The sequence below is a fragment of the Algoriphagus zhangzhouensis genome, assembly GCF_900148515.1.
Lineage (GTDB): Bacteria > Bacteroidota > Bacteroidia > Cytophagales > Cyclobacteriaceae > Algoriphagus > Algoriphagus zhangzhouensis.
In genome coordinates this window covers 1,325,553-1,383,223 of sequence record NZ_FRXN01000001.1, presented here as the reverse complement: position 1 = coordinate 1,383,223, position 57,671 = coordinate 1,325,553, and the positions used below count along the sequence as shown (strand labels likewise).

At 39.2% G+C, this 57,671-nt stretch carries 44 protein-coding genes (2 of these 44 cut by a window edge); 31 read left to right on the top strand and 13 right to left on the bottom strand.

All coding sequences use genetic code 11. The features are described 5' to 3' along the window. A protein-coding gene (locus BUF13_RS05850; RefSeq protein ID WP_073570873.1) for a DinB family protein crosses the window boundary here: on the bottom strand, window positions 1-179 show its start. The gene continues 331 nt to the left of window position 1, outside the view; the window shows 179 of its 510 coding nt (coding positions 1-179); the start codon lies at window positions 177-179; its stop codon lies beyond the left edge, outside the window. 65 nt (window positions 180-244) lie between these two features. Here BUF13_RS05850 and BUF13_RS05845 point away from each other — a divergent pair, with 65 nt between their 5' ends. The 7 genes from BUF13_RS05845 (at window position 245) to BUF13_RS05815 (ending at window position 6,638) form a co-directional block, all read left to right on the top strand. Next, window positions 245-937: an SDR family NAD(P)-dependent oxidoreductase gene (locus tag BUF13_RS05845; RefSeq protein ID WP_073570768.1), complete on the top strand. Its 693-nt coding sequence runs from the start codon at window positions 245-247 to the stop codon at window positions 935-937. Between the two features lie 11 nt (window positions 938-948). Next, window positions 949-1,239, top strand: a complete 291-nt coding sequence (locus BUF13_RS05840) for a TIGR03643 family protein (protein ID WP_073570767.1) — start codon at window positions 949-951, stop codon at window positions 1,237-1,239. 1 nt (window position 1,240) lies between these two features. Next, the gene (locus BUF13_RS05835) at window positions 1,241-2,335 is read left to right on the top strand and encodes an FAD-binding domain-containing protein (protein ID WP_073570766.1); all 1,095 of its coding nucleotides are present in this window, start codon (window positions 1,241-1,243) and stop codon (window positions 2,333-2,335) included. Between the two features lie 72 nt (window positions 2,336-2,407). Beyond that, window positions 2,408-3,247, top strand: coding sequence for an ROK family protein (locus tag BUF13_RS05830; RefSeq protein WP_073570765.1), 840 nt, complete (start codon window positions 2,408-2,410; stop codon window positions 3,245-3,247). A 252-nt stretch (window positions 3,248-3,499) separates the two neighbouring features. Beyond that, entirely contained in the window at window positions 3,500-4,711 is a 1,212-nt protein-coding gene (locus BUF13_RS05825; RefSeq protein WP_243839705.1) for a purple acid phosphatase family protein, read from the top strand. Between the two features lie 104 nt (window positions 4,712-4,815). Next, on the top strand, window positions 4,816-6,138 hold the full coding sequence (locus BUF13_RS05820; RefSeq protein WP_073570764.1) for a sulfatase family protein: 1,323 nt from the start codon (window positions 4,816-4,818) through the stop codon (window positions 6,136-6,138). 200 nt (window positions 6,139-6,338) lie between these two features. After that, the gene (locus tag BUF13_RS05815) at window positions 6,339-6,638 is read left to right on the top strand and encodes a GNAT family N-acetyltransferase (RefSeq protein ID WP_073570763.1); all 300 of its coding nucleotides are present in this window, start codon (window positions 6,339-6,341) and stop codon (window positions 6,636-6,638) included. Window positions 6,639-6,715: 77 nt separating this feature from the next. Here BUF13_RS05815 and BUF13_RS05810 read toward each other — a convergent pair whose 3' ends face one another. After that, window positions 6,716-8,245 (bottom strand): M20/M25/M40 family metallo-hydrolase, encoded by a 1,530-nt coding sequence (locus tag BUF13_RS05810; protein ID WP_073570762.1) that lies wholly within the window; start codon window positions 8,243-8,245, stop codon window positions 6,716-6,718. A gap of 245 nt (window positions 8,246-8,490) precedes the next feature. On the opposite strand from BUF13_RS05810, the gene BUF13_RS05805 reads away from it, so the two are divergent. From BUF13_RS05805 to arsS, 3 genes are all read left to right on the top strand, one after another. Continuing rightward, window positions 8,491-9,087: an aspartyl/asparaginyl beta-hydroxylase domain-containing protein gene (locus BUF13_RS05805; RefSeq protein WP_073570761.1), complete on the top strand. Its 597-nt coding sequence runs from the start codon at window positions 8,491-8,493 to the stop codon at window positions 9,085-9,087. A 152-nt stretch (window positions 9,088-9,239) separates the two neighbouring features. Beyond that, the gene (locus tag BUF13_RS05800) at window positions 9,240-9,572 is read left to right on the top strand and encodes an arsenosugar biosynthesis-associated peroxidase-like protein (protein WP_073570760.1); all 333 of its coding nucleotides are present in this window, start codon (window positions 9,240-9,242) and stop codon (window positions 9,570-9,572) included. A 1-nt stretch (window position 9,573) separates the two neighbouring features. Beyond that, the gene (gene arsS / locus BUF13_RS05795) at window positions 9,574-10,605 is read left to right on the top strand and encodes an arsenosugar biosynthesis radical SAM (seleno)protein ArsS (RefSeq protein WP_073570759.1); all 1,032 of its coding nucleotides are present in this window, start codon (window positions 9,574-9,576) and stop codon (window positions 10,603-10,605) included. Here arsS and BUF13_RS05790 read toward each other — a convergent pair. Beyond that, the gene (locus BUF13_RS05790; protein WP_073570758.1) at window positions 10,602-11,093 is read right to left on the bottom strand and encodes a hypothetical protein; all 492 of its coding nucleotides are present in this window, start codon (window positions 11,091-11,093) and stop codon (window positions 10,602-10,604) included. The two genes, arsS and BUF13_RS05790, sit on opposite strands and share 4 nt — an antisense overlap. A 205-nt stretch (window positions 11,094-11,298) precedes the next feature. Between BUF13_RS05790 and BUF13_RS05785 the strand changes: the two genes are divergently transcribed. The 7 genes from BUF13_RS05785 (at window position 11,299) to BUF13_RS05750 (ending at window position 22,967) form a co-directional block, all read left to right on the top strand. After that, window positions 11,299-12,675, top strand: coding sequence for a sulfatase family protein (locus BUF13_RS05785; RefSeq protein ID WP_073570757.1), 1,377 nt, complete (start codon window positions 11,299-11,301; stop codon window positions 12,673-12,675). Window positions 12,676-13,636: 961 nt separating this feature from the next. Beyond that, a complete protein-coding gene (locus BUF13_RS05775) occupies window positions 13,637-14,431 on the top strand; it encodes a cation efflux transmembrane domain-containing protein (RefSeq protein ID WP_073570755.1) in 795 nt (264 codons plus the stop codon). Between the two features lie 65 nt (window positions 14,432-14,496). After that, the gene (locus BUF13_RS05770) at window positions 14,497-16,506 is read left to right on the top strand and encodes an FG-GAP repeat domain-containing protein (protein ID WP_073570754.1); all 2,010 of its coding nucleotides are present in this window, start codon (window positions 14,497-14,499) and stop codon (window positions 16,504-16,506) included. Window positions 16,507-16,609: 103 nt separating this feature from the next. Further along, window positions 16,610-17,953, top strand: coding sequence for a DUF3748 domain-containing protein (locus BUF13_RS05765; protein WP_083586380.1), 1,344 nt, complete (start codon window positions 16,610-16,612; stop codon window positions 17,951-17,953). Window positions 17,954-18,024: 71 nt separating this feature from the next. Further along, window positions 18,025-18,789 (top strand): DJ-1/PfpI family protein, encoded by a 765-nt coding sequence (locus BUF13_RS05760; protein WP_073570753.1) that lies wholly within the window; start codon window positions 18,025-18,027, stop codon window positions 18,787-18,789. A gap of 160 nt (window positions 18,790-18,949) precedes the next feature. Beyond that, window positions 18,950-21,112, top strand: coding sequence for a S9 family peptidase (locus BUF13_RS05755; RefSeq protein ID WP_073570752.1), 2,163 nt, complete (start codon window positions 18,950-18,952; stop codon window positions 21,110-21,112). A 907-nt stretch (window positions 21,113-22,019) separates the two neighbouring features. Beyond that, window positions 22,020-22,967 (top strand): aldo/keto reductase, encoded by a 948-nt coding sequence (locus tag BUF13_RS05750; protein WP_073570751.1) that lies wholly within the window; start codon window positions 22,020-22,022, stop codon window positions 22,965-22,967. Between the two features lie 61 nt (window positions 22,968-23,028). Here BUF13_RS05750 and BUF13_RS05745 read toward each other — a convergent pair whose 3' ends face one another. Beyond that, window positions 23,029-23,619: an RNA polymerase sigma-70 factor gene (locus BUF13_RS05745; protein ID WP_073570871.1), complete on the bottom strand. Its 591-nt coding sequence runs from the start codon at window positions 23,617-23,619 to the stop codon at window positions 23,029-23,031. Between the two features lie 201 nt (window positions 23,620-23,820). Here BUF13_RS05745 and BUF13_RS05740 point away from each other — a divergent pair, with 201 nt between their 5' ends. From BUF13_RS05740 to BUF13_RS05730, 3 genes are all read left to right on the top strand, one after another. Beyond that, window positions 23,821-24,876 (top strand): FecR family protein, encoded by a 1,056-nt coding sequence (locus tag BUF13_RS05740; protein ID WP_073570750.1) that lies wholly within the window; start codon window positions 23,821-23,823, stop codon window positions 24,874-24,876. Window positions 24,877-25,006: 130 nt separating this feature from the next. Then, on the top strand, window positions 25,007-28,519 hold the full coding sequence (locus BUF13_RS05735; protein WP_073570749.1) for a SusC/RagA family TonB-linked outer membrane protein: 3,513 nt from the start codon (window positions 25,007-25,009) through the stop codon (window positions 28,517-28,519). A gap of 4 nt (window positions 28,520-28,523) precedes the next feature. Further along, complete coding sequence (locus BUF13_RS05730; RefSeq protein WP_243839704.1) at window positions 28,524-30,293, top strand: RagB/SusD family nutrient uptake outer membrane protein; 1,770 nt, start codon at window positions 28,524-28,526, stop codon at window positions 30,291-30,293. Window positions 30,294-30,348: 55 nt separating this feature from the next. Here the strand turns inward: BUF13_RS05730 and BUF13_RS05725 are convergent, their stop codons facing one another. Then, window positions 30,349-31,179 (bottom strand): VOC family protein, encoded by an 831-nt coding sequence (locus BUF13_RS05725; protein ID WP_073570748.1) that lies wholly within the window; start codon window positions 31,177-31,179, stop codon window positions 30,349-30,351. A 219-nt stretch (window positions 31,180-31,398) separates the two neighbouring features. On the opposite strand from BUF13_RS05725, the gene BUF13_RS05720 reads away from it, so the two are divergent. Further along, window positions 31,399-32,799 (top strand): sulfatase family protein, encoded by a 1,401-nt coding sequence (locus BUF13_RS05720; protein WP_073570747.1) that lies wholly within the window; start codon window positions 31,399-31,401, stop codon window positions 32,797-32,799. 3 nt (window positions 32,800-32,802) lie between these two features. Here BUF13_RS05720 and BUF13_RS05715 read toward each other — a convergent pair whose 3' ends face one another. Further along, a complete protein-coding gene (locus BUF13_RS05715) occupies window positions 32,803-34,431 on the bottom strand; it encodes a calcineurin-like phosphoesterase C-terminal domain-containing protein (protein WP_243839703.1) in 1,629 nt (542 codons plus the stop codon). Next, window positions 34,409-35,719, bottom strand: a complete 1,311-nt coding sequence (locus BUF13_RS05710; RefSeq protein ID WP_073570746.1) for a purple acid phosphatase family protein — start codon at window positions 35,717-35,719, stop codon at window positions 34,409-34,411. Before BUF13_RS05710 ends, BUF13_RS05715 begins: the two co-directional genes overlap by 23 nt. 180 nt (window positions 35,720-35,899) lie before the next feature. On the opposite strand from BUF13_RS05710, the gene BUF13_RS05705 reads away from it, so the two are divergent. Continuing rightward, on the top strand, window positions 35,900-36,832 hold the full coding sequence (locus BUF13_RS05705) for a glycerophosphodiester phosphodiesterase family protein (RefSeq protein WP_073570745.1): 933 nt from the start codon (window positions 35,900-35,902) through the stop codon (window positions 36,830-36,832). Window positions 36,833-36,939: 107 nt separating this feature from the next. On the opposite strand, the gene BUF13_RS05700 is transcribed toward BUF13_RS05705, so the two are convergent. From BUF13_RS05700 to BUF13_RS05685, 4 genes are all read right to left on the bottom strand, one after another. Then, on the bottom strand, window positions 36,940-37,467 hold the full coding sequence (locus BUF13_RS05700) for an RNA polymerase sigma factor (protein ID WP_073570744.1): 528 nt from the start codon (window positions 37,465-37,467) through the stop codon (window positions 36,940-36,942). Between the two features lie 217 nt (window positions 37,468-37,684). Further along, complete coding sequence (locus BUF13_RS05695) at window positions 37,685-39,874, bottom strand: ligand-binding sensor domain-containing protein (RefSeq protein WP_243839702.1); 2,190 nt, start codon at window positions 39,872-39,874, stop codon at window positions 37,685-37,687. 23 nt (window positions 39,875-39,897) lie between these two features. Next, a complete protein-coding gene (locus tag BUF13_RS05690; RefSeq protein WP_073570742.1) occupies window positions 39,898-41,094 on the bottom strand; it encodes a sialidase family protein in 1,197 nt (398 codons plus the stop codon). Then, on the bottom strand, window positions 41,094-42,155 hold the full coding sequence (locus BUF13_RS05685) for a polysaccharide deacetylase family protein (protein ID WP_073570741.1): 1,062 nt from the start codon (window positions 42,153-42,155) through the stop codon (window positions 41,094-41,096). The genes BUF13_RS05690 and BUF13_RS05685 overlap by 1 nt, the downstream gene beginning before the upstream one ends. A gap of 168 nt (window positions 42,156-42,323) precedes the next feature. Here BUF13_RS05685 and BUF13_RS05680 point away from each other — a divergent pair, with 168 nt between their 5' ends. The 6 genes from BUF13_RS05680 (at window position 42,324) to BUF13_RS05655 (ending at window position 51,652) form a co-directional block, all read left to right on the top strand. Next, window positions 42,324-43,601, top strand: coding sequence for an MFS transporter (locus BUF13_RS05680; protein WP_073570740.1), 1,278 nt, complete (start codon window positions 42,324-42,326; stop codon window positions 43,599-43,601). 4 nt (window positions 43,602-43,605) lie between these two features. Next, window positions 43,606-44,775, top strand: coding sequence for an AraC family transcriptional regulator (locus tag BUF13_RS05675; RefSeq protein WP_073570739.1), 1,170 nt, complete (start codon window positions 43,606-43,608; stop codon window positions 44,773-44,775). Between the two features lie 63 nt (window positions 44,776-44,838). After that, on the top strand, window positions 44,839-46,125 hold the full coding sequence (locus tag BUF13_RS05670) for a hypothetical protein (RefSeq protein WP_073570738.1): 1,287 nt from the start codon (window positions 44,839-44,841) through the stop codon (window positions 46,123-46,125). Between the two features lie 197 nt (window positions 46,126-46,322). Beyond that, the gene (locus BUF13_RS05665) at window positions 46,323-46,520 is read left to right on the top strand and encodes a hypothetical protein (RefSeq protein ID WP_134204340.1); all 198 of its coding nucleotides are present in this window, start codon (window positions 46,323-46,325) and stop codon (window positions 46,518-46,520) included. Between the two features lie 31 nt (window positions 46,521-46,551). Beyond that, complete coding sequence (locus BUF13_RS05660) at window positions 46,552-49,947, top strand: SusC/RagA family TonB-linked outer membrane protein (RefSeq protein WP_083586379.1); 3,396 nt, start codon at window positions 46,552-46,554, stop codon at window positions 49,945-49,947. A 19-nt stretch (window positions 49,948-49,966) separates the two neighbouring features. Continuing rightward, window positions 49,967-51,652 carry a SusD/RagB family nutrient-binding outer membrane lipoprotein gene (locus BUF13_RS05655; RefSeq protein WP_073570736.1) on the top strand — a complete coding sequence of 562 codons (1,686 nt, stop codon included), beginning with the start codon at window positions 49,967-49,969 and terminating at the stop codon, window positions 51,650-51,652. 60 nt (window positions 51,653-51,712) lie between these two features. Here the strand turns inward: BUF13_RS05655 and BUF13_RS05650 are convergent, their stop codons facing one another. Then, window positions 51,713-52,645: a GNAT family N-acetyltransferase gene (locus BUF13_RS05650; protein WP_073570735.1), complete on the bottom strand. Its 933-nt coding sequence runs from the start codon at window positions 52,643-52,645 to the stop codon at window positions 51,713-51,715. Window positions 52,646-52,891: 246 nt separating this feature from the next. Here BUF13_RS05650 and BUF13_RS05645 point away from each other — a divergent pair, with 246 nt between their 5' ends. From BUF13_RS05645 to kdsB, 3 genes are read left to right on the top strand one after another with little or no spacing between them, the layout of a single operon-like run. Continuing rightward, window positions 52,892-53,713 (top strand): polysaccharide biosynthesis/export family protein, encoded by an 822-nt coding sequence (locus tag BUF13_RS05645; RefSeq protein WP_073570734.1) that lies wholly within the window; start codon window positions 52,892-52,894, stop codon window positions 53,711-53,713. 5 nt (window positions 53,714-53,718) lie between these two features. Next, window positions 53,719-56,178, top strand: coding sequence for a GumC family protein (locus BUF13_RS05640; protein ID WP_073570733.1), 2,460 nt, complete (start codon window positions 53,719-53,721; stop codon window positions 56,176-56,178). Between the two features lie 7 nt (window positions 56,179-56,185). Then, a complete protein-coding gene (gene kdsB, locus BUF13_RS05635; RefSeq protein ID WP_073570732.1) occupies window positions 56,186-56,908 on the top strand; it encodes a 3-deoxy-manno-octulosonate cytidylyltransferase in 723 nt (240 codons plus the stop codon). A 297-nt stretch (window positions 56,909-57,205) separates the two neighbouring features. Here the strand turns inward: kdsB and BUF13_RS05630 are convergent, their stop codons facing one another. Beyond that, a protein-coding gene (locus BUF13_RS05630; RefSeq protein WP_073570731.1) for a putative LPS assembly protein LptD crosses the window boundary here: on the bottom strand, window positions 57,206-57,671 show its end. It continues 2,213 nt past the right edge of the window; only the last 466 of its 2,679 coding nucleotides appear in the window; the start codon falls outside the window, past its right edge; it ends in the stop codon at window positions 57,206-57,208.

Sequence of the window (57,671 nt, the reverse complement as noted above, 5' to 3'; positions counted from 1 at the left end):
ATGTGAAAAGCTGGACTTGCCATGCCAGCAGGCTTTTCCCAAAGATTTTCCGAAGGAAAGTTTTCCATCAATAGATGGATTTCTTCCTGAGCTTGCAATACGGCATGTGCGATGGGTTGTAACTCAAGGGGATAAGCTGGGATAGGGCCTCTCAGCCAAACTTCAGGTTGTTTTGCCATGGAATAAAGGTAGTTTTTTTGAATCAGAGCTCTAAACAAAAAGACATCCTCTGGGTTTTTACCCTATGAAAAATTACTTGGTAATAGGCTGTAGTTCTGGAATAGGTCAAGCCATCTTTACAACCTTGGCACAAGAACATCAGGTGACAGGAACCTATTATAAAAATCAGCCACAAAAACTTCCATCAAAATCTAGCGTCCATTATTTGAATGTCTTGGATGAGGATTTTGATTTTTCATTTATCCCAGAAAAATTGGATGGTCTAGTGTATTGTCCGGGATCTATTCAACTGAAACCATTTCATCGGTTCAAGGAGGAAGACTTCATCAAAGACTTTCAATTGCAGGTGACTGGTGCCGTAAAAGTTATTCAAGCCAGTTTACCTTCTCTGAAAAAATCAGAACAGGCTAGTATAGTCCTTTTTAGTACCGTAGCGGTGCAAAATGGATTCAATTTTCACAGTTTGGTTAGCAGCAGCAAAGGTGCTATTGAGGGCTTGACTCGGGCGCTATCAGCTGAACTTGCTCCCAAAATCAGAGTGAATTGTATTGCTCCTTCGATAACGGATACTCCCTTGGCTCATAGTATTCTTTCAACTCCAGAAAAAAAAGAGGCCAATGCGCAAAGACATCCATTAAAAGACATAGGTAGCCCTGAGGATATTGCAAATGCTGCTATGTTTCTTCTGGGAGATAAAAGTAAATGGATAACTGGGCAAATTTTGCATCTTGACGGAGGAATAGGGACAATACGTTAATCTTTTGGGATATGAAAAAGGACAAGCGAGAGTTTAGCGATCGGGAGATAGATAGAATCATCGAAATGGCATGGGAAGATCGCACCACTTTTGATGCTATTGCTGCTCAGTTTGGGGTCGAGGAAAATGAGGTGATTCAATTGATGAGAAAGGAATTAAAACCATCCAGTTTTAGGCTCTGGAGGAAGCGGGTTAATCAAAAAGTGAGTTTGAAACACGAAATGAAAAGATCTGAAGATATCCAGCGATTTAAATGCAGTAGGCAAAGATCTATTAGTCACAATAAAATTTCGAAGCGCTAAAATGTTTGCGATTGACTACCAGGATATATTGGCTAAAGTCGAATCAATCGATCCAATTGCCTATGGGAAGACTCGTAATTATTTAGACGGGAAAGTGACTTATTTATCTCCTTATATTTCAAGAGGAGTTATTTCAACCAAGCAGATTGCCGAATCAGTTTTAAATAGAGGATATGATCCCAAACAGATAGATGTCTTTCTGAAGGAATTGGCTTGGAGGGATTACTTTCAGCAAGTTTGGATGGCTATTGGGGATCAGGTCAATTTGGATATCAAGCAAGAGCAAGATGGAGTTTCCAATGTTCAAATTCCGTACGCAATTGTGAATAGAAATACCTGGGTAAAAGCTGTAGATGATGGAATAGATCGACTTTATCAAACTGGATATATGCATAATCATACCCGGATGTTTGTAGCTAGTCTTGCCTGCAATTTGGGTAAAAGCCATTGGATGCTTCCTGCGAAATGGATGTATTATCATCTGTTGGATGCGGACTGGGCTAGCAATGCTTTGAGTTGGCAATGGGTAGCAGGTACCTTTAGCTCAAAAAAATACTATGTCAATCAAGAAACCATCAATAGATTTTCTGGTTTTGAACAAGAGAATACATTTCTGGATTGCTCCTATGAAGATTTGAAGGAGAGGGATATTCCTAAAGGATTGGTAGATTTGATTGATTTGAAATTAAGCACTGATTTGTCCAAAGGAGAGAAAGTTAGCATCAATCCTGACCTGCCAATATTCATCTATAATTTTTACAATCTTGACCCTAATTGGGGGACAGATCAACCTTCTAATCGAGTTTTGCTCTTGGAACCCAGTTTCTTTCAAAAGTACCCTGTAAGTCCAAAAACAATTGATTTTATCCTTCAGCTATCTACTAATATTCAAGAAATACAAGTGGTGGTCGGTGAGTTTGACCAGGTTTTTGATTCCAAATACCATTCTCAAATCCATTTCAAAGAACATCCAACCGTACTGCATTATAAGGGAATGAAGCATCAAAGGGATTGGATGTTTGAGAAAGTTTTTGGCTATTATCCTTCCTTTTTTAAGTATTGGAAATCAGTTTGCAATGTTTATTTTGAGGCCTAGTTTAAATTCCACAGTGGTTGGAATTGAATATAGTTTTAGGCCTAATTGCAATTAGATTTTTAGAAATTACATATGGATAATTTTTCATTCTTAGGAGTTGATTTGGGTGGTACCAAAATGCTTTTGTTGTGCGGAGAAATACAAGAAAAAATCCTCACAGGGAAGGGCTTTTCCAGTAAAGATTTTAAAACAGCTATCCTTGATTTTATTCAAAGTAATCAGCTCGAGATTCAGGCTGTTGGAATTGCAGTCCCTGGATTGGTTCAAAGTAATCAGATTGTAGAATGTGATGTTTTGCCCCTATTAAATGGATTTTCTCCGAAAAAAGATTGGCAGGATTTTCCTTTTCAGATATTGTTGAGCAATGATATTAAAGCAGCTTTAAGCCAAGAATTTGGAGAAAAAGATGATTCTTTTTCAGGTGGAGTTATCATGGTGGGGACGGGAATTGGGGCTGCACTGATTTCTGGAGGGAAGCCAGTTTTAGGTGCCGATGGCTGGGCCGGAGAGTTAGGCTATTTTCCCATGTTCAACAATGGGGAAGTCAGGCGATTGGATGAAATGTCAGGCGGGCAATATATGGCTGACAGACTCGGATTAACGGCTTCAGAAATGGTTCGAAAAGCTCATGAAGGAGAAATTGAAGTGTTGCAAATCATTCAGGAGGGTGGTTTTAATTTGGGATTAGCCATTGCAGGTCTTATCAATCTTTTCAATCCAGTGGAAATTGCATTAGGAGGTGGAACACTTCGCTTGCCTGGCTATTGGGAAACGATGATAAATGCCATTGAAAAGCATGTGATTCCAGCTTTTTGGAAGCCAGGAATGATCCGTAAAGTTTCGGATGGAGAGCAGATTGTAGCGCTGGGAGCAATAAAAAGGATTCAATTAGAATTGATTGATAAAAATTAGAACCCAAAGAATCATTTCATTGACAGTGATGGTTGTTTAATAAAAATTGGAATTAGTCTAATACAGAATAGCCTGATTTCTTCAAACAAAGGTTTTTAATATAAAATGCTTAGCACTTTTCAAGGTTCTTATAATTCAAGTAGGAATTTTAGTCCCGTATTCATTTTGTCAGTGATTACATTTCTTATTTTTATTTCGATAGGATCGCTATCTGCCCAGTCCAATCAAAATATCCTCATCAAACCCCAATATTTGCCTTCATCTCAGCCTGATAGGATAATCCTCAATTTGGCAGAAGATCCACTTTCTTCAGTGGGTATCAATTGGAGAACCGCTTGTAGCGAGAAAGAATCTTTCTTGGAATTTGCTGTGGCAACGGATGGTCCAGAACATGCTGATTCTCCTCAAAAAATTAAAGCCACTACTTCTTACCTAAAAACTCAACAAGATGAAGAGCCTGAAATAGAGGCGAATTATCATGAAGTGGATTTAAAAGGATTAGCAGCTGGAGAAACCTATGTGTATCGTGTAGGAAATGAGGGGTATTGGAGTGAGTGGTTTCAGTTTAAAATGCCTGAAAATGATCACGATGTCAGTTTTATTTATTTTGGAGATGCCCAAAATGAAGTTGCTTCCATGTGGAGTAGGGTGATTCGCGAAACCTATTTTCAGTACCCAAGAGTGGATTTTATGCTTTATGCAGGAGACTTGATTAACCATGAGGATTCTGATTATGAATGGGGAGAGTGGTTCGAAGCTGGAGGATTTATTCATTCTTCTACCCCGATCATGATGTCACCGGGAAATCATGAATATGCCAAGAACCCTGTGACTTTATCTCATCACTGGAGACCACAATTCAATCTTCCGACCAATGGTCCCAAAGGACTGGAAGAAGTGGCTTATGAGGTCAATTATCCTGAGTTGAAAGTAATCTCTTTGGATGCGGAATTGATTGATGAGATACCAGAGAAAAAGATGCTTCAGGTGGAGTGGCTGGAAAAGATACTGACCGAAAATTCTAAGAAATGGACTGTGATTACCTTCCATTATCCGATTTTCTCAACCAAACCAGACCGGATCAATGAAGATATGATTGAGTTTATCCAGCCAATATTGGAAAAATATAAAGTGGATTTGGTTCTTCAGGGCCATGATCATGCTTATGCTAGGGGAAGGGTAATCAACCGTGATGGGAAAGATGTAGTGGGGGAAGGGCCAATGTACGTGGTTTCAGTTGCTGGTCCCAAAATGTACGATGTGGGAAATGATCCATGGATGGATCGAAAAGCTTTTAATACACAGTTATTCCAATGGATTCAAATCAAAGATAATAAATTGGAATACAAGGCTTTTACAGCAAGGGGAGACCTTTATGATGCATTTGTGTTGGAAAAAGATAAAGATGGAAACAATCATTTATCCAATCAGATTCCCAATACTCCTGAGAGGCTAGAGAATTAGAAGACTCGGTTTGTAGTTCCATGATATAGCAGGGTGCAAGAGAGAATTCAATGTGATAAATTGAAGGATTAGCGTGAATTTAATTACAATTGACCCATCTGTTTATGAATCATTTTAAGCCTGAATTTTTTTTCCTTCTTTTGATGTGTTTTTGGAATTGGGGAAGTTTTGCCCAAACAGAAAAACCCAATATCATTTACATCATATCAGATGATCAGGGATGGACAGACTTTGGGTTTATGGGGCATCCTCAAATCGAAACCCCAAACATAGATCGGCTAGCAAACGAGTCACTTACCTTCACCCGAGGATACGTAACAGCTCCCCTTTGCAGTCCCTCATTGGCAACTTTGATCACAGGGCTTTACCCTCAGCAAACCAAGATTACCGGTAATGATCCGCTTTTTGAGTCCAAAGAGAGAAGATATAGTCCAGAATGGCAGTTGGAAAGATCCAAAGAATATCAAGCCTTTTTAAATGAATTTCAAAAAAGACCTACCATCCCTCAGATTCTAGGAAAAGCTGGGTATCTATCGCTTCAAACAGGAAAATGGTGGGGGAAAAGCTGGAAAGACGCAGGCTTTACTCATGGAATGACCCATGGTGATGCTGCAACTGGAGGAAGGCATGGAGATGCTGGTTTGGCAATTGGTAGGGAAGGAATGAAGCCGATTTATGATTTTATCCAATTGGCTGAAAAGGAGAAAAAGCCCTTTATGGTTTGGTATGCACCATTCTTGCCACATTCTCCTCACACTCCGCCTGATTCGTTATTGCAAAAATACCTTCCAAAAGCCCCTACAGAAGCCATTGCCAAATATTGGGCGATGTGTGAATGGTTGGACTTAACGGTTGGTGAATTGATGGATTATTTGAAACAGGAGTCTTTGGATGAAAACACCTTGTTGATTTTCGTGACGGATAACGGCTGGATTCAAAATCCAGATAAGACAAATCAGTTTATGCCAGGCTCCAAGCAAGATCCTGCTGATTTTGGGATACGAACACCGATCATGTTTCATTGGCCAGGTAAAATTGCGCCAAAGATGGATACTATCCATTTGGTCAGTAGTGTAGATATCCCCACGACAACTTTGGCAGTCGCAGGACTAGAAGGAGCTACTCCAATGGAGGGAATAGATGTGCTGGACCAAGCTGCTCTGGATTCTCGGAAAAGTATCTATGCAGTGGATTTTTCTCATGATATGGTGGATGTTTTTGCACCAGAGAAAAGCCTAGAACATCGGGTGATAATCTCTGGAGATTGGAAACTGATTTTGGCCGAACCGGAACAAGGAGAATCTGTTCAACTCTATCAGATCATCAAGGATCCATTTGAGAAAACTAATGTGGCGAAGCAAAACCCTGATGTTGTAAAGAAATTGACTCAGGAATTGGAAGACTGGTGGGAGAGGACCAATCAATGATTTTAAGAAAGTGTTTTAGGATTTTTTTTAAGGTTCTCTTTCATAAATGTTGAACGTCTATTCTCTTGTGGCTTTAGGTTTATAGCGTGAGATTTAAATTTTTTTCAAAATATGTGACCTTTTTCAATTTCCCAGTCTAAAGGTTAAATGAATGGTTGAACATTGAGCCATCTGAATTCATCTTTTAAGGCAAATTGATCATGTTTTACGATCTCCTATATCGACCTAGAAAAAGTAGATTTGAAATTGAAGTGGAGGATCATGTGTATGCATACATCTACTTTAGGAAAAATGAAGATCGATTTGAACTGTTTTTCACATTTGTACCGGAAGAATTCAGAGGAAAAGGGATTGGAGAGGACTTGGTTTTGAAAACTTTGGACTTTATCAAAAAATCTGGTTGGCAAGAAATCGCTACCTGTCCTTTTATCCTGGCTATTAAGAGTAAAGTTGCAAGATCACACCCTAGAAGGAGTAATAGGCAATTTCAATCGGTTTAGCATACAAAGTCTATATTTCTTCAAAACAAAAAGGACCTATTCAAATAGGTCCTTTTTCATTTATATGAATTGAGGTTTTATTCTTCTGTCATAGACTTTCTTGGAAGCATTTCATCTCTTTGGGCTGTATTGTACACAAAAGATGCAATGACCACTGCCATTTGCTTCAAGTCATCCAGCTCCAACCGCTCGAATGTATCCATGTTTGTATGGTGAGTTCTGGATCTGTATTCAATAGGGTCTTGAATAAATTGAAAACCTGGGATACCAACCGCATCAAAGCTTAAGTGATCCGTTCCTCCTGTATTACTGATGGTGATGGTTCTGTCTTCTACGATATCATCTAATGGTGCAAACCACTCATTGAAGATTGGCTCTACTTGTGCATTTCCTTGAAGATAAACACCTCTAACTCTACCCGTACCATTGTCAATGTTATAGTACGCAGAGATTTTTTCTTGCTCAGGCTTCATTTCTTTGGTTTCACGATCTCCAAAATGGTTTTTCACATATCCTCTAGATCCATGAAGACCCTGTTCTTCACCACCCCAAAGTGCGATTCTGACAGTTCTTTTTGGTTGAAGGCCTGTTGCTTGTAGAATTCTAACTGCCTCCATCATTACAATACATCCTGCAGCATTATCAGTGGCTCCGTTGGCACCATGCCAAGAGTCTAGGTGTCCGCCCAACATTACGACTTCAGCCTTCAAAGTTGGATCTGATCCAGGGATTTCAGCAATGACATTATAGCCTTGCATATCATCATTCAGGTATTTTGTTTTTACTTCAGCTTCAACTTCAACCTCGACACCATTTTCACTCAAACGTGCCATTAGGTTGACATTTTCAGGAGAAGTTTCCAATTCAGGAATACCTTCAGGTGTGTCTTTTAAGTAACCTCTAGGGCTACTGGTAAACAGCGTTCCATGGCGTCCATTCACACCTTTTATGATGAGTGCAGCGCCTTCTTCAGCGATAAACTCATTTACCTTTTGCGCAAATGCTCGCTGGGCCATAAACTGAGCTCTCATCTCAGGAGTGAAACTGCTTTGTCTTGGAGCAGGATGTTCCATTCCGTGCAATTGCTCCACTGTAAATCGAACAGCGTCCGGTTCGAAAGTTGGTGCTTGAGACCCGGAAGGTTTAATGGCGATGATCGCTCCTTTGAGTTTGCCTTTGTATTTTTCAAAGTCTTCATCTTTTTGGATATCTAAGAAAACCACTTTGCCGCTTACCTCACCTTTAGTGCTTTCAGTCCAAGCTTTTGGAATGGCGATGAAAGGCATGTAATAAGGCTTTGTCATGGCCACGTAGCTTTTTTCCATTTCCCAACCTCTACCGAATTCGCCCCAAGCCTCAGTAGTTGCATTTTGTAAGCCCCAATCCGAAAGTTGTTTTACAGCGTAGTCAGTTGCTCTTTTATATCCTTCCGAATTACTCAATCTCGGACCAGCTTTATCTACTAATTGAAAGGCTATTTCTTCCACCTTGGAATTGTCAAAGCCTTCCTTTTTGATTTTTTCAATTGCATCCAGGTCAATCTTTTCCTGAGCAAAGGTCAAACCTGCCAAAAGTAGAGCAGGCATGAGTAAAAGTTTTCTCTTCATAAATATTGGGTTGGTGTTGATGATTTATTTTCTATTTGTAAAATAACGTTCAATTTAAGCTTAAAATCAGGACCTAAATTGCAGCTCATGTAAAAGAGGGTTGTGTTTAAAGCTTGAAATGAAAAAAATGAGGATGATCTGACGGAAGAGCTTTTTTCATGAAAAGGATAGCGTTTGATCTTTTGCTAAAGCTTTCCCCTTAATTTATTATCTTCCTTCTCAAATTTTTTAAAACAATTAAGTCGATGGAAAACATTACTGAATCAAATTTAAAGAAGATTGATCGGGTCAAATTGCCTTTCGAATTTGATGTAGAGGCTTTGCAAAAGGAGGTCGCAAAGCTCGCTCAAAGGGATTTTATTTATTATAGTGTCATACCTCTTCGAGCTCCAGCTTACCAAGTAGACTCTTCTATTCCATTTCCTCCACCAGCAGAGGATTATGCGGATGGTTCTTGGACGGATTGGTTGGATACTGAGGAATTGACTCAATCCCCAGCATTGTTGAGTGTGATTGATTTCTTTAGAGAAAACACAACTGTCAATTTGGTAAGATTGCTAAGACTTGAGCCCGGAGCGATTGTCAAAGAGCATACCGACCCGACTTTGGCATTGGAGGAAGAAAAATCTATGATTCGCTTAACTATTCCCATTTTTAATAATGATCAAGTGGAATTTATACTAAATGATGAGATCGTTACCATGAAACCAGGGGAATGCTGGTATCTAAAACTTAATGATCCGCATCGAGTGAATAATTTGGGGACTGAAGAGCGTATAAATTTGACTATCGATGTGATTCCAAATGATTGGATTCGCGAGTTGATTTCGAAAAGCGTTTAGAAAATCTATGAATACCAATTTCAGAAACCATTATTCGGGATGAATAGTGGTTTTTTGTTTTGAAGGGTTCAAATTCTTAGAACCCTCTTAGTAGTTTTACTGTTGAGTAACTTTAAAATCTATTTAATTAACCAACACATTTAACTACATACATGGAAACCTACTACAATCCTGAAGACTTAAAGAAATTTGGTAAAATCGGCGACTTTCAAAAGGACTTGGCTGATAAATTTTTTGACTATTACGGAGAGGTCTTTAAGGAAGGTGCATTGACGGCTCGTGAAAAATCACTAATTGCTCTGGCTGTTGCTCATACTGTCCAATGTCCTTATTGCATTGATGCGTATACTTCAGATACCTTGGAAAAAGGCTGTACTGAAGAGCAATTGATGGAAGCAGTCCATGTTGCTGGTGCGATTAGAGGTGGTGCTTCATTGGTTCATGGCGTTCAGATGATGAATCAGGCCAAAAAGAAAATGATGTAATATGAAGTCATTGAAAGCCCAAGGTCATGCATTTTCAGAAAGTACTCAACAGCTCGAGCAATTAAATAAAAATGGGTTTGAACCCTTCAAAGAGAAGCTTCAGAATATTGGATTGTTTCCTTTGAAGCCAACTGGCATCGATATTTTCCAGATGAATCTGGGAAAAATGTGCAATCAAACCTGTCAACATTGCCATGTGGATGCTGGTCCAGATCGAAAAGAGATCATGACCCGAGAAACCATGCAATATTGCTTGGATATTTTGGCAAAATCCAATATTCAAACAGTGGATCTCACTGGTGGAGCCCCGGAAATGAATCCTGATTTCCGTTGGTTGGTTGAGGAAGCATCGGCTCTTGGAAAGCATATCATCAACAGGTGCAACTTGACCATTATTAATGCCAATAAAAAGTATCATGATCTACCAGAGTTTTTTGCAAAACACAAAGTAGAAGTGGTTTCATCATTGCCACATTACACAGCTTTTCGAACAGATAGACAGCGTGGAGATGGTGTTTTTGACCGATCCATAGATGCGATGAAAAGACTCAATGATGTTGGATATGGAATCGAAGGGTCTGGTTTGGAATTCAATTTAGTCTACAATCCTACAGGAGCCATATTACCTGGGCCTCAGGCCTCTTTGGAGGCAGATTACAAGCGTGAGCTCAAAAGGAAGTTTGGTGTTGAATTTAATAATCTGTTTGTCATTACCAATATGCCAATCAGCAGATTCTTGGAATACTTGCTTCGAAGTGGCAATTACGAGGAGTATATGCAGACATTGATTGAGGCATTCAATCCTATAGCAGCTTCAGGCGTAATGTGCAGAAATACACTTTCAATTGGATGGGACGGATATCTATATGATTGTGATTTCAATCAGATGTTGGATTTAAAAGTCAAAGGAAACTCTCAGCATGTTTCCGAGTTTGATTTCGAAGCTTTAGAGAACAGAGAGATTGTCTTAGATCAGCATTGCTACGGCTGTACAGCTGGATTGGGTTCGAGTTGTGGAGGTCAGACTTCTTAATCCTGCAGGACAAAATCAGAATAGCCGACGCACAAGTTTACTCTAGCGTTAGCGAAAGTATCATAGCAAGGGTAAGAAATTGAAAAAACAGTATTTTCTGATTTCAATTCAATCGAGCCAACTTGGATCAATCCTGAATTTTCTAAGTACGCCATTAATTCTGATTGAGAAAAGCATTCAGAAAAAGCAGCCGGATCCAGTCCCAAAAAGGTGTTGATCGTATAGGTAAATTCATTTCCTTTCAAGGAGTATTTCCCCTCACTGATGCTTGAATAACATCTTTCGTTTTTCCCATTTATTCTAAACTCCTCGATCTTCAATTCTCCGTTAGCTTGAAATGTCATTTCTACAAATTGAGGGTTGTCATCTGATCCCAATAGGTTACCAAGATATGTGCCTTCCAGCTGAGTTAAAGGAGTTTCATCTTCTTGACTACATGAGAATAAACCAAAAGTTATTAAAAGGATAATTAAAAAGTTGTTTTTCATAGTAGGTTGATTTGGTTTAATAAAGACGAAAAAAGCTAAGAATTAGATACAAAATAATGGAAAATCAGAACAAATCATTCTCGTAATTTAAATTTTAGGAATATTGTCTAATAAATTAGGTTTGTAATTGCTTGTTCTAATGATTTTTTGATGAATAGGTGTTTTGGGTATATTCAAAGATATTTCGCTAACACAACCTTTGCATATGAATTGGAACTCTAGAATTTTGCCACTTCAATATTTATTCATTTTCGGATTGATCTTTATTTTTTTTAGCAATCCCGTTTTTTCTCAAAATGAGAATAAACCCAATATCTTAATCATTTTCACCGATGATCAGGGGTATCATGATGTTTCTTATTATGGGACTCAAGACTTGAATACGCCCAATATTGATGCTTTGAGAGCAGACGGGATGCGATTTGATTATTTCTATACCAATTCACCTGTTTGTGCACCCACTAGAGCTTCCTTGATGACAGGCAGATATCCGGATAGAGTTGGCGTTCCCGGTTTGATCCGATTCAAGCCTGAGGATAATTGGGGCTTTTTAGATCCTTCAGCAGTTCTTTTGCCAGCTAAATTAAAAGATGCAGGATATCATACTGCTCACATTGGAAAGTGGAACCTGGGATTGACGAGTCCGAATCTACCCAATCAGAAAGGCTTTGATCTCTTTCATGGCTGGTTGGAAGATATGATGGAGGATTATGTAGACAAAAGAAGAAATGGATTCAATTATATGAGGTTGAATGAGCAGGAAATAGATCCTGCCGGACATGCTACAGATCTGTTTTCACAATGGGCAGTAGATTATATCGAATCTCGGGAAGATGAAGAAGATCCTTTTTTCCTGTATTTAGCTTACAATGCACCTCACTTTCCGGTTCAGCCTCCTAAAGAGTACCTTGACCGAGTAAAAGCTCGCGATCCAAATCTGCCAGATAGAAGAGCGAATCTGATCGCATTGATAGAGCATATGGATGATGGAATTGGCCAGGTAATCAAGACACTCAAAGAAACTGGACAATATGAAAATACTTTAATCATTTTTACCAGTGATAATGGTGGTCATTTGCCAGATATGGCCAATAATGGTGACTTGAGAGATGGGAAACAAAGTATGTATGAAGGCGGACTTCGGGTGCCTATGGTAGCCGTATGGCCTGGAAAAATCAAAGCAGGAAGTACTAGCTCCCAAATTAATACCACCATGGATGTCTATCCAACTTTGGTAGAATTGACAGGCTTGGATCAAAGAGATGATATGGATGGAAGGAGTTTTATGAATACTCTTTTAGGTAATGAAAGCCCTGAATCCAGAGAACTCTATTTTGTTAGGAGGGAAGGGGGGATTCGCTATGGAGGAAAGGCTTATCATGCATTAAGATTGGGAGATTGGAAGCTTCTTCAGAATAGTCCATACCAGCCTTTGGAGCTCTATAACTTGAAAGATGATCCTCGAGAGCAACATGATTTGGCAAAAGAACAACCTGAAAAAGTCCAGGAGTTGAACCGTTTATTGATGAAGCATATTCAGGCTGGAGGACAGGTGCCTTGGCAAAGGTCCAAAGAAAAATAATTAGTTAACCATCATTGTTTGTGACAAATCAGCTTTGGTTTTTAAAATAGAATTGATCCTTTTTTTTGATTTTGATATTGACTCTAACCAAAAATAGAAATGAATGGAATTTCCAATCAACAATAAACTAACCATTAACGGTGGGTATTCATTTGATTTCCATAAAGTAAGCATGGATATTAATAGACATGAAGCCAAAATCATTCCTTTGTAAGAAAGTGAAAACAGGTACAGCGTCAGGTTCCATTTCTTGTTTTCTCTCAACAAAATACTTAATCCATCCACTAGGATCACACTTTCCATTAATCCCATTAATAAGGGGAATAGCATCAGGTAATAATCCCATTTGAAATAGGAAAATAGCAGGGAAAGCACAATGTAAAATGAGTGATGTAATTTGACCGATAAAGGGAAAGAGTATTTGTATAGTCCCCAAATGTAAAATGCAGAATTAAAAGTAATCATCGGGATAAAAAAGTTAGAATGACCAATTTGACCCCAAGACAATAATTCTGTCCAGGCAATTCCTAGTCCCATTAGCAGGAAAATCGAATAAGAAACGATTTCATGGATTGTGATTAGATGGAGTTTGGAGTTTCCAGTCTTACTTTTAATTAAAAGGAATATTACACCATGGCTTATAAAAAAAAGAAATATGAGAATAGTTGCAGATAGAAAAGAGGGAATGGAATTCCACGGCATGAGAAAAATTAATTAACAAGAAAACTTTATTAAATCATCGATTTTTTTGGATTTATAAAATCTTCTAAATACAAATTTGAATAAAGAAAGAAAAGGAGTTTTTATAGATAAAAAATCCAAGAAGTTCAGAAATAAGGTCTAATAACAAGTGTAAAAAATCGATTGGGTTTCAATTTATCAGTTATGTCCCTTTTATCCTATTAATTATTGAGCTTGAGTTTGTTTGTAAAGTAAGTTTAGTATTTCCAGATTAAATAGAATGAAGAAAACCCAATTTGAAATTTCTCAAATGGATTGTCCCTCGGAAGAAAATCTAATTCGGATGAAATTGGATGGAGTGGAAGGAATTCATCATTTAGATTTTGATATTCCAAATCGCCATCTCTTTGTTTTTCATGATGGAAATTTGGAAGAAATCACTCGAGAAATACTTTCCTTGAATTTGGGAGGGAAGGTTTTGGAAACTTTAGATTCTGAAGAGTTTTCCGTTGAAGATAAATCTCATCAGAGAAAGCTTCTTTGGGCAGTCTTGGGGATCAATTTTGCTTTTTTTCTAATTGAAATGAGCACTGGATTGATTTCCAAATCGATGGGTTTGGTGGCTGATAGCCTTGATATGTTGGCCGACTCTCTGGTTTATGGATTGAGTCTTTTAGCCGTGGGAGCCACTGTAGTTAGAAAGAAAAAAACAGCAAGAATAGCCGGATATTTTCAGATGACATTGGCTGTTTTGGGATTTGCTGAGGTATTGAGAAGGTTTTTTGGAGTGGAGCAAATTCCGGATTTTTCTACGATGATTTTGGTTTCGATTTTTGCCTTGATTGCCAATGCACTTTGCCTTTATTTATTGCAAAAATCAAAAAGTAAAGAGGAAGCCCATATGCAGGCAAGTATGATTTTCACCTCCAATGATGTGATCATTAATCTAGGAGTAATTGCTGCTGGCCTTTTGGTCAACTGGCTGGATTCCAGTTTGCCGGATTTGATTATCGGTAGTATTGTTTTCGTTTTGGTGGTGCAGGGTGCGATTAGAATCCTGAAATTGGGGAAGTAGGCTAAATAGTCTTATTTTCAATCGTTTCAGTATTATTACTAGCATAAATCCCTAAATCAACCGAAATGAAATTCAACTTTTCTAATTCCTTTTTTAAATCACCTTTCTTAATAAAAACCTTTACTTTAATCTCTGCTTTTGCTGCTTTTTCCTGCACAAAATCTTCGGAAGAAAAAATTGAAGAAACTGAGATTCCTGAAGAATCCGGTTTTCAAATTGTCAAATACAACAACCCTGGAACAACATCCTTTGTGGGGGTAGGACTTTGGGCTTGGCCACTTCCCATGGATTTTGATGGGGATGGAGATATGGATCTGTTGGTTTCCTGTCCTGATAAACCCTTCAATGGCCTTTACTTTTTTGAAAACTCCTCAGGTGAGGATTTTCCAGTCTTCGAACCGCCGGTTCGGCTAGGTGATGCAATTTCCCAAGTGCAGGTTTCCCATACTCCAGAAGGAGTGAAGGTGATGGGTTCCGGAACTTTACTGACCAACTTCACTGAGCAATTGGGTGCAGAAAAGGAAGAAATATTTCCAGCAGAAGAGATTCTAAAGGATTTTGGAAAGAAACCTCGATTCAACCAGTGGAAAATGGCCGACTATGATGGGGATGGAGATCTGGATATTCTGGTGGGAGTGGACGATTGGACAGATTATGGTTGGGACAATGCTTACAATTCTGAAGGTGTTTGGACGAATGGCCCGCTTCATGGCTATGTCTATTTGATTGAAAATGTGGATGGAGCTTATGAAAATAAAGGCAGAATCCAGGTTCAGGGCAAAGACTTGGATGTATATGGTGCCCCTTCACCCAACTTGGCTGATTTTGACGGAGATGGAGATCTTGATTTGATTACTGGTGAGTTTTTGGATAAAATGACCTATTTCCAAAATGTAGGAACGGCTACCAAGCCTGAATTTGCAGCCGGTCAATTTTTAGAGAATTCTGAAGGCCTGATTAAAATGGAATTGGAAATGATTATTCCGGTTGCCGTGGATTGGGATCAGGATGGAAAGATAGATTTGGTCGTGGGAGATGAAGATGGAAGAGTGGCTTTGGTGAGAAATACCGGTCAAATCAAAGGAGGAATTCCGGTATTTGAATCGGCTAAATACTTTAGGCAAAAGGCAGATAATTTAAAATTTGGAGCCTTAGTGACTCCGGTATCCTTTGATTGGGATGAGGATGGGGATCTGGATATTATTGCAGGCAATTCAGCAGGTTTTATTTGTTTCATTGAGAATCTGGAAGACGGCAAAACTCCAAAATGGGCCGAGCCTGTATTGTTGACTGTGGATGGAAAACCTTTCAGGTCGCAAGCTGGGAAAAATGGCTCCATTCAAGGTCCTGCTGAGGCGAAATGGGGCTATACCACTCTTTCGGTAGCAGATTGGGATGGCGATGGAAAGGCTGATATAATTTTCAATGGAATTTGGGGGAAAGTTGAGTGGCTGAAGAATCTGGGGAATGGCAATCTGGCTAAGCCTGAATTAGTAAAAGTGGATTGGCAAGGACAAGAAGTCCCGTCACCGGCCTGGAATTGGTGGAAGCCCCAGTCAGATGAGTTGGCTCCACAATGGAGAACTACTCCGGTGGCTATCGATTGGAATGAGGATGGATTGATGGATTTGGTAATGCTGGACCATGAAGGGTATCTGGCCTATTTTGAAAGAAAATCAAAAGATGGTGAATTGGTTCTGACTCCGGGACAACGGATTTTCTATGGTGAGAATGCCTCGGTTTTTTCAAATAAAGATCAAGTCAAAGATGAAAGCCCAGGGCTTTTACGTCTCAACGATAGTGATGCGGGAAGTAGCGGAAGAAGAAAACTGACCTTTTTGGATTGGGACAATGATGGGGATTTGGATATGCTAATCAATAGCGTCAATGTTTCACTTTTTGAACAAACCAAAACAGAGGATGGCAAAGTATACTTCAAACATCATGGACAGCTGACAGAAGATGTTTTGGCAGGGCATACGACCAGTCCAACCTTTGTGGACTGGAATGAAAATGGGGTTTGGGATGTGCTGGTAGGAGCTGAAGACGGACATTTTTACTACTTGGAGAGATAGGATCGTGGAGATCAAACTCAATTTGAAAAATTGCATCGCCTATTCATCATTATTCATAGTATGGATTTTAACTTCGTGCCAGTCCAAGAGTCCAAATCAAACCATGGAGAAAATCCCAAATCCTAGTGCCCAAGAAAGGCAATTGACATTTGAAGAAGCAGGTCACTTTCTCAATCAGCGACAGGTCTTTTCTCCCAAAGACGAATGGTTGGTTTTTGATGGAAGAAATGACGACTCCAAAATTGGTGAAAATGGAAAAGTTGGTTTGCTCAACTTGGAAAGTGGGGAAATAGTTGGCGTTTACTCTAATTCCAAACAATCCCAATTTGGACCAGGCGCAGGGGCTGTTAGCTATCACCCCCTCAAAGAAGAAGTTGTTTTTATTCGAGGATTGTTAGATTCCAATCAGGGATCGCCATATCATATTACCAGAAGATCTGCCATCGGTCTTGATTTGACTGATAAACAAAACCCGAAATCCTTTCATGCTGATGCCCGGGATGTGAGTGTGCCATTTACTGCCGGAGCATTGAGAGGTGGAACGCATGCCTATAGTTACAGTGGAGATGGAGATTGGATCAGCTATACCTATAATGATGAGGTTTTAGAGATAGAATCCCTTTCAAATTCAGAGGTAAAAGATTTAAGAACAATCGGAGTCATGATAGCGGATCACCCCGTCCAAGTGGAGGATTCTGTAAATAAGGATTCTGAATTCGGAGGGACACATTTTTCTGTTTTGGCAGCAAGAGTAACCCCAAATCCAATAGTGGGTTCTGATGATATCCAAAAAGCCTATGAAGAGTGCTGGATTGGGACAGATGGGTATATTAACTCTGAAGGAAAACGAATCAAGCGAGCATTGGCTTATTTGGGAGATGTGCTTGATGAAAATGGAAATCTATTAACTGAAATTTTTGTATCTGATTTGCCTGAAGATTCTCAAGTATTGATGGGCTCCCCTAAATTAACCGGAACTGTAACCAGTCTTCCAGAAGTACCAAATTCAATTCAGCAGCGAAGAATTACTTTTTCAACTGATCAAAAATTCCCGGGAATTCAAGGTCCTAGACAATGGTTAAGAAGTTCTCCAGAAGGAGATAGGATTTACTTTTATGCCAAAGGAGATGATGGAATCGTTCAGATATTTTTTGTTTCTCCCATTGGAGGAGAACCTGTTCAAGTGACTCATTTGACGAAATCACCTGAAACGATGTTTAGTTTAAGTTCTGATGGGGATTGGTTGGCATTTGGTCTTGATAATCAGGTGTTAGTAGCTTCTGTTTCTTCTGGCGATTCCTTCACATTGGGAAGTGCCAGTGATGGGACTTCTGAGCTTTGCAATATTAATTGGTCCCATGGTGGAGACCGCTTGGTTTATAATCGAAAAGTAGCTTCAGAATCAGGCTCTTATTTCCAGATTTTTGAATTGAAACCATTTAATTAAATAATTCTTTTTTGTGTTTGGTTTTAGATTGTAGCATCTACCTTTGGCGCGAAATCTAAACCAATCATTCTATGAATTTTTCAATAATTAAAGACCAGATTTTTCAAGTCCTGTTAGTAGGTGCTGCTTTACTAACTGGTTGTCAAGAAAAAGGCACGAATTCGAATGCTCAACTTCATTTGGATCCTTTGGCATCCTCAGATACTTTGACAACACATCTGAAGCCTTTTGATCCAGCTCTTCCAACTATCGGGCTATTGATGTACAATGGAGTTTTGCAAAGTGAAGTGGTTGCGACATCGGATGTATTCGCTAAGCTTTCTGAAGCTGGTCAGCAACTATTCAATGTGATTACCATTGCCGAAACAAAGAATCCGATTACAACTGAAGAAGGACTTCATCTTTTACCGGATTATACTTTTGAAAACGCTCCAAAATTGACTGCGATCTTTGTTCCAAGCGCCTATGATATGTGGTCGCAGGTTCGCAATGAAAAGATTGTAAATTTCATCAAAGAGAAGAATAAGGAGGTTGACTATGTCGTCAGCAACTGTGGTGGAGCTCAATTGATCGGAGCCTCTGGGGTAGCCGATGGACATAAGATCGTTACCTGGATCGGCGGAGGTCCTGATTTACAAAAGGAATATCCAAACTTGCTTGTTCAGGATGAAAATGAAGTTACCTATGTCCGAGACGGCCGATTTTTGTCTTCCAATGGAAATTTGGCCAGTTACGTTTCTGCTTTGGAATTATTGGAAATCATGACTAGCCCAGACCATAGAAAGTTTGTTGAGAGTTATTTGTATCTGGATAGACTCCAAAATTGGGGGAGATAATCTTCTTTGAATTCCCCTTGTTTTATTTCCATTAAACACCAAATTTTTCCTAAACATCCGATGAAATTCCCGATTGCTTAGGATTCATTTTTCATTTGCTGTTCTTTGTTATAGGTTGAGGTAGAAAATTGAAGTTTTTTACCACCTAAATATCAACCTTATGAGAAATAGAAATTGGATTTTGATGTCCTTTCTCTGGCTTTGGTGTCTATCTGTCCAAGCTCAGGATAAAAAACCGATTCAGTTAAGCGATTTGACCAATATCGTGACTGTTTCGAGTCCAGAAATCACCCCTGACGGAGGGAAAGTGATTTATGTAAAACATTACATGGAAGCTGATAAATCAGGAGAATTTGACTATAAAAGTCAATTGATGATGATGGATTTGGCTGATCCTTCCAATGTCAAAGTTCTGAATAACCCAACTTATGAAATCTCCAATTTTTCCCTTTCTCCGGACGGGAAAAAATTAGCTTTTACTAAAGCATGGGAAGGAAAAGCTCAAATTTGGATTTTACCATTGGATGGAGGAGAAGCTCAAGTTCTTACTTCTGAGAAAAATGGAGCTTCATCACCTATTTGGTCTCCGGATGGAACAAAGATTTTGTTCTCGTTTTCTGTTCCTGATTGGGCTATCGAAGGAGATCCAACTTGGGAGAATCCCAGACCTGGAAGAACCTATGGAGATGAGCCAGATTACGCCGCTATCAAAGAAGGACTGGCAAAAGAAACAAGCAAACCAAACATGGATGGTTCAGTAGATGAACTTCGTGCTTGGTTGGCAAAAAATGCCTCCAAAAACGATCCAAGAGTAATTGATCGACTGAATTTTCTGGGAGAAAGAGGACTTTCCACAGACATCAGCTTTCGACATTTGGGAGTTTATGATTTGAAATCCGGCGAAACTGAAATTTTAACTTCTGGCTATCAGAGCTACGGAGGAGTCGCATGGGCCCCTGACGGATCTTTTGTCTTGGCAAATAGTGTGGAAAGTGATTTACACCCTGATTTGAATTGGGAATTGAATTCCTCTATTTATAAAATCACTTTAGGGGATCATCAGATTTCTAAATTCCTTTCCTCTGATGATTATACATATCGTGGAGTTACCTTCTCTCCAGACGGGAAATCTATTCTGATTTCGGCTCAGAAGACCGATGATAGATCATTTAACCAAAGTTTGTTGGGAGTTGCTAAGGCAGACGGAACAGGAATCAAATGGTTGACAGAAAAAGTGGATAGAAGATTAGGTGGCGAGCAATGGGCTGAGGATAGTAAGTCCATATACTTTGCTGGCGCTAACCAAGGAGGAGTTACCTTATACAATGCAACTGTTTCAAATGGTAAAGTAACTCCAGTGATCACAGGACCTGTTGGAGTAAGTGGATATGATATTCATGGAAATGAAATTGTTTATTCTTTGGTACAAGTTTCTAATCCCAATGAATTGTATAAGTCTGATTTGATGGGGAAAAATGTGAGCCAATTGACCCATTATAATGAAAAATGGTTGGCAGATAGATGGGTTTCCCTTCCAGAGGCACATCAGTTTAAGCAAGACGGTTTTACTATTGATTATTGGGTGATGCCTCCTTTTGGATTGGAGGATGGTAAAAAATATCCGACGTTATTAGAAATGCATGGAGGGCCAACTGCCATGTGGGGACCGGGTGAGGCAAGTATGTGGCATGAATTCCAAGTGTTGGCTGGTAGAGGCTATGGAATCGTCTATGCAAACCCAAGAGGAAGTGGTGGCTATGGCAAAGACTTCCAAAAGGGAAATTATCAGGATTGGGGAGATGGACCTGCAAAAGATGTGTTGACAGCTTTGGATAAAGCAGGGGAAGAATATAAATGGATCGATGAAGACCAATTGGTGCTGACCGGTGGATCTTATGCGGGATATTTGACAGCTTGGATTGTAGGTCATGATCATCGATTCAAAGCAGCCTTGACTCAGCGTGGTGTTTATGAGTTGACTTTCTTTATGGGAGAAGGAAATGCTTGGAGATTGGTGCCAAACTATTTCGGATATCCTTGGGAAGATGGAGCCAAAGAGATTTTGGAATACAATAGTCCTCAAACTTATGTACAGGATATCCAAACTCCATTGATGATTTTCCATGGTGATAATGATTTGAGAACCGGAGTGAGGCAATCAGAATTGCTTTATAAGAGTTTGAAAATCATGGGTAAGCCTGTTGAATATATCCGATATCCTCAAGAAGGACATGAGCTTTCCAGGTCTGGAGCAATCCATAGAAGATTGGATAGGATTGGAAGAATTGTGGAGTTCTTTGAGCGATATGTGACTCATCCTTAAATATTTAACCTTTAATTTCAATTAAAATAAACTTTATTAATAGCAGGGTTGATTCAGAAATATCTGGATCAACCCTTTTGTTTGTTTACTTTTTCTGTCCTTTTTCCTGTAGGTGAAAAAGGACCAATCCCGACAGCAGTACGGGACCACCGCTGTCCATTTTTGGGTTAAAATCAATTTCCTCCCCACACGTCGGCAAACTCCTCAATTTTGCAAAAAACCTCTGCAAATTTTGAAGTTTTCAGTAGCAAAATTTTCGTCAAACAAGCCTGCCTGCAGCAGGCAGGCCTCCTAATTACTACCCTCACAATTGATTTCTTAACACCCAATACTGGAAGGCGGGTCCAGTCTAAAATAGATGTTCTCTACATAAATTTAAGCGGCCCGTTGTTCTAATAGTCTGAGATTTTACCCAAAACTTCAATAGGACCTGTTGCTTTGAAGTGGCTGGTGACGGATTGAGGTCAACAAGCGTTAAGAAAATCGGCTAGTTCCGAACTTGTTCGGAAATCCGGCGATTTTAACGTTTGACCAATCAGGCAGAAAATGTCCGCAGGCATTTTCAAGCCAATTCAGGCAAAAGATCCCGATTGCTATCGAGGATTGGGGACTTTTGGTCTTTCAAAAGTCCCATAAACAATAAGGTCTATTAATCAAGATAATGACCTGCAGGTATGAATATTCTAGGTAAAAAATACATTTCTATAATAGCTCTCCTTTATTTTAATAAAATATCCATTGAAAGAGATAATCTTCCTTTCAAATGGAGTTTACTTCGCTTAGGTAATTCAAAGATTTGGTCGGGTTTTTCTTGAATTTATTAAAGCTGTTGGCTGTTTTTTATGACGTATAGAGGATGATTGAGTCCTTTATTATTTAATCATAACCAAACAAAAACCAACGTAAAATGAGTGAGTTAGTAAGGATCTCCCACACGGACTTAAAAGTCGGTAGGATCAATTTGGGAGGGAATGTTTTTGGATGGACTTTAGACGAAAAAGAGTCCTTTCAAATTCTGGATGCCTTTGTAGAGGCAGGATTTAACTTTTTAGATACTGCAGATACCTACCCTTGGTGGGTCAACGGTACGGGAGGTACATCCGAATCGATAATAGGAAAATGGATGAAAGAAAGAGGGAATCGAGATCAGATTGTGGTTGCAACAAAGGTTGGTTCCCAAACTGAAGAACATGGATATGATATCAGTAGAAAGCATATTCTTAAGTCGGTCGATGAATCACTGAGCAGATTGCAAACTGATAGAATTGACCTTTATTATTCGCATTTTGATGATGGAGTTACTCCTGTCGAAGAGACTCTTTCCACCTATGATGAATTGATCAAGGCAGGAAAAGTAAAATATGTCGCGGCGTCTAATCTTTCACCTGAAAGACTCCAGGAGTCCTTTGAAGTTTCTGAGAAAAATAACCTTCCTAAATATGTGGCTTTACAGCCTCATTATAATTTGATGGAGCGTCAATCCTATGAGTCAAGCTATTTGCCTTTAGTTAAAAAATATGACCTTTCGGTTTTCCCCTATTGGGCTTTGGCTGCTGGATTTTTGACTGGGAAATATAGAGGTGAAAAGGATTTGGGTAAAAGTGTTAGAGGGGAAGGAGCGAAGAAATATTTGAATGAAAAAGGAGCTCAGGTAATTAAAGCGATGGATAAAATTGCTGAAAAACATGAGTGCAAAGTGGCTTCAGTTGCTTTGGCCTGGTTGATGGCACAGCCTAATATTGGAGCGCCTATTGCCAGTGCTACCAGTATCTATCAATTGGAGACTTTAGTCGAAGCTACCAAAGTCAAATTAGACCCTGTGGATTTGGAATTATTGGATTGTGTAAGTGCATAATAAGAAAACCCTCCTTTTCAGATTTTTAGAAAAGGAGGGTTTATTTTTTTTCATAACTGATTTATAGGATAGGAGTTTGGCACAAGAAAAGGATCACGGAAAGACCTATTCCCACTTTTTCTTCTTTAAATACCTCCTTAAAATCTTGGAGTGCCAAATTCAAGTGATTTTCCACTGTTTTAATAGAAATTCCGAGTTGGTTTGCTATTTCTTTATTGGATAAGCCTTGAATTCTAGAAAGTTCAAATACTTCCCGTCTTCTTTCTGGAAGTTTTGTCAAGGCTTCCTCAATGCTGCTTTGTAGCTCTGTCAGGTGAATGTTTTGTTCCACATTATTGACAGGCTTCATGAAATTCATTTGGTATTCTTTAGCGGCCTGGTATTTGATTTTTGCTTTAAAACTATCAATAATGATGTTTTTACTCATTGTCAAGATGTAGGAATAAAGTTTCTTTTCAGGATCGATTTTATTCCTGTTTTCCCAAACTTTAATGAAAACTATCTGTGTGATTTCCTCGGCTTCAGATTGATTTAGACCATATTTGATACAAAACCCAAAAATCTTTTTGTGGTATTGATTATACACCTCTTCGAATGCTTTTTGGCACCCATTCTGAAGATTTTTAGCTATTTCTGGTCCTAAACAGTTCATTTGAGAGGAGGACATTTTCAAATTTAGTCAACAAAATATTTTACAAAATTAAATCAAGATAATATAAAATTTTATAAAAGCGATAAGTATTCGTGTTATTTATAGGTTAAAAAAAATAATTCAGTAAAAATTTGATTTTTTTTCAACTGTGCTTGGGGGTAAAGAGGCCTTTTGGAGTAACTATATATAAAAGCACAACAAATGAATCCAGAAATCCTGAAAAAATTCTTTAACGGAAAGGCAAATCCAGATGAGGTTCATCAGCTATTGATTTGGATAAACAGTCCTGAAGGTCAAAAAGAACTTGAGGGTTTACTCGAAGGGTATGAAGAGGATTTTGATTTGAATGAAGCAGATAGCTTAAGAATGAAGCAAACTATCCTTCAAAAGATCAATTTACCTAAGCCTGAAAAAATTGAAATAGAAACGCATTCTATTTCGGATAAAGAGGTGAAAGGTGTTTTTTCTTCAACTAGTACCAAGGGGCTCAAGGTAGCTCTAGTTGCCTGTGTTTCTCTTTTTTTGGTTTGGATGTATGCCATAAAATTGGATGTGTTTGAGAACCATGCCAAAGAGGAGTTGACTACGGAGCTTGTGAATTTTGTGGAGAGATCTGTGCCAAAAGGACAAAAGCTAAAAATAATATTGGGAGATGGGAGTGAGGTTCATTTGAATACTGAAAGCTCCATTCGATTCCCTGAGAAATTTTCCTCTGACCAAAGAGAAGTGTTTTTGGAAGGGGAGGCTTTTTTTGATGTAAAACCTGATCCAAATCGACCATTCATAGTCCATACAAAAAGCCTTCAAACCAGAGTGCTTGGTACTTCATTTACAGTAAAGGAAATAGAAGGAAATCCCGCTGGTATGGTGGCTGTATTGACAGGTAAAGTTCAAGTTTCAATCCAGGATGCTGCGACTGGTTTTGATGTACGAAAGGTAAACTTAGAACCAATGGATGCTGCATCATTTGATTTTAAAAACAAATCCCTGTTAAAAAAGAGGGTTGATTATGATGATGTCTTTGCCTGGAAAGACAATGTGATCAGTTTTAAAAATGCAACTTTCAAAGAAGTGACCTCACGACTAGAGAGCTGGTATGGCGTGGAGTTTTCAATTTCCGAAGATTTCAATGCGAAGAAAGATTATTCTGGAAAGTTTGAAAATCAGTCATTAGAGGAGGTTCTGATCGGGCTTTCTTTCATTTATGATTTCAACTATAAGATAAAAGACAACCGAATTCTCATCTCTAAAAACTAAAGCCTATGAACCAAAAAAGATGATATAAAAGCAAAAAGATCATCGATCAAAGCTGGATTTGGCCGTGCAGCAATGACCAATGATCTAAATGATTACAGACAATAAAATATTATCCATAAACAGCATTATTATGAACACAAAGTTACTGAAAAAAGTTGTAACAATGGGAAAATACACCTTGTTCGGTATGATTCTTCAGTGCTTTTTCTACAGCACTATGTTAGCCGAGACTGGGAAGGCTCAATCCAAATTGGATGAGACTTTTATTTCGATCAACAAGGGTAGTCTTCAGGTTATTGACCTTTTTAAAAAGGTTGAAAGAGAGACTGAATTTGATTTTTCGTATAGAAGTTCCGATGTGAGAGGACAGGTTTTACAAAACTCTGAATATCTCAACCAAATTTCTATTGAACGCCTTCTCGAAGAAATTTCTAGAAATACCAATCTAAAGTTTAGACAGGTAAATAATCTGATTCATGTAGGTGTCAAAACCGATAAATCAGAGAGTATGGAGGTCCGGGCAGACGTGACCGTGTCGGGTACCGTTGTGGACGAGACTCAAGAACCCATGCCTGGTGTGACGATTACTGTAGCTGGTACTACGCAGGGTACGGTGACAGATGTCGATGGTAAATACACTTTATCCGTAGATGAGAATGCAACCTTGGTGTTTTCATTCATTGGTTATGAAAGTCAAACCGTAGAAGTGGGGAACAGAAGTGAGATCAATATCACCATGGGAGAGGATACCAAATCCCTTGATGAAATTGTTATCGTAGGTTATGGTACCCAGAAAAAAGTCAATTTGACCGGGGCAATTACTCCGGTGAATTCTGAGGAAATTAATGAAATCCCGACGACAAATCTATCTAATACCTTAGCTGGTAGAGCACCAGGAGTAAATGTGACGGGTACCTCTGGACTTTCAGGTTCTTCATCCTCTATCCGGATTCGGGGAAGTTTTGGGGATCCTTTGTATGTCATTGACGGGATCGTAAGAGACAAAGAAGCCTTTGATGCCTTGAATGCAAATGAGGTAGATCAAATATCCTTTTTGAAAGATGCTGCCTCTGCGTCAATTTATGGTTCGCGAGCTGGTAATGGAGTTGTTTTGGTAACAACCAAAACAGGTGAAAAGCAAAAAATGACGGTCAATTTGCTTTCAACTTTTACTACCATGAGACCGACTCAGGAGTTGCTTTCTGACAAGACTACAGCTACAGACGAGTTGATTTACCAAAATAGAGTTGCTGAATATTTGGGGACAACTCCTCCGAATGGTCCTGAAGAATTCGAATATTTTGCAAATAGAAGTTATAACGTAAATGATTTCATCTGGCAGAATCCTTTCAATCAGAATTATGCTTTGAGCGTAACGGGTGGAAATGATCAAGTGACCTATTACTCTTTATTGAGTTATCTGGGTGAAAAAGGATCCTATAAGTCTGTGGATCATGGAAAGTTTAATTTAAGAACAAACGTTTCGGCAAAAATCACTAATCGAATCACGATTGATTTGAACGTTTCTGCGACCCAGCAGAATCACGATCGTTTTTATTGGCCATTCTCTGGAGATGATGATTACGATGTGTCCGATTTGTATCGGGTGAGTTTTAACTGGCCAAAAGTTTATCCATTTTATTTGGAGGCTGATGGAACCCCCGCTGATTATGTGACTGACTATCCTGTTCAGACACCTATGGGTAGCTGGCAAGCATGGAGTGTGATTGATCAGATAGTGGGTGATCGATATATCAAGACACGTAAAAGACAAGTCAATACCATCTTAGGATTGAATTTTGACTTGAGCGATTTGGTGGAAGGACTTTCTACAAAAATCACTGGGAATTATCTGGCCAAGGATTATATGAGAAAGAAATATCTGACCTACCAAAAGAACTATGTCTTTACTCAGGCAGATCCAGATGGAAACAGATTCCTCCCAGCAGCTCCAGATCCAAACAAAACCAACATTTTCAGTTTTAGCCAAAATCAAGAGTTCCTGAGTTATGAATTGCAAACGGCTTGGAGCTATCAGTTCGACTGGTTTTTAAATTACAATAGAACCTTTGACAAGCATGGAATCAATGCCATGGTTGTGTATGAAGAGGCTCAAAGCGGTCTATATGGAGCCTTTGCAAAAGCTGAGGATCCTTTGACAAACTATGATCAGGACTTTGTTTACTCTCAGGATGCGGAAAGAAGATACGGAAGAGGTTATGAATCCATTGGAGCTAGAAGATCTTTGATTGGTCGTGCCAATTACAACTTCAATGAAAAGTATATCGCAGAGTTTTCATTCCGATATGATGGAAATACCTTATTCCCGAAAGAAAGCCGTTGGGGCTTCTTTCCTTCTGTTTCGGCAGCATGGAGAATAGGAGATGAAGACTTTATGTCTGGTACGTCAAGCTGGTTGGATGATTTGAAAATCAGAGCTTCATACGGAACTACGGGTAATGATTTGGATGTAAACAATAATAGAATTTCTCCATTCTCATACGTGTACACCTATAGAAACAGCGGAAATTATATTTTCGGGGATGACCTTTATAGTGGAATAGCGCCAGGATCTACTCCAAACCCTAATTTGACTTGGGCTACATCAACCACATACAATGCTGGTTTGGATTTCGAATTGATGAATACCAAGCTTTCAGGTTCATTGGATGTTTTCTATAAGAAAGAAGTAGACATTCTAGGTTCTCGAATTGTAACTCTTCCTGACAACTATGGTCAGTCTTTGGCACCGGAAAATTATGCCGAAAGATCATGGAGAGGTGGAGAGTTTTCTTTGCTTTGGAGAGATCAGGCAAATGCCGGAAAGATCAACTATTCAGTTTACGGAAACATCGGTTTGGCTAAAGACCAATGGGATGTTTTGGATCAAAACCCAATCTACCTAGAGGGTGGAAATAGAGAAAATGAATCCATCATTGGGCAGCCAAGTAATAGAATTTTTGGTTTAAGAGCTTTGGGTATTGTTAGAACTCAAGAGCAATTGAATGAATTGTTGGAGGCTGGATTCAAGCAGTACGGTAGAGATCCATATTTGGGAGGATTGTATTTCGAGGATATCCGAGGAGATGGTTACTCTCCGGGTCCAGATGGCAAAATCGATGGAAATGACTTTCAGCTACTTTCTACCAATGCCACTCCTAGATTGAACTATGGCTTTGGCTTCAACTTGGATTGGAGTAATTTCTCTGTGGATGCTCACTTCCAAGGTGTCGGTGTATATGATAGAATCATCAGTAATCAAGAAGGTGCAGGGATGCGTCAGCATGGTGGCGCGATTCGTCCTTACTATCCTCTTTGGGCTGATGATGTTTGGACTCCTGAAAATCCAGATGCAAAATATCCACGACCTATCGGTAGAAACTGGTATGAGTCAGGTACAGGTTCCACTTCTTTTTGGATAAGAAATGGCGCTTACCTCAGATTGAAAAACCTCAATATCGGCTATAAATTACCAGCAGGACTTCTTTCTAAACTTAATATGTCCAGTGCCAAACTTTTCTTCAATGGCACCAATTTGTTCGCCATTTCCGATATGAAGGAATTCCACGATCCTGAGCAGAAGAACTATGATTCTTTCCCTCTGATGAGATCATTTACACTTGGTTTGGATGTTAAATTTTAATGTGATGAAGAAGATGAAGAACTATATATATCCCCTTTTGATGGTGCTTCTTTTTGTGAGATGTACCGATGTATTGGATATTGATGATATCAATAATTATAGCCCAGATTTGGTTTGGAATGATGCAAATCTGGCCAATGCCTATATGACAAACTTGTATCCCATGTTTGGAAACTGGAGTACAGGTGCAGATAGAACCAGTCAACAAATTGCAGGAATTTATTGGTACGCGGATCGAATCACTATTTCCAACGGTGAATACAAGAACTGGAATTACAGTAGAATTAGATTGATCAACCAGGCACTCATCGATGTGAATGCAGGTACACTTGAGCAAGAAGTGAAGGATAACATCACCGGTCAAGCTTTGTTCATGAGAGCATTCACCTATTTTGGTATGATTAATTACCATGGAGGTGTGCCTTATATCAAGGAGCCTCAGGATCGCTATGAAGACGATTTGTATGTAGCAAGAAATACCACTGAAGAATGCTTTGACTTTCTAATCGAAGATTTGGATCAAGCGATTGCTTTACTTCCAGAGTCTATTGGAACAGCATCTGGTGACTACGGTAGAATTGATGCCGCATTTGCAAAGGCTTTCAAAGCAAAAGTTTTGCTATATAAATCTTCTCCGCAATTCAATCCTTCCAATCCTTGGAACAATGCTTATTGGCAAGAAGCTTATCAGGCAAATAAAGATGCCTATGAGTCATTGAAAGGACTGGGATATGGATTAGTGGATGACTATAGCGATATCGCACTATCAGAGAGAAATCCTGAAGTCGTTTTCTCAGTAATCAATTCCTATCCAAACAAAACTGCGGCATGGGATCATGGCGTGAGACCGGGATCTGAAAGTAGAGGTCCAGCTTCTGCATGTCCGACTTGGGAGTATGTACAAGAGTTTCCAATGATTGATGGGAAAATGTACAATGACCCAAGCAGTGAGTATTATATGACTGAAGAGGAGTTTCTGCAGAACTATTGGGAAAATAGAGATCCTCGATTTGAGAAATCCATCGTTTGGAACGGTAAAATCTATGAAGTTTCTGGAAAAGCAGGAAAGAGACAATACACTTCTTTAGGTATTGCTCATGAATTGGATGATTTTGGAATCAATCCAAAAGCTGCTACCAATTCGACCAATCTGGACCGGTATACTGGTTTCTTTATCTTGAAAAACAGTCTATTGAATCTAGCTCAGCCGGAAGTTCAGCAATATGATGTTGACTATGTCGTGATGAGATTTGCAGAGGTCATGTTAAACTACGCAGAAGCAGCCAATGAAACCGGAGATCAAGCAGCAGCTATTAGCATCCTTAAAGAAATTCGCGAAAGAGCTGGGATTATGCCTGGTGACGATGGGCTATTCGGAATGTCTGTTGGTTCTAGAGAAGAAGTTCGCGAAGCAATCTTAGCAGAAAGAAACATCGAATTTAGCTTTGAAGGTCATCGTTTCTGGGACTTGAGAAGATTGAGAATGCTTGATCGCCTGGACGGAACCTCCAAACATGGTGTAGAAGCTATTGCTATCGAAGCGGATGGAGAAGAGCAACCACTTTCCGAAGCGAGAGAATTGGCAAATACCTATAGTCTTGTAGAAGATAATTTCAAGTATTCTTTGTTGCAGGTGCCGCGTTCTGGGGTTCAAGTAAGTGTCTTACCTGAAACATATTATTTCTTCCCTATCCAGCAATCCATTATCGATAAGAATAATAATATCGAGCAAAATATGAATTGGGGTGGGACTTTTAATCCGACACTAGAGTAAACGTAGCTGGTTTTTGGATTTGAAAGGTTCCAGGTTTTGCCTGGGACCTTTTTTTTTACAAGTCCTCCAAAGCCTTCATGTCAAACTTTTTCATTTTTAAAAAAGCATCGATCACAGGCTGACCTTTTTCTTGGATTAATTTTCCTAGATTCTGGGGAATTACCTGCCATGAAACACCATATTTATCTTTCAACCAACCGCATTGGCTTTCTTCGCCCTCTTCAGTCATGGAATTCCAAAAATGGTCTATTTCCTCTTGATTTTGGCAGGGAATGACCATAGAGATACCTTCAGAAAAAGTGAATGCATGATCCATATTGCTCTCCATAATGACAAAAAGCTGTCCATTTAAATAGAATTGGGCATGGTTGATTTTGCCGCTTTGGCTACCAGCATCTTCGCCATATCTGGAGATGAATTTTATGCTAGAATCAGGAAATATTGAGGTATAATATTGAATTGCATCTTCAGCATTTCCGAAATTGTTCCCTGTCAACATGAATGCAGGAGCAAAGCGATCTTCAATGGCATCAGGGCAAAAATTATCCAATTGCCAGCTCACTCCAAATCGATCTTTCACCCATCCGTAAAGATTGGACCAGGGATATGCACCCAAATCCATCATGATTTCACCATCTTCTTTTAGCTTTTCCCAAACTTTCTTGATTTCCTGTTCATTGGGAAGGAGCGTGTAAAATGAAATACTCGGATTAGGTTGAAACATGGGCCCACCATTCAAACACATGAATGTTTGTCCATAAGATGTCCAAATGCTCGTCATATCATTGCTTTCCAAAATCTTGGAATCAGAAAAAACCTGAGTATAAAACTCGGCTGCTTCTCGAGCCTGATTATTTGTCCAAATGCAAGGGTAGATGGGGTTCATGTTTATTCGGTAGGTTATTTTAATATCCAAATTTAAACAAACCAAGAGCGTTCAGCAGGGGGTGAATAGACAAGAAAAAGGTGAAATCCGACAATCCTCATTTTCTCAAGAACTTAGAAAAGGTATTCCTATAGAAAATCCAAAAGAGACTATTCTTAATTTCAAAAAAGCTCAATCATCAGGATTGTCTTTTGAGCTTAAAAAAGTATCTTGATTCCCATGAAAATCTCTGCAAAATCTTGGCTTTTGGGCCTTTCTCTACTTTTGATTACCGGGGTTCAAGTATTTTCCCAATCCTCTAAACCCAATTTTATAATCATTTTCACCGATGATCAGGGCTATGGTGATGTGGGTGTTTTTGGACATTCTACTATCAAAACTCCAAACCTGGACCAGATGGCATTTGAAGGTCAAAAATGGACCAGTTTCTATGTCGCTGCCAATGTCTGTACTCCTAGCAGATCTGCGATTATGACTGGTAGACTTCCGGTACGAACAGGGATGTATAGCAACAAAAGAAGGGTGTTGTTTCCAGATTCGGATGGAGGGCTTCCTGCTTATGAGAAAACCATTGCTAGTCTTCTGAAAGAATCTGGCTATGCTACTGCAGCAATAGGAAAATGGCATTTGGGCCATTTACCACAATACCTACCAACGGCCCATGGCTTTGATTCCTATTTTGGTATTCCTTATAGCAATGACATGGACCGAGTGAATGACGTCACAGCCAAAGTTGCTTTTGCAGACCCAAAATTTGAGTATTTCAATGTTCCTCTCATGCGAGACACTGAGATTATTGAAAGACCTGCAGATCAAAATACGATTACCAAACGATACACTCAGGAGGCAGTCAAATTCATTGAAAGCCATCAAGATGAGCCTTTCTTTTTGTATTTGGCGCATTCTTTACCTCATGTCCCACTTTTTGCAAGTCCGGACTTTTTGCAAACAAGTGCTAGAGGACTTTATGGTGATGTGATCGAGGAGATTGATTGGAGTGTAGGCCAAATCCTTTCAAGTCTTAGAGAGAATGGATTGGATCGAAACACGTATGTTGTTTTCACTTCTGACAATGGACCTTGGTTGGTATACAACGAACAGGGAGGAAGCAGTGGAGGTTTATTTGGAGGAAAAGGAACTAGCTATGAGGGTGGCGTTCGAGTTCCCACAATTGTTTGGGGACCTGGGAATGTTCAGCCAGGGGTAGTTTCAGAAATGGGAAGTACATTGGATCTATTGCCAACTTTCTGTAACCTTTCTGGAGTAAGTTTGCCTTCCGATAGAGTTTATGATGGATTTGATTTGAGTGAGACTTGGAATAGACAATCGAAAAGCAAAAGAGATGAAATGTTCTATTACCATGGAGATAGACTTTTTGCAGTAAGAAAAGGGGATTATAAGCTCTATTTCTTTAAAAATAATCCATTCGGATATCCTGCCAAAGTTGAAAAGTTGGATACACCTACTTTGTTCAATTTAAATACAGATCCTTCAGAACGTTTTGATTTGGCGGAAAGCCATCCAGAAGTAGTTGCTCAAATTATGAAAGTGGCCGAATCTCATCAGTCAAATATGGTGTTTGGCGAGACTCAGTTAGAAAAAATCATAGGTCAAGAATAGAGCTTAGAACCCATATTTCCCATGGTCAGGTACCATTTCAAATGATTCAATTGCCCTGTATTCTCTTCCAAGCCAATCAGTCACTCTGACTTCTAAAACATGCTCTCCCAGACTGTAATGGGAGGGCATTTGTTTGCTCCAAATGTGATTGGAGATGAGTGGAGTAGATAGTCGGGTACCTCCAGGAAGCTGCTTGGCATTATCCCATTCGTATTCCAATTCCAATAGATATTTGTCCATTTTTGGAGTCAACTTCAATTCCAGCCATTCTCCATCATCTACACGGAATTCTACTTTATCTCTTGGACTTCCCTGAAAGAAATTCACGACAATTTCGCCTCGGTATTTCTTCGCTTGAGGTACGATTTTGGGAATGTGGATGCTCATTTTATAGTCCTCTGACTCACCAGAGGATTTATACTCATAGGAGTACGTATTCCCTTCAATATTCAGAAATGCATAACCTTTTGGCGTGCCATCGCGCATGAAGGCTGCAGGAGTTCCGTATTTGTCTCTGGGACCTTTGTAAACATCCCCTGAAACTGCTCCAGGGTTATAATGATGATGAAATCCCTTGCCTTTCCAACCTTCTTCTTCTGTATAGAAATGATGATTTTGGGAATGAGTATGTCCTGAAATAGAAAGCGTGTGTGGATAATCTTTCAGAAGGTCAAAAAGAGCCAATCGATCCTCAACGCGGAATGGATCCGGTTCCTCAAATTGTGCCAGTGGAATATGGAAGCCCAAAACAACCAACTTGTCTTTGGGTACAAACTGGAGATCGTTTTTGATAAATTCTAAAATATCTGGTCTTAAGCCTCCGTAGTAAGACCCTTCTCCTCTTGGATCTGGGAAAATCACATCATCCAGCATGATAAAATGGACTTCTGCCAGATTGAACGAATAGTTAGGTGGACCATAGGTTCTTTCAAAAGTTTCATCTGAAAGTTGATCTTGACCTCCGTCAGAATTCATGTCATGATTTCCAAAGACGTTGTACCAAGGAATTCCAACTTTGGCTACCGCCTTATTGTAAGCAGGCCACAAATCCAGTTTCCCTAAATCTCCTAAACTCACTCCAAATAAGGCTCCTGAATTCCCTTTCAATTCCGAAACAATGGCTTTTTCAAAGGAATGGACATCCTCCAATTCATCTGGCTGTGGATCACCAAAGAGTAATGCTGTGAAATTATTGGGCTCTGGGTTTGGGAAAAGTCCAAAATTGACCCAATCAGGTAGTGCTCCAGTGGGGGAGACTCCTGGGTGTAGTAATTGCGGAGATCCTTTAGGTTTATGAATGTAATGGAATTGAGGCTGATTCAGGTCATTTACCGGAACTTGGAAATGACTGGGCTTAATGACAAAAATCATTACATCTTCAGAAATCGGAAGTTCATAAAATCCTTTGGAATCGGTTTGTACCACATCTACTCCATTGCTTACAGAAACATTTGGAATCCCTTTTTCATTGGGGTCTTGGATCCGGTTCTTATTTAGATCTTCATAGACATATCCACGAGCCTGAAGTTGGGCTTGGACTGGATTCATGGAAGTCAAAAAAAGCAGGAGGCCTATCATACAGGCTGCCAATACCTGATTGTAAATTGAATTACTTATTGGAGTAAGTCCCATTTGGAAAAGTTTTTTCTGGAGTTGATGCAGAATTGATGTGTTCTTTGAAGAAGTTAAAGCCTTTTGGGTTTTTGATCAAATCGAAAGAATCATATAGCTCACCTTCTACAGTGAATGCTCTAAATTCAAGTTTGTCTTTTTCAATACTTATTTCCTGAAAAAGCTGGGTATTGACAGCTGCTCGTTCCATCCAGCGATCTCCTTTCTTGATTCCGTACATTTTGGGGCCAGCGACCGAAACGATATATACAGGACCCGCTTGCCCATCCGGGACTTCAATTGATTGAGATTGCTTACTGGATCTGCCATACATATGATCATGTCCTTGAAGTACCAAGTCAACTCCATATTTCTCAAAAACCGGTTGCCATGCATCTCTGAGCTCAGGGTATTGGCCATGTTTTCCATCTCTGGAAGAAAACAAAGGATGATGATAGGAGACGATGGTCCATTCTTGTGGGTTTTCCTGAAGGACTTTTTCTAGCCATTCTGTTTGATAGCTTAAGTCTTCTTCGGATTGAAGAGCCATCAAACTGTTTAAGACGATAATTTTTATTGATTGAATGTCATAAAAATAAACTGATTCTTCCAGTCCCTTAGGGCCATTAAGAGGTAATTCAAACTGGCTTTGCCAAAAAATGGAAAGAGATTCTTCATCGCTTCCAGGAAGTTCATCATACTCATGATTGCCAGTCACCGGTACTATGGGCATATGGGTTGGGATAAAACCCAATGCATCAAACCACTCTTCCCATTGAGAATTCTGATGGCCATCATTGACACAGTCACCAGCAAAAAGCATAAATGCGGAATGTGGGGAATGTTGATAGGCTGCGCGGATGGTCCTGGTTCCCCATTTGTAAATGTCATTTTGGATGTCTCCCAAGTAAAGAAAACGAAGTCCGCCTTTTTCTTTAGGAGTTTTAAAATCCATCAATGGACTCATTTCTGAATCCAAATCACCGACTCTGTAGGTATAAGAAGTCCCGGGATTCAATGATTCAAAATTTGCTGAATAATAATACCAAGTGCCTTGGTCTGCTAAAGAAACTTTGGTGGAGTCTAGAAGGAATGGGATTTTGGATAGGGATTCAATTGGACTAGAACTTGACTTGTAAAGTTCAACGATTGGATGATCAAGTGGTTTTTCCGATCGCCAAGTGACTGCCTGTGAGGTTTCGGGGGCATTTTTCCAAGTAAGGATGATGTGTTGTGGATTGTTCTGGGCAAAAACCGGAAAGAGATGGATGAGGATCCAAAGGGAGAAAAATAAGATTGATTTTTTCATGAAATAGATTTCTCTTCATTCCATTATAGTACCTGATCAGTTTGAATTGAGACTAGAATAGGTTCTCGAATTTCTTTTTTTCACTATTTCTTAAACAAATTGGCTCAAAGCTTCATGGAAATTTAAAGGATTGGATAGCCCTTTCCTTCTTAATTTGGGTTCTTTAATAAACATGAATTTATGAAGCGTACCATTCAGATTATTTTAACCCTCAGTTTTGTTTTTATTTCATTTTTCTCCTTTTCTCAAAGACTCAATGATGAAAAAGCCCAATTGTTTGCAACTTATCTTCAGAATTTTGATCGTTTAAATCAGCCTGAAGAATGCTTTAAAAATCTGAAAGGAATCAAAAAGTCTTTTCGAAAAAAAGCCGGAAAACAAGTTTTGATTGCTTCCCATCGAGGAGATCATATGGAGGCTCCTGAAAACTCAATTTTGGCTTTTAAACATGCTATTGACAATGGGACCAATATCGTGGAATTTGATATTCGCAATTCGATTGACGATTCCTTGATGGTAATTCATGATGGAACGATCAACCGAACCACATTTGGAACTGGGAAAGTGGAGGAAATGACATATGCACAGCTTAGGTCTTTCTCTCTGGTAAATGACTATACGCAAGAATTGACCGATTCGAGGATGCCGACCCTGTATGAGGCGCTGTTGGCTTTGAAAGGGGAGTTGATGATCGATTTGGATATCAAGTGTGATAAAATCGGAGAGATCTATGCTACTGTGGAGCAGTTGAAGATGTTTGACCAGACGATTTTCTTTTGTGACGAAGCGGATATGGATTATGTGTTGAGCAAGAATCCAAAAGCTTATGTGATGCCTCGAGCCAGATCTATGGAGGAGTTAGAGCATTTGTTGCGAAAGTACAGTCCTAAAATTGTTCATATAGATGATTCCAATTTTGATATTCCTGAAGCTGTGAAATTGATCAGATCTATCGAGCCAAAATGTAGAATTTGGGCCAATACCTTAGGAAATCGCGATATCATGGCGATCAACGGAAATGATGCAGGAATTTGGGAGTTGAAGGAGTTGGGGATTGATGTGATCCAAACAGATTTGCCTAGGCATCTTAGTCATCTGTTTTGTGAGGAGTAAAAAGAAGAAAAAATGAAGGTTAAAAAATCCAATTACTTATATCACCCAATTCAATTCTAAAAATAGTTTGGCTGGCCATTCAACCAGCCCTTAAAAATATGATCTATCTATGTTAAGTAGTTTCTCAGGCTCAATCTTGCCTTGATTAAATGATTCTTGACAGTGTTTTTAGATATCAGCATTTGGTCGGCGATCTCCTGATAAGAAAGATTTTCAAAATAGGAGAGCCGTACCACCTTTTTTCTTTGGTCTGTTAGGGACTCGATCGCCTCCTCCAATCGGATCATCAAAGCTTCTTCCTCCAGCTTCATATCAACGGAACTCTCGATCCTGTTTTTATAATACTCGTCTGTCTTTTTCCTATTGGAGTTGAGATGGTTGAAGTAATCAATCACCTCGTTTTTGGAAATCGTAAAAATGTAAGAGCGAATACCTTTTTCAGAGTCTAGGTCCTTCTTCTTTCTCAAAATCTTTAGGAAAACATTATGAAAAATTACCTCTGCTTCCTCAGCATCTTTGATCAAAGATAAAATGAACCTCACGACAGTAGGCTTGTAGAAGTAGTAAACTTCTTCAATAGCCTCCTGATTCCCCTTTTTGAAGTTTTCAATCGTATGCGTAGATGGTGCTGTCATATGGGCTGGGTTACTTTGTTCATTAAATTTTGAAAAAATAAACCCAACCTTGTACGTAAATCACGCATTTAAATCCTCAATTTGCGAAAATCTAGGGCAGATTACCAATTAATAATCAGTTCGTTATGAAATTGTTATCGAAAAATTACGTAATGTAAAGAAAAGGCCCAGATTCAAGATTATGAATCTGGGCCTTAAAAAAGTGTTGTTCGTTTTTTTATTGAATCACTTCTAAATAGCGTCCCATCCAATAAGGAAGGAGCCAAATATCGCCCGGGCTATAAATAGAGCGACCATTTCCATTGCTATCCAAGCCAAATCTATTCGCATTGTGTCTGGCAACCCGAGTCTCGGATGGAGGTAATACCTGAGAGGTAGTTTGTCTTCTGAAATTAGGCTCAAGGATTTGCAGATCTTTTCTATGGCTATTTTGTACACTCCAATTGATGAGATCTATCGGATGCTTTTGCAAAAACCATATAGACTCTTCCAAATCGAACTTTTCAGGCTGAACCAATGCAGTCATGATATCCCATAAACCATCTTTCTCTGGTCTTTCTGCTTGCCAGTGATCGACGATGGACTCTTTAAATTTGGCTTTCAATTCTTCATTGAATGCATATCTATAAAGGCCCCAATAGCCCACAAAATACATTTCATCATCTGAGTGATTCCAAGCTTCAGAAAGCATCTGACTATAAGAGTCACTTCCATCACCTGCCTGTCCGATGATTTCCATAGGACGCATCAGGTTTTCCAAATAACCATATTCATCCATTAGCTCGAAAGCTTTCTCTTTAAATTTCTCCTTACCTGTAAAATGATAAGCTGTCTGAAGCATGCTGACAATGTTGGAGGAATTAAGCTTTCTGTCACCTACTTGGATTGGGAAGTTATTGACATAGTCTGGATTCCATTTTCCCCAAAGAGTTGGCTTTCCATCAAAATCTATCAGATACATATCATTGTCCACGATATGAGTCATCAAAGTATCAATCAATTCAATTGATTTGTTTTTTACCCAATCATCTTCGACCAACTCAGCCAAAACAGCATAAACAAAAACATGCCCTATGACCTCATCACTACTGGTAGTAGATTTCCAATCCCACTCAGGGTCTGGAGCATGTTGCCACCTATCAGGATCAGATAGTTTTTCGATATACCCTGATCTTTCAAAAGACCTGGAAGGAAATCCATCCACAGGATTCACTGTGAAAAGACGATCCATAGCCATTAAAGATTGCTTGATTTGAACCAAAGTTTCGGGGTCTTTGGTAACTGCATATTTAAATCCCTGCGAAGCCAAATACATAGAAGTCCAAAGGCCATCATTGTCTGAATCGTCCAGTCTTCCAGTTTCGATTTTACCTGGAGTGTATAAATTCAACGTGGAATTGAAGCCGTTTCTCAGGTGATATTTCTGGGTGTATTCATCGAAATACTCCGCTTTTTCTGCCAGAGTCATTTCCTTTTGGACAATGGTGGATAGGCCCTTATCGGTCAAAAGGAATACCTCATCTTTGCCGAATGAAATATCAAGAACATCTTCTCCTGGTAGCCATCTTTCCAAAAAGTAATAGCTGATTTCTCCATCTGGATTCAAAGCAAATGCACCTTTTGAAGTTCCAAACCAGATTTGATCGTCTTTTGTATCCACGACATTGATATCTGTCCAAGGAATTTTAGTGACCAGCGGCGATTGGGTTTTGGAAGCAATGTCAAAAGTGAAATAGCCTGAATCAGAACCGATAATCAATTCGTTTTTGGGAGAATAGAATGCTATTGAAGTCAAGTTTTTTCCACTCGCTACTTCAATTAGTTTCTTTCCTCTTTGGTCAAATTGGAAAAGCTTTGAAGGACTCAATACCCAGAATTTCTCCTGAATAGGATCATACTGGATTGCCAAAATCTCTTGAGGTGCCGATAGTTTAACCACTTCCTCGGTATCTGGAGAAAGGTATTGAAGCTGCTTCCCATCAGAGATCAAAAAATCAAAATTACTTCCTCCTTCGAATATGCGCGCTGCAGGAAGTTGATGTTTTAAAAAGAGAGTTCCTGCCCAAGCATTGGCAAAAACTGATTTGTCATCCAAATAAACTATTTCACCTTGGTAGCTATCGATTGCCTGAACTTTTTTTGCAGCCATTGGCAAATAGGTTTGGTCGCTAGCTAATGTGCCCCAAACCTGAAATTGAGCTCCAGCAGGATGGAGTAATTGATTGTTTTCCAAAACCTGAACATAACTGGAGCGATTGCTTGCCAGACTTTGCTGAGAAAGTCCTGATAGGTCTTTGGTATTAATAATCGCGTATTCTTGAATAAAAGGTGTGTCGTAATAGGTGCCTCCGCTGCCAGATTGGCCCAATACTGTGGACTGAACCCATACTGCTAAGAGTAAGGTCATTCCATAAAAATTTGATTTCGTCATTAGTTGATTTGATTTGGATCCAATAATCGGTATTGGATGGTTTTACCTTCTTTTAAGTGTTTGGAATATGTAAGATGAACGAGGCCTTGGTTATCTTGAATAATTGCGGGATACGAGAACCCTCCTTGCTTGCTTGGGTCCAATTCGAGGTATTGTGGCTGAGACCAGGATTTCCCCTCGTCCGAAGAAATCCATAAAGCCAATTGATACCTTCCATCGTGGATGTCATTTCCAATCATCCACCATTTTCCATCTTTCAATTTCAGAAGTTCTACGCTTGCCGTATTTGGGAAATTTGTCTTTTGGGCTGCAGACCAGGATTGTCCCTGATCTTTTGAAATACTTTCCTGAATCATCGTGGGAGCATCGCCAGAATCTCTCAGCATGGCGACAATGTCTCCATTTTCTTTTTGGATCAAAGCTGGTTGAATAGGCCCTTTTCCTACCAAAGGCAGACTGTGTTTCCAGGTTTCCCCTTGGTTCTCAGAAATCGCCATCATGGAGAAATTGAATCCATCGGAGTAGAGCGGGAGAATGATTTTATCTGAAGTAATCAAAGGTTTGATTCGGGTCATCCAGCCGACGCTTGTCTTTTTAGAATCTTTGGATGCCTCCAAAATCAATTTTTCGTATTCTGGAGCATAAGCGGACCAACCTAAATGTGAGTCAGGAAGGTCACTAAATTTCTTTTCTACTTCCTGGGCAAATTCCTTTCCTGGCTTTAGTAAAATATTGTCCTGCCAGTTCCAGATAGGAGCTACATCAGTATTGAATGATTTGCTTCTTTTCAGGCGAAGAATGGAGTTTTCCCATTCATTGGCCATCACTGCTATCCAAACTAGGAACAATTCATTCTTTTGATTGAGGAAAAGAACCGGGTTGCAATCAGGGATTCCAGGAGTATCTGCCATTAAAAATGGTTCAGACCATTTGTTTTGGCCTTTCTTTTTTCTAGAACCCATTAAAAGGACATCATCAGATTTTCTTTCTCCAGATCCATGAAACCAGACTGTGAGCAAATCACCATTGGGAAGGGCTACGATGCTACTGGCATGAGTGTGCTTTCCCTGGATTGGGAAAATGGATTCATTGGCCAAACTGGGAACGAGTTTTCCTTGTGCAGCTACAAAGGAGGGGAAAATCAATATTCCCAAAAGAAAGGATAGAATGGTTTTTAAAGGCGTATTCAGACTCATTAGTTTAGATTTTTTCTTCTTTCCATTACTTCTCTCCAGGTGGTCAAAATGATTCCTTCTTTTTCGATATAGGCTTTCAGTTTAGGAGATACCATGGCTTCCAAATCAGCTTGTCTAGACCTGCCTGATCCGGAAAACCGTTGGAAGTTCTCTGTGTTTTCACTGCAATGCACGATGATCATTGCCAGTCCAGGCTCCATTTTGTCCAAGGTTTCCATGAACTTCTTGATTTTATGCTGAGTTAATTCTTCTTGTGTAAAAGAGCCTTTTTCAGGTCTCCAATCACCACTGTTTTTATGTAAATCATCCAAAACAGGTAATCCCAAGCTCCAGATTTTTTCACCCATTGGACCGGCTTCTTGTAGAATATCCGGTTCTGGTAGTTTCATTCCTTCCGAGTATTTACCCTCTTTTTTGAGTTGTTTGATGATATCTTCTTGAAATGCTTCAGTAATCAATTTGTTGTTGCCACCGGGGAACATGATAGGAATGCCGTATTCAACTCCTACTTTTAAATAAGACTGCAGAAATTCAGGAGTCGCAAAAAGAGTCCCCATATGAGAATCCAGATGTGTGGGTTGAATTCCATTCTGCAATGCACGATCTACCTGAGCCTTGATTTCCAAATACACCTCTTCTGGACTAGCATGAGCGACTACTTCTTCCACACTAGGCCACATTGAGCCCTCAGGGTCCAACAGTCCCGGTACGACAGTTCTTCCAGCCAATGGCTCCCATCTATAGGTTTTCCACTCTGATGTTAAAGTCAAGTGCAAACCGATATCCATCCCTGGTGTGTCTTTGCTCAATCTCAAAAATGTGCCAGCCCAAGGGCAAGGCATCATGACACTGCAAGAACTAGCCACCCCATCATGCATCGCATGAAAAGTTCCTTCATTGGACTCAAAAGACATCCCGGCATCATCCACATGGAAAATGACGACCTTTTTGCCTTTTGGGTAACCTAATTTTTCTGCATATGTAAGACTTTGGGAGAAAGAATTACTGTAGAAATAGGAGCAAAAAAGCAGGATAAAAAGTGGCTTTTTGAAAGAATGCATATGATTTAAGGTGGGATGTTACCACTGGTTTGATTTACTGATGTTACCTTCCTATTTTGGAAATGGACTAACAGATTGTTTTTATTTCTATTTCATGAAGAATCTGTTAATAATTTAGTTTTTAGTAGTCTTTTTTATAGAATTGAGAATATAATTTTAAAAAATAATATGCCCGGACCTAATTTGGATTTTGACAGGAAGAAGCAAACCAAAATCCTTTTACTGATTTTCTTGATCTTTTTTGTCATTTCCCTGATGTCCAATATCCTTGGTCCAATCATTCCGGGGATTATTGAGAGTTTCTCTCTAAGTTATGGTTTGGCGGGCTTTTTACCCTTTGCATTTTTTGTCGCCTATGGAGTGATGTCTCTGCCATCCGGCTTATTGGTAGAGCGTTGGAGAGAAAAGCCAGTTTTATTATTGGCATTTAGTCTAGCTGCTATTGGCGCATTGCTTTTTGCCTTTAATCCCCAGTTTGGTTCTGCATTGAGTTCACTATTTATCATAGGTATGGGAATGGCAATGCTCCAAGTAGTGATCAACCCACTTTTAAGGGTGACTGGAGGTGAGGAGCATTTCGCATTTAATTCAGTTTTGGGGCAATTGGCATTTGGGGCAGCTTCTTTCCTAAGCCCGATGCTTTATAGCTATATGGATCGGTCTCTTTTTACTGCGGGAGCTCCTTCTTGGATTCAGATGCTGGAGCAATGGGTTCCTCAGGATATGAAATGGGTGTCTGTTTATTTTGTATTCGCCTTATTTGCGGGACTGATGTTGATATTGATTGGCTTGACTAATTTCCCTAAGGTGGAATTGAAAGAAGATGAGAAAGTAGAATTGGGCAAGACGTTGAAGAGCCTTTTGAGCAAAAGAATGGTCTGGTTGTATTTCTTGGGCATATTTTCTTATGTGGGAACTGAGCAGGGGATAGCCAATTGGGTAAGCCAATTTTTGCAAGATTATCATGGAGTAGACCCAAGTACGGGAGGAGCACAAGTCATTTCCTATTTCTGGGGGCTTTTGACTTTGGGCTGTTTGCTTGGTCTGGTTTTGTTGAAATTCATGGATAGCAAATTGGTACTTGTCATATTTACAATTGGTGGGATTATTTCATTGTTGACAGGCTTATTGGGACAAGGGAATCTGGTTTTGATCGCTTTTGCATTTTCAGGATTTTGTCTTTCAGTGATGTGGTCTATTTTGATCTCTTTGGCACTGAATTCTGTAGATTTTGCACATGGTACCTTTGCAGGATTACTTTGCTCGGGAATCGTTGGTGGGGCAATAGTTCCCTTGATTATCGGGACTTTGGCTGATTTAGTTGGTTTGCAATCAGCCATGTTTTTCTTATTTATCCCTCTTGGATACATCCTATTTATAGGGATTTGGGCAAAGCCTCTGGTAAGTAATTCAAGAGTTAAATCATTCAAAGAATTATTTAGCTAATCAGATGCATCGGGTAATACTACTGTTAGATTTTGCGGAAGAGTATAGCAAGTCCCTTTTGAAAGGAATCAGTGCCTATTCCAGTAAAAATGGACAATGGACCTTTTGCCGGATGCCTTTGTATTATCGTGAAATGATGGGAGTGAAGGGCATTCTGAAATGGGCTAAAGAGTGGAAGGCTGACGGAATCATCGGGCAACTATACAACGAGATGGAGGAGGAGTTCTTTGAAGGAGAGTTGCCGGTAATTGCACAGGATTTCAAGGAACGATTTTCCAAAATCCCTAATATCACAGGATCCTATTGGGAAACAGGTGTACTTGGTGCCGAATATTTTTTAAATAAGGGATACTATAATTTTGCTTTTTATGGCTTCAATAATATCGTATGGTCAAGAGAAAGGGCCGAAGGATTTGAGGATACTATTCGCAAGGCCGGATATGAAGTAAATTATTTTGAACACAAGAAGTCCAGATCAACCGATATCTGGTATTATAAAAGTAAATCCCTAAGTAAGTGGCTTCGAAACCTGCCAAAGCCAGTAGCTTTGATGGCCTGCGATGATAATCAAGGAGTCCATATTGTAGAAGCTTGCATTCACAATAAAATCAGAGTACCTCAGGATGTGGCAATTTTGGGTGTAGATAATGATGTGACCCTTTGTGAACTATCTGACCCTAGATTATCAAGCATTGATTTGGATATCGAGCGAGCAGGATATGAATCGGCTCAGGTATTGGATGAGATGATTCGGACTGGGAAAAAGGATAATAGGGATATTGTTGTCGGTCCTGTCAAAGTGATCACGAGATCATCAACAGATATGTTTGCATCTGCAGATGCATATGTGGCTGAAGCATTAACTTATATTCATAAAAATATTGATAGAAATCTGGTGGTGGATCAGGTTGTAAAGGAAGTTCCGCTTTCCAGAAGAGCCTTGGAAAAGAGATTTTTGCAAATCACAGGACAACCGGTTTACAAATACATTACAAAGGTGAGAATGGAAAAACTCGCTCAGAAACTTTTGGATACGGATCAGAGTGTTTTTGAAATAGCCGTGGACCTTGGTTTTCAGGATAGTAAAAATCTAGCCAGACAATTCAAACAAATGACAGGCTATGCACCTGGTGAGTACCGGAAGAAATTCGGCAATAGCTCTTTAATTGGTTAAGGCTTTATTTAAGTTTTAGTTCCCCAAATAGTCCTATTTATTTCCCTTAGGGTATAGTAGGAAATGAGCAAAAACAAAATCATCATCTTACTGACGGCCCTAACCTTAGGTACTACCTGGGCCATTCGAGGTCAATTCGGACATGAACAAGGAGCAGCTTGGGCTGGAGGGGTAGCCTGTTTATTATTGGTATTCAGTATAGGAAATACCAAATGGATGAAAGTCGGGGTGAAGGCTTCTTTGATGGGAGCTATCGGTTGGGGAATGGGAGGAATGATGAGCTATGGAGTAGTCGTAGGCTATGGTCGATCTGAGGATTGGCTTAATGCAACCTATGGCCTTTTGATGTTGGGAGTGATTGGTGGTTTGTATGGATTGCTGGGAGGAGGCTTGTTCGGCTTAGGCCTTGAAGAAGGAAGTTCTGGAAAGAAAATAGCCTGGCCTCAACTAGTTGTGGAAATGACTGCGGGAGCCTTGATCTTTTATTTTTTCATAGTAGAGCAATTGGGAATCCTGATGACGCCTCCAAGATCAGAGGCTTGGGGAGTATGTGCAGGAGCAGGTATAGCGATGCTTTATTATATGGTACGAAACCATCATACCGGGGCCTTAAGAACTGCTTTGTTTTCGGCTATTGGTGGAGGATTTGGATTTGCTTTTGGAGATTTCCTTCAAGTGATGGGCTTTCTGTCCAAGATCCACTTCAACTTCTGGAATGTCATGGAATATAGCCTAGGCTTCTTTGGCGGCTTGGGTATGGCCTATGGGGCTTTGACAGGATTTAAAAATTCAGCAATAACAGAAGCTTCCGAACAAAACCAAGTCAATCCACGGATAAAATGGTCCTTGATCGGATTAGTTGGGATCATTCCTTTGATAGTCTTTCATCAGTCATTTGTGGAAAGAGATCTTCTGCCAACTTTCGAGAATTTTGAACTTTCCAATCCGTCTTTTTGGGCGAGTTTCACCCTGATCATGGCTTTTATTATTTGGGTTCTGATGCAATTCATCTCTTTTGAAAGCTATAAAAAATTGAATAAAGGCCTGATCGGAGACGGTCCTTTTTTGAAGCAGATAGGTTTGACTTTGTTTCTAGCATATATGTCTTACTCTATTTTAATAACGGGTGCATTTATTAGCATTGGTAGAATAGAGCAATATCTCTACCTCTTGAATTTCATAGTTATTATTTATTTGATGTCTAGGTTAAAAAATAAACCTGAAGATAGTCTACTGCCTATTTATTCACCTTCGAAGGTTGGAGTGATAGCCTTCTTAGTGATTATGATTGTGTCGGCCATTGCGGCTTTTTCTCATGGTCCGATTCCAGGAGGACAAGTGAGGTTTTGAAATGATTTTTAAATAAAAGAGCCCGTAGAATTCAGAGTTCGGTGATTTAGAGGCTCTTAGTAAAATGCTAAAAAACTAATATTTCCTAATTGTTAAGCCTGATTTGGTTTTTTGTAATTCAAAATAACAATCTGGTAATCAGTAATTAGGTAGTCCATTTTTAAATGTATAGGGTATTGAATTTGAAGGTGCAGCCTATGAAAAATCCAACTATCAAGGAATTGCTTGGAAAGTTGTCCAAGGGAGAAATATCCAGAGATGAATTTGATCTTTTTTTACAAGAAGTGAAAAAAGGAAAAGGATCATCTGAGTTGGACCATGCTTTTCTTGAATTTTTTGATTCAGTAGAAAAGCAAGTAAAAAACGAATCTTCCAACCAAAAACCAAAAGAGTAAATCTGAAAACTCGATTAACAATTGTTTGCTTATGAAACATTTTTCCAAAAACAGAAAGACCAAGATTTTGTGGGGAGTACCCATGATTTTTGGAATGGCCATGATACCTCTCTTTGAGGCATCAGCCATGATTTCGCCTACCCCAAATCTGATGGAAGAAGCCATGCAGGCCCAGCAGATACGTGGTAAAATTGTCTCCAGCGTGGATGGACTTCCTCTCCCTGGGGTTACGGTACTTGAAAAAGGTACTACCAATGGTACAGTGACTGAAATTGATGGAACTTTCTCTATCAATGTGTCTGGGCCGACTTCAGTCCTTGTTTTTTCTTATGTAGGATTTGATCCGCAGGAAATTACAGTAGGAAATCAGTCCTCTATCGATGTGACCATGTCTGAAACTGCGACGGATATGTCTGAAGTAGTGGTAACGGCTTTCGGTATTAAAAGAGACCAAAGATCATTGGGATATGATGTTTCCAGTGTTCAAGGTGAAGAATTGACTCAGGTATCACAAGAAAACGTGTTGGGTTCATTGGCAGGTAGAATGCCAGGTGTTCAGATCAACCAAACTTCAGGACCTGGTTCTTCCATCAGTATGGTCATTCGTGGTGCTACTTCTTTGACTACTGACAACCAGCCACTATTCGTAGTAGATGGAATTCCAATGTCTAACTCACTTAACAACGTAAGACAAAATGGTGATGGTAACCAAGTCGATTATGGTAATGCCATTTCTGATATCAGCCCGGATGATATTGAAAGTATTTCCGTATTGAAAGGCCCAAGCGCCGCTGCTTTGTATGGTACTAGAGCGGGAAATGGAGTGGTAATTATCACTACCAAATCAGGAAGTAATAACAAAGCATTGGGAGTTTCTTTCTCTACAAGCAATGTTTTCGAGCAGCCAACCAAACTTCTTGACTTTCATTATAAATATGCCAATGGTAACAGGGAAGGTGTATTTAATGAAGGATCAGCGTATTGGGGTGGACCTGCTTTGAATGCTGGCAACACCGCAATCCAATGGAATAGCCCATTAGATGCCGATGGAAATCCTATTGCAACTGAATTGATTGCTTATCCAAACGCGATGAGAGATTTCATGCAAACAGGTGTTACTTCTTCAAATAACGTTTCTGTGGACGGAGGAAATGATAGAGGTTCTTTTAGAGCTTCTTATTCCAATATGTTGAATAGAGGGATTATTCCAGGTTCTGATTTGTACAGAAATAGTTTTGGTACATCTCTTTCCTATAAAATCACAGATAAGTTGACTTTCAATTCAAATATCAATTATGTGAATAGTAAGTCTAACAATAGACCAAGTACTGGAGATAGACGAGCCAATCCTTTGGAAGCAGTATATGGTTCTCCTTATATCGATTACGAGCAAATGAAGGATTACTGGGTAGAAGGACAAGAAGGAATCCAGCAAGTCAGAACAGAGCAAGGGGATAACCCATATTTTATTGCTTTGGGAATCAGAAATGGCTTTGTCAGAGATAGGATTTATGGAAATGCTTCTTTGGATTATCAGTTTTCTGAATCATTCAATATCAGAGCTAGATATTCTTTGGATCGCTCTGATGAAACTCTGGAAACCAAGATTCCTTTCAGCTATAGTAGAATGGCTCGTGGTGGATATTATGTTTCAGATATCACAACTCAAGAATCCAACGCTGATGTATTGGCATCTTGGAACAAAGATTTTGGAAAATTGGATGTCAATGCTTCTGTCGGTGGTAATATCATGAACAGACATGGGTTTTCTACCAATGTTGGAGTAGGAAGTAATAGAAATAATGGATTGGTTATTCCAGGGATTTTCAATGTCCAGAATATTCCTGCTGACAACCGATCGGTTTCTAATTCTTACTATGATAGAGCAATTTACTCTATTTATGGATTGGCCTCATTTGGATATGCAGATCAATTGTATTTGGATTTGACTGCAAGAAATGACTGGTCATCTACATTGCCTAGAGAGAATAGATCATACTTCTATCCCTCGGCTTCATTGAGCTGGTTGGCAAATTATACCCTAGGAATGTCTGATGAGATTGATCTGTTCAAGTTCCGATTTGGATGGGCTCAGGTAGGTAATGATACAGGACCTTACAACCTAGTGCCAAATTTGAGTACAGGTACCTATAACAATATCAATACTGCAAGCATGCAATCAGGATTGTTGAATCCAGATTTGAAACCAGAGCAAGCTACTTCATACGAAGGGGGTATTGATTTACATATGTTCAACAATCGAGTGAGGTTCTCAGGAACCTACTATGTGATTGACAATAGAAACCAGATATTCTCAGTCAATCTTCCAGCTTCCTCTGGATATACAGGAAGACTGATCAATGCAGGTTTGATTCAAAGTAAAGGTTTAGAATTAGCATTGGGAGGAACAGTCCTTCAAAAGCAAGATTTGACTTGGGATGTAAACTTCAATTGGAGTAGAAACAGAACTACTGTCAAGGAACTAACTGAGGGTTTGGATAGAATTACTCTTTGGTCTGAAAACGGTGGTGGTGCAATCACTTTCGTTGGTGAGCAAATCGGTGATATGTACAGTAGAGGTTTTGTTCAAGTGGAAGATCCTTCTTCTCCATATTACAAATGGCCAGTATTGTCCAATGCTGGAGAATGGCAAAGACTTTCTGATGCTGAAGATTTAAGAAAAGTAGGGAATTTCAATCCTGACTTTATGTTGGGCTTCCAGACTACTTTGAATATTAAAAGATTTGTAATCAGTGCTAGCATAGACTGGAGACAAGGTGGTGAGTTCATGTCCTTTACTTATAGATATGGTGAATCTGACTGGAAATCTCAGAGACAATTGGATATGTTGATTCCGGGTTCTCTTTATACCACTGATGAGTTGATAGCAATGATGAAGGCAAATCCAGATAAATACATCATACCAACTGCAGGTAATTTCCCTAGAGTAGGTGGACATACAGCCGCTACAGGTGGATACTATATCGATGAGAATGGAAATGATGGAGCATTTGTTCCAGGTGTAATTCAGACAGCAGGTCAAGATACGCCAGACGATTATTCGGATGATGTTTATGAAGAGCATCTAGGTGGAGAAGGAACCAATTTCTATCCAATCACAGATACTTATCCTTGGAGCTTCAACGAGCAAGTGACTTTTGATGCGACATTTATCAAATTGAGAGAATTGTCCTTGGGATATAGACTTCCTAATATGGGAGCGTTTAAAAACATCACTTTCTCAGTTTATACTAGAAATTTGATGATCTGGACAAAAGCTCAAGTGGGTATCGATCCCGAGAGAGCATTCTGGGCGAATAGTGGGAATCAAGGAAATACTTCTTCTCAGTTCCGCCAAGGAATCGAAAGACAAAATGTGATGCCTTGGACTGCTCCAGTTGGCTTCAAATTGAACTTTAATCTTTAATACCTCAAATCAACGAATCATGAAAATTTCATCTAAACTATATAAAAGTTTGTTTCTGGGTTTGGTTTGCTGGGTTGGGTTTACCGCCTGTGACGATAAGCTCGATGAGTTAAATATCAATCCATATGGTATTGATCCAACAGAGGTTAATCCAAACTTGTTGCTACCTGGGATTCTTGCTTCGGCAGCTCAATCTTACACGGATTTAGGTGTCAATAATTTGGCAGGAGCTGTACAGCACACTCAGAAAAATGGCTGGTTTACCGGTCATAATAATTATTCTTGGGAAGATGCTGGCTGGGGAGGCTGGTACAGTATCCTAAGAAATAATAATCTCCTTTATGAAAGAGCAGTAACACTTGATAATGATTTCTTCCAAGGAGTTTCCCTAACTATGAAGTCCTTTGTTTTTGGAAATGTAACGGACCTTTGGGGTGATGCTCCATATACCGATGCATTGCAGGGTGATAGTGATGATACTGCCTATCAATATCCTGCTTTCGATAGCCAGGAAGTAATATATGACGGTGTTATTGCAGATTTGAAAAGTGCAGTTGCACTTTTTGAGACCGCAAGTAGCGCAGCAGTCATTTCAGAAAATGATCTGTATTTCGGAGGGGATGTTGATCAATGGAAGCGATTTGCGAATTCTCTATTGTTGAGATATTATATGAGAATTTCAAGCAAAAAACCTGATGTTGCCAAAGCAGGAGTGGAGGCGATTTATGCCTCTGGTGATTATATCCAAAGTTCTTCTCAAGATGCGGTTTTGGATTATACAGGAGGTTCAAATGATATTTGGATTACAAGACACGTAGCTTTGAATCCGGATGATTTTCAAAGATATCAGGCTTGTCAAACCTTCATCGATCAATTGATGGGAACAAGTGACCCTAGACTTTCGACTTTCTTCGCTCCAGTGAGAGTTCAGTGGGTGGCAGACGAGTCTTTGGCTTCCGCCTCAGAAGATTTTATCCGCTTGGATGGTGAGCCATTGGAAGTAGTTACTTATGCTTTTGATGATTTTGTAGACTTGTATTCTGGATATGATTTTACTAGAAGATACAATCCTGAAGAAGTGGAATACAATGATGATATGTATGTAGGACTTCCTCCAGGATTAGCAGTTCCTAGTTCTTATAATGGAAACCCATCTCCAGGTCAGGGAACTCAAAATCAACATGTTTCTCAATTGGCTGATACTTATATGAATGAAGGTGGAGGTATTTTGAAATCAAGATTGATTTCTGCAGCTGAGGTAAGTTTCATTTTTGCAGAAGCAGCTTTGAAAGGATGGAGTGTAGGTTCTGCAGAAACGCATTATTATGCAGGTATCATGAGTTCTTTGGAAGCTTGGGAAGACCAAGATGGATATGATGAGTTCATAGCTCAAGAAGGTGTAGCATTCGATAATACTGTAGAGCAAGTAATCACCCAAAAGTGGGTAGCTAGCTGGACTGCGGCAGCTGAATCATTCGCTGATTTCAAAAGAACTGGATATCCAGCACTTCAAGCAGGACCTTTGTCTCCTCAGCCAGTGGTAGCCTTAAGATTCCAATATGGTAGTGATGAGTATAACAATAACTCAGAAAGTATTACCGGAGCTTTGGATAGATTAGAGTTGACAGACTATTCAGGAGGTTTTGGAAAAGATAGCCAATGGTCTAAATCTTGGTTGTATCAGGGAACTACCGTGCCTTGGTAAGAAAATAATATTGTTGTTAATAGATGGAAAGCCGACTTCGTAAGGAGTCGGTTTTTTTTGTTAGAACAATTCCAAGTCTCCTAAGCTCCATGACCAAGGTAGGTCGAGGGGGGAGGTTTTCCTGTTCAAATTTTTTAAGGTTACTACTGGCCCTTTTTTAAAAGTTGGCAATGGTCCTAGTTTAAGGTTTGAATTTGGAAATTTCAGCCCGGAAAAGCTTGCGAAATTTGCTCCTGATTCCTTGAATTGATTTTTGAGCCGGAGGTTTACCTGTTTTCTTTCCATTTCAGAAAATTCGGGAGTGTTAAAGAAGTCAACAATCCTAAATTCTGTTCCTATTTGGCCTTCTTTCAATCTGTAAATTAGCAAGTATGTATTTTGGTCACTCACCCAATAATAATCCACGATAGGACAACTTTCATACCTCCAATTAATGTAACCGTGGACTAATTTTGTTTGGATTGAAGAATCATTTTCTTGAGAATTTTCCAATTTATGGATTAGTGGACCTAATACTTTCCAGTCTTGTTGACTAGGTGTTTTTCTCTTTTTCGGGAATGGATTCCAATGGATTTTCAATGGTAATCTTCCCCAAGTTTCCCAACCCATTTTCAAATATCCTGGAAGGCTTTGGCTGTTTGGAGAGTTGAATATGAATTGAAAGTCATCTTTTTGAACTTGATCCAAAAGCTTTTTTGTCAATTTTGTAAAAAGACCCTTGCCTTGAAAATTGGGATGAATAGCGGTGTCGACAGCCCTTCCAGCCAAAATAGTTTCTCCTTCAAAGAAATATTTCCATTTGAGAAAAGCTCTGACTCCGACAATATTTCCATTTTGTTCCAAAACTAAGACGGGAGATTTTCCAAATGGATTTTCTAAATGTTTCCATTTCCAAAATTCACTGGTTTTAGGAATAAGACTTTCCCCTAAAGACGATTTCAATAGTTCAACAATAGTAGGAATGTCTTCTTCTTTGGCTTGACGGATTGTCATAGTTATAGGTTGGAGAATTTCTAAATTAAAATACCAAATGTTAAATCAGTCTTTTTATCTCCATTTTCTTTTTTAAATAGATTATAAGAGGCATTGGAAATGGAGAAAATTTAGATTTTCAAAGGATTGAATCTTGTCCTTATGCTAAACTTTGGCAGAAACCAGATTGAGAATTAGATTTCTTCAACTAAAAACACCCCTGCCCAACATTTTGTATATATTTGAATTGGTGTTTCCTTTTAATTTATGAGAATTATTCCCGCATTCTTTTTACTACTGTTGATAGCCTCGAGTTGTATTAGTAACAAGCGGATTACCTATTTACAAAATTTGACAGATAGTACTTCGTACGATCTCAATGAGTTTATCCCTTTTGCTGAGGTTGATTATGAATACATCCTCCAGCCTTATGATATGGTTGAAATTGATTTTGCCTCATCAGATGAGGAGTTGACAAAGGCTTTTTCATTTCAAAACTCCGGCACAAATTCAAATATGGCAAGATCTGGGGGAGGAGGAAATCAAGGTTCAGACCCTTTATACTTTAGAGGTTATAAAATTGATCAAAATGGGGAAGTTGAAGTTCCAAAATTGGGAAAGACTAAAATTGCTGGCTTAACTGAAGAAGACGCGAAGAACCTCATTCAGAAGAAGATTAATGAGTTTTTTAAGGAGGAAGTTTATGTAAAGTTGAGGATAGCGGGGATAAGATACACCACTTTGGGTGAATTCAATAATGTGGGAGTTCAAATTATTTATAAGAACAGAGCAACTGTTTTTGATGCTCTTGCAAACTCAGGTGAGACCACCATTTTGGGCAAAAAGAATAAATTATTTGTGGTTAGGCAATATGATGGAGGATCTAAGATCCACCAAATAAATTTGAATGATCGGGCGATCTTGGCTAGCCCCTTTTATTTTATTCAGCCAAATGATATCTTGTATATGGAGCCGATGAAAATCAGGCAAATTGGGACGGCAGATAATTTAACTGCTTCCATGGCTTTATTTGCAGGATTGTTAGCCTCGACTTTATTGATTATTAATTTGGTTACCCAAGGGAATTAACCTTTATGGAAAAGTTAGATCTCAGTCAGTTAGATAATGAGGAGAAAGCATTAGAGATTCGCTATGTAGTAGCCAAATACATTCGCTACTGGCCGTGGTATGTACTTTTTACGCTCATTTTCTTAATCGCTACCTTTTTATTTCATCGATATACCGTTGATGAATATGAAGTGACTGGTTCAATGGTGATCAAAACTAATACTTCTCCAGAAGCCAGGATCTTGGATAGGTCTAATATTTTCAATTCTGGGATTAATCTGGAAAATGACATTCTCCGCCTTCGTTCTAAGAATTTAGCGAGGGAAGCCTTGAAAAAGGTTCATTTTGATGTAGAATATTTTGCTAAGACTAATATTAAGGCAATTGAACTGTATGATCGTTCACCTATTCGGATAAAAGTAGATTGGGATCATCTTCAGGTGACTGATACTCAAGTTGAGCTACAAATTCTTTCAGAGGACAACTTCAAATTAATGCCTTTTTCTGAAGGATTGTTGGATATAAATTCTGCACAGGCTGCTGGTGATGAATCCGTTTATGATAAAACCTACACTTTCGGTGAAGAAATTGAGACCGGGAGGTCAAAGTTTATTGTGTATTTGGTGAATCCTGGACGTGTAGGGGATCAAGTGGTATTTCAATTGAAAAACCCATCCTCATTGGAGGAAAGTTGGGCAAAAGCTGTCAATGTTAATACTGAGAACGAATATAGTTCAGTTCTTAGACTAAGTACTACCACCAAAGTTGTGGAGAAAGGGCGAGATTATATCAATGCTCTGATGGAGTCATACATTGATTATGACTTGAATGAGAAGAATAAAATTCAAGAAAACACAATTGCCTTTATTGAAGAGCAATTAGGGTTTTTGGAAGATTCATTGAAAAATAAAGAAAGAGAGCTTCAAGAGTTCAAAGTCGAAAACAAGCTGTTAGATGTTTCAGCTGAATTTTCGAATATTCTTTCAAAGATGAATACTCTTGATGAGCAAAACGCGGAGCTTGACTATCAACTAAAGTATTTTGAAGAGATACGGGATTACATGGATCGTAAAAGTAAGGATTTTTCTGATGTCATTGCTCCTTCTGTAATAGGTGTTCCTGATCCACTTTTAAATGGCTTGATTCAAACCTTGGTGACGCTTTCTCAGGAAAGAAGAAAACTGCTTGCAACTGTAAATGAAAACCATCCTGAAGTCATAAAAATTGATGTTCAGATGGAAAAAGTTCAAGATGGTCTATTTGAAAATGTGGTCAATCTCATTGATAACACTAGGAAGCAGCAACAAAGTGTCCAAAGAGAGATAAGAACTTATGACGCACAGTTTTCTACCTTGCCTGAATCAGAATCAGAATACACTGGGATTTTTAGAGAGTTTAAACTGAGAGAATCTCTTTACACATATTTGTTGGAAAAACGTGCGGAGGCAGGAATTGCAAGAGCATCAAATGTCTCTGATAATGCGATATTGGATGCCGCTAAAAGAGGAACTTTGGTTTTCCCTAAGAAGCAACAAAACTATGCTTTGGCAATCATTTTGGGCCTGTTTTTACCTTTTGGATTTATAGTTGTCAGAGATATGTTTGATGACAGTATAAAGGATCAAAGAGATCTCAAAAAACACTTTATGATTCCACAATTAGGTGTGATTGGTTTTTCCCAAAAAGAAACCAATAAAGTTGTTTTGGAGCACCCCAAATCTGCAGTTGCCGAGTCATTTAGGTCATTAAGATCGGCTATTACCTATTTGGCGAGTGGAAAAAATACAAAACGAATTCTTGTTACGTCTTCTGTATCAGGTGAAGGAAAGACCTTTACTTCTTTGAATTTGGCGTCAGCTATGGCTTTGGGATCCAAAAAAACAGTGGTAGTTGGTGGTGATTTGAGACGACCCAAATTGGCAAGCTATTTTGGTGAATCTGAAAAAGTGGGGCTATCTACGTATCTGATTGGAAAAGTAGAGGCAAGTGAAATTGTAAAGGAAACAGATCAGGAATTTTTGTCATTTGTCCCTTCCGGTATTATTCCACCTAACCCAGCAGAATTACTTCAAACACAACGGTTGAAGGATTTTTTACAATATCTGGATGAGCGATTTGATGTGATTATTTTTGATACTCCTCCGATGGGCTTAGTTTCTGAAACCATCGATTTGATGAGACTTTTTGATATCAATTTATATGTAGTACGTCAAAATTATACAATCAAAGATCACTTGGTAATGATCAATGATCTGTTCAATAATAAGCAAGTAAAGAACGTATATGGTGTCTTCAATGGAATTATAAATTCTGGGTACCATTACGAGGGGTACAACTATGGCTATGGAAATACCTATTTGTATTCTCAGAATAATAAGTACATGTACAATTATTACGGAGATGATTTAGAGGAAAAGAAAAAGAAGATTAAGAAGAAAGACTTTTCAATGATGAAAAAAGTCAAAAAGCTTTTCCGCACCCGTTAATACAAAAATGAAAATAGCAGCACTTATCCCGGCAAGATTTGCCTCAACCCGTTTACCCGAAAAACTAATTCAGGATCTTCATGGAAAATCGGTAATCCAAAGAACTTATCAGAGTACTTTGGATACAGGACTATTTGATGAAGTTTGGGTGGTTACTGATCATGATCAAATTCAAGCCCAGATTGATGCAATTGGCGGAAATGTATATAGATCTCAAAAAGAGCATGAAAGTGGCTCAGATCGGATCGCAGAGGCCTTGACAAAGGTTGATGCAGATGTTGTGATTAATGTTCAGGGGGATGAACCTTTTCAGGATAAGCAATCTCTAGAGGATTTGGTGAAGGTATTTCAGGACTCCTCAATTCTGGTTGCCTCTTTAAAGACTAAGATTTCAGAGGATGAAGCCCATAATCCCAATTTTGTGAAGGTTGTGACTGATAAAAATGGTGATGCACTTTATTTTTCCAGATCACCGATTCCTTATAACCGAGATAAGATCAGAAACCTTTCCTATTGGAAGCATATAGGAATCTATGCATACAGAAGAGAAACCCTATTAGAATATACTGGCATGGGAAAAAGTGAGTTGGAAGGGATTGAAATGCTTGAGCAGCTGAGGATGCTAGAATCAGGCATAAAGATTCGAATGGTTGAAACTCAGCATCAACCGATTGCCATCGATACAGCAGAAGACTTAGCCCGAGCTAGGCGGTTATTGGATATGGACTAATTTGTTTTTAAAGTTTAATAAATACGGATTAAAGTAGGGCAATACTTTTAAAGAAGGGATCAAGATTCAAGAATCAAGATCCAAGAAAAATGAATAAAGCTGAAGTTTAATAATTGAAAACGATCCGCGAAATTCTTTGGACGCGAAAACTGAATTCAGGCTTTCAAAAATTTTCTAGTATGTGACTTTTCAATCTCAAATCACAAATCTCTGATCTCAATTCTTGAATTTATCGGGACGAATGGGCTCGTAAAGCGATTAATTTTTTGAGGTAGGATTTTAGATGAAAGGCCTAGGTTACCGATCGAAGAAACTTCTTCTTCTGGATACCTTCAAGTCCTGCAGGATGCTGGATTTAACCCGAATATCAATATTGTAGGAGGTGAATCGTCCAAATGGAACCCAATTGACGTTCATTTGCCAGCAGTGCAAGTCGCGGGCAATACCAATCATGGATTGGGTAATATTTCTTGCCTGTAAATCAATACCAGTGTTGAAATTGATTTTCCATTTTTCAGATAGAGACAAATCTCCAGAAAGCTGAATAGCCTGGGTGATATTAGTGGTTCCCGAGGTGGCTTTGCTATAAGCTAGATTATAACCAAAAGTCAAATTCCAAGGTATATTCCAATCAATGTATTGGCTTGGGTCATTGACGATTTGATTAATTTGACTTTCTACAAAGTCATCTAATACTCCACCTTGCTGAAGGAACTGATTGGTCAATTCATCCCTTACCTCATTTGGGTTTTGAGCACTGCTA

Excerpts from the sequence above, each read along its gene's own strand:
- BUF13_RS05845 (WP_073570768.1), top strand. The coding sequence starts at position 245 with ATGAAAAATTACTTGGTAATAGGCTGTAGTTCTGGAATAGGTCAAGCC.
- BUF13_RS05840 (WP_073570767.1), top strand. The coding sequence starts at position 949 with ATGAAAAAGGACAAGCGAGAGTTTAGCGATCGGGAGATAGATAGAATC.
- BUF13_RS05835 (WP_073570766.1), top strand. The coding sequence starts at position 1,241 with ATGTTTGCGATTGACTACCAGGATATATTGGCTAAAGTCGAATCAATC.
- BUF13_RS05830 (WP_073570765.1), top strand. The coding sequence starts at position 2,408 with ATGGATAATTTTTCATTCTTAGGAGTTGATTTGGGTGGTACCAAAATG.
- BUF13_RS05820 (WP_073570764.1), top strand. The coding sequence starts at position 4,816 with ATGAATCATTTTAAGCCTGAATTTTTTTTCCTTCTTTTGATGTGTTTT.
- BUF13_RS05815 (WP_073570763.1), top strand. The coding sequence starts at position 6,339 with ATGTTTTACGATCTCCTATATCGACCTAGAAAAAGTAGATTTGAAATT.
- BUF13_RS05810 (WP_073570762.1), bottom strand. The coding sequence starts at position 8,245 with ATGAAGAGAAAACTTTTACTCATGCCTGCTCTACTTTTGGCAGGTTTG.
- BUF13_RS05805 (WP_073570761.1), top strand. The coding sequence starts at position 8,491 with ATGGAAAACATTACTGAATCAAATTTAAAGAAGATTGATCGGGTCAAA.
- BUF13_RS05800 (WP_073570760.1), top strand. The coding sequence starts at position 9,240 with ATGGAAACCTACTACAATCCTGAAGACTTAAAGAAATTTGGTAAAATC.
- arsS (WP_073570759.1), top strand. The coding sequence starts at position 9,574 with ATGAAGTCATTGAAAGCCCAAGGTCATGCATTTTCAGAAAGTACTCAA.
- BUF13_RS05790 (WP_073570758.1), bottom strand. The coding sequence starts at position 11,093 with ATGAAAAACAACTTTTTAATTATCCTTTTAATAACTTTTGGTTTATTC.
- BUF13_RS05785 (WP_073570757.1), top strand. The coding sequence starts at position 11,299 with ATGAATTGGAACTCTAGAATTTTGCCACTTCAATATTTATTCATTTTC.
- BUF13_RS05775 (WP_073570755.1), top strand. The coding sequence starts at position 13,637 with ATGAAGAAAACCCAATTTGAAATTTCTCAAATGGATTGTCCCTCGGAA.
- BUF13_RS05770 (WP_073570754.1), top strand. The coding sequence starts at position 14,497 with ATGAAATTCAACTTTTCTAATTCCTTTTTTAAATCACCTTTCTTAATA.
- BUF13_RS05765 (WP_083586380.1), top strand. The coding sequence starts at position 16,610 with ATGGAGAAAATCCCAAATCCTAGTGCCCAAGAAAGGCAATTGACATTT.
- BUF13_RS05760 (WP_073570753.1), top strand. The coding sequence starts at position 18,025 with ATGAATTTTTCAATAATTAAAGACCAGATTTTTCAAGTCCTGTTAGTA.
- BUF13_RS05755 (WP_073570752.1), top strand. The coding sequence starts at position 18,950 with ATGAGAAATAGAAATTGGATTTTGATGTCCTTTCTCTGGCTTTGGTGT.
- BUF13_RS05750 (WP_073570751.1), top strand. The coding sequence starts at position 22,020 with ATGAGTGAGTTAGTAAGGATCTCCCACACGGACTTAAAAGTCGGTAGG.
- BUF13_RS05745 (WP_073570871.1), bottom strand. The coding sequence starts at position 23,619 with ATGAACTGTTTAGGACCAGAAATAGCTAAAAATCTTCAGAATGGGTGC.
- BUF13_RS05740 (WP_073570750.1), top strand. The coding sequence starts at position 23,821 with ATGAATCCAGAAATCCTGAAAAAATTCTTTAACGGAAAGGCAAATCCA.
- BUF13_RS05735 (WP_073570749.1), top strand. The coding sequence starts at position 25,007 with ATGAACACAAAGTTACTGAAAAAAGTTGTAACAATGGGAAAATACACC.
- BUF13_RS05730 (WP_243839704.1), top strand. The coding sequence starts at position 28,524 with ATGAAGAAGATGAAGAACTATATATATCCCCTTTTGATGGTGCTTCTT.
- BUF13_RS05725 (WP_073570748.1), bottom strand. The coding sequence starts at position 31,179 with ATGAACCCCATCTACCCTTGCATTTGGACAAATAATCAGGCTCGAGAA.
- BUF13_RS05720 (WP_073570747.1), top strand. The coding sequence starts at position 31,399 with ATGAAAATCTCTGCAAAATCTTGGCTTTTGGGCCTTTCTCTACTTTTG.
- BUF13_RS05715 (WP_243839703.1), bottom strand. The coding sequence starts at position 34,431 with ATGGGACTTACTCCAATAAGTAATTCAATTTACAATCAGGTATTGGCA.
- BUF13_RS05710 (WP_073570746.1), bottom strand. The coding sequence starts at position 35,719 with ATGAAAAAATCAATCTTATTTTTCTCCCTTTGGATCCTCATCCATCTC.
- BUF13_RS05705 (WP_073570745.1), top strand. The coding sequence starts at position 35,900 with ATGAAGCGTACCATTCAGATTATTTTAACCCTCAGTTTTGTTTTTATT.
- BUF13_RS05700 (WP_073570744.1), bottom strand. The coding sequence starts at position 37,467 with ATGACAGCACCATCTACGCATACGATTGAAAACTTCAAAAAGGGGAAT.
- BUF13_RS05695 (WP_243839702.1), bottom strand. The coding sequence starts at position 39,874 with ATGACCTTACTCTTAGCAGTATGGGTTCAGTCCACAGTATTGGGCCAA.
- BUF13_RS05690 (WP_073570742.1), bottom strand. The coding sequence starts at position 41,094 with ATGAGTCTGAATACGCCTTTAAAAACCATTCTATCCTTTCTTTTGGGA.
- BUF13_RS05685 (WP_073570741.1), bottom strand. The coding sequence starts at position 42,155 with ATGCATTCTTTCAAAAAGCCACTTTTTATCCTGCTTTTTTGCTCCTAT.
- BUF13_RS05680 (WP_073570740.1), top strand. The coding sequence starts at position 42,324 with ATGCCCGGACCTAATTTGGATTTTGACAGGAAGAAGCAAACCAAAATC.
- BUF13_RS05675 (WP_073570739.1), top strand. The coding sequence starts at position 43,606 with ATGCATCGGGTAATACTACTGTTAGATTTTGCGGAAGAGTATAGCAAG.
- BUF13_RS05670 (WP_073570738.1), top strand. The coding sequence starts at position 44,839 with ATGAGCAAAAACAAAATCATCATCTTACTGACGGCCCTAACCTTAGGT.
- BUF13_RS05665 (WP_134204340.1), top strand. The coding sequence starts at position 46,323 with ATGAAAAATCCAACTATCAAGGAATTGCTTGGAAAGTTGTCCAAGGGA.
- BUF13_RS05660 (WP_083586379.1), top strand. The coding sequence starts at position 46,552 with ATGAAACATTTTTCCAAAAACAGAAAGACCAAGATTTTGTGGGGAGTA.
- BUF13_RS05655 (WP_073570736.1), top strand. The coding sequence starts at position 49,967 with ATGAAAATTTCATCTAAACTATATAAAAGTTTGTTTCTGGGTTTGGTT.
- BUF13_RS05650 (WP_073570735.1), bottom strand. The coding sequence starts at position 52,645 with ATGACAATCCGTCAAGCCAAAGAAGAAGACATTCCTACTATTGTTGAA.
- BUF13_RS05645 (WP_073570734.1), top strand. The coding sequence starts at position 52,892 with ATGAGAATTATTCCCGCATTCTTTTTACTACTGTTGATAGCCTCGAGT.
- BUF13_RS05640 (WP_073570733.1), top strand. The coding sequence starts at position 53,719 with ATGGAAAAGTTAGATCTCAGTCAGTTAGATAATGAGGAGAAAGCATTA.
- kdsB (WP_073570732.1), top strand. The coding sequence starts at position 56,186 with ATGAAAATAGCAGCACTTATCCCGGCAAGATTTGCCTCAACCCGTTTA.